Source organism: Mesobacterium pallidum (assembly GCF_019966535.1).
Lineage (GTDB): Bacteria > Pseudomonadota > Alphaproteobacteria > Rhodobacterales > Rhodobacteraceae > Mesobacterium > Mesobacterium pallidum.
Genome location: NZ_JAIMID010000013.1, coordinates 56,301 through 112,457, shown reverse-complemented (window position 1 = coordinate 112,457; position 56,157 = coordinate 56,301). Strand labels below are relative to the sequence as shown.

Annotated in this window: 53 protein-coding genes and 1 pseudogene (1 of these 54 cut by a window edge); 36 read left to right on the top strand and 18 right to left on the bottom strand. The window is 67.2% G+C overall.

From position 1 onward, the window contains the following. Positions 1–125 precede the first annotated feature (125 nt). The 5 genes from MF270_RS18375 (at position 126) to MF270_RS18355 (ending at position 4,198) form a co-directional block, all read left to right on the top strand. Complete coding sequence (locus MF270_RS18375; protein WP_238367237.1) at positions 126–554, top strand: DoxX family protein; 429 nt, start codon at positions 126–128, stop codon at positions 552–554. Positions 555–638: 84 nt separating this feature from the next. Further along, positions 639–1,676 carry an MBL fold metallo-hydrolase gene (locus MF270_RS18370; protein WP_238367236.1) on the top strand — a complete coding sequence of 346 codons (1,038 nt, stop codon included), beginning with the start codon at positions 639–641 and terminating at the stop codon, positions 1,674–1,676. A gap of 65 nt (positions 1,677–1,741) precedes the next feature. After that, positions 1,742–2,572 carry a 4,5-DOPA-extradiol-dioxygenase gene (gene ygiD / locus MF270_RS18365; RefSeq protein ID WP_238367235.1) on the top strand — a complete coding sequence of 277 codons (831 nt, stop codon included), beginning with the start codon at positions 1,742–1,744 and terminating at the stop codon, positions 2,570–2,572. Between the two features lie 15 nt (positions 2,573–2,587). Further along, positions 2,588–3,550 carry a glutathione S-transferase family protein gene (locus MF270_RS18360; protein WP_238367234.1) on the top strand — a complete coding sequence of 321 codons (963 nt, stop codon included), beginning with the start codon at positions 2,588–2,590 and terminating at the stop codon, positions 3,548–3,550. Positions 3,551–3,847: 297 nt separating this feature from the next. Then, entirely contained in the window at positions 3,848–4,198 is a 351-nt protein-coding gene (locus tag MF270_RS18355; RefSeq protein ID WP_238367233.1) for a response regulator, read from the top strand. On the opposite strand, the gene MF270_RS18350 is transcribed toward MF270_RS18355, so the two are convergent. Then, entirely contained in the window at positions 4,195–5,223 is a 1,029-nt protein-coding gene (locus MF270_RS18350; protein ID WP_238367232.1) for a substrate-binding domain-containing protein, read from the bottom strand. The genes MF270_RS18355 and MF270_RS18350 overlap by 4 nt on opposite strands. A gap of 158 nt (positions 5,224–5,381) precedes the next feature. On the opposite strand from MF270_RS18350, the gene MF270_RS18345 reads away from it, so the two are divergent. From MF270_RS18345 to MF270_RS18330, 4 genes are read left to right on the top strand one after another with little or no spacing between them, the layout of a single operon-like run. After that, positions 5,382–6,521, top strand: a complete 1,140-nt coding sequence (locus tag MF270_RS18345; protein WP_238367231.1) for an aryl-sulfate sulfotransferase — start codon at positions 5,382–5,384, stop codon at positions 6,519–6,521. Beyond that, a complete protein-coding gene (locus MF270_RS18340) occupies positions 6,512–7,333 on the top strand; it encodes an ABC transporter permease (protein ID WP_238367230.1) in 822 nt (273 codons plus the stop codon). Before MF270_RS18345 ends, MF270_RS18340 begins: the two co-directional genes overlap by 10 nt. Then, a complete protein-coding gene (locus MF270_RS18335; RefSeq protein WP_238367229.1) occupies positions 7,333–8,121 on the top strand; it encodes an ABC transporter ATP-binding protein in 789 nt (262 codons plus the stop codon). The genes MF270_RS18340 and MF270_RS18335 overlap by 1 nt, the downstream gene beginning before the upstream one ends. A 9-nt stretch (positions 8,122–8,130) precedes the next feature. Further along, positions 8,131–9,090, top strand: coding sequence for an ABC transporter substrate-binding protein (locus tag MF270_RS18330; RefSeq protein WP_238367228.1), 960 nt, complete (start codon positions 8,131–8,133; stop codon positions 9,088–9,090). A 28-nt stretch (positions 9,091–9,118) separates the two neighbouring features. Here the strand turns inward: MF270_RS18330 and MF270_RS18325 are convergent, their stop codons facing one another. From MF270_RS18325 to MF270_RS18315, 3 genes are all read right to left on the bottom strand, one after another. Further along, positions 9,119–10,252 carry a S8 family serine peptidase gene (locus MF270_RS18325; protein ID WP_238367227.1) on the bottom strand — a complete coding sequence of 378 codons (1,134 nt, stop codon included), beginning with the start codon at positions 10,250–10,252 and terminating at the stop codon, positions 9,119–9,121. Positions 10,253–10,255: 3 nt separating this feature from the next. Beyond that, positions 10,256–10,837, bottom strand: coding sequence for an anti-sigma factor (locus tag MF270_RS18320; protein WP_238367226.1), 582 nt, complete (start codon positions 10,835–10,837; stop codon positions 10,256–10,258). 67 nt (positions 10,838–10,904) lie between these two features. Next, entirely contained in the window at positions 10,905–11,474 is a 570-nt protein-coding gene (locus tag MF270_RS18315; RefSeq protein WP_238367225.1) for an RNA polymerase sigma factor, read from the bottom strand. Positions 11,475–11,671: 197 nt separating this feature from the next. Between MF270_RS18315 and MF270_RS18310 the strand changes: the two genes are divergently transcribed. Further along, the gene (locus MF270_RS18310) at positions 11,672–14,953 is read left to right on the top strand and encodes a calcium-binding protein (RefSeq protein WP_238367224.1); all 3,282 of its coding nucleotides are present in this window, start codon (positions 11,672–11,674) and stop codon (positions 14,951–14,953) included. 67 nt (positions 14,954–15,020) lie between these two features. Here the strand turns inward: MF270_RS18310 and MF270_RS18305 are convergent, their stop codons facing one another. After that, on the bottom strand, positions 15,021–15,896 hold the full coding sequence (locus tag MF270_RS18305) for a sulfotransferase domain-containing protein (RefSeq protein WP_238367223.1): 876 nt from the start codon (positions 15,894–15,896) through the stop codon (positions 15,021–15,023). A gap of 189 nt (positions 15,897–16,085) precedes the next feature. Here MF270_RS18305 and MF270_RS18300 point away from each other — a divergent pair, with 189 nt between their 5' ends. Together MF270_RS18300 and MF270_RS18295 are read left to right on the top strand one after the other, a co-directional pair. Further along, on the top strand, positions 16,086–18,377 hold the full coding sequence (locus MF270_RS18300; RefSeq protein WP_238367222.1) for an arginine/lysine/ornithine decarboxylase: 2,292 nt from the start codon (positions 16,086–16,088) through the stop codon (positions 18,375–18,377). 153 nt (positions 18,378–18,530) lie between these two features. Beyond that, positions 18,531–18,899, top strand: a complete 369-nt coding sequence (locus tag MF270_RS18295; RefSeq protein ID WP_238367221.1) for a globin family protein — start codon at positions 18,531–18,533, stop codon at positions 18,897–18,899. A gap of 21 nt (positions 18,900–18,920) precedes the next feature. Here MF270_RS18295 and MF270_RS18290 read toward each other — a convergent pair whose 3' ends face one another. Continuing rightward, a complete protein-coding gene (locus MF270_RS18290) occupies positions 18,921–19,877 on the bottom strand; it encodes a nucleoside hydrolase (RefSeq protein WP_238367220.1) in 957 nt (318 codons plus the stop codon). Positions 19,878–20,045: 168 nt separating this feature from the next. Between MF270_RS18290 and MF270_RS18285 the strand changes: the two genes are divergently transcribed. The 10 genes from MF270_RS18285 to MF270_RS18240 all read left to right on the top strand — a co-directional run bounded on the left by MF270_RS18285 (position 20,046) and on the right by MF270_RS18240 (position 29,571). Next, on the top strand, positions 20,046–21,020 hold the full coding sequence (locus tag MF270_RS18285; protein ID WP_238367219.1) for an isopenicillin N synthase family dioxygenase: 975 nt from the start codon (positions 20,046–20,048) through the stop codon (positions 21,018–21,020). Positions 21,021–21,106: 86 nt separating this feature from the next. Continuing rightward, entirely contained in the window at positions 21,107–22,129 is a 1,023-nt protein-coding gene (locus MF270_RS18280; protein ID WP_238367218.1) for an ABC transporter substrate-binding protein, read from the top strand. Positions 22,130–22,206: 77 nt separating this feature from the next. Next, positions 22,207–23,283: an ABC transporter ATP-binding protein gene (locus MF270_RS18275; RefSeq protein WP_238367217.1), complete on the top strand. Its 1,077-nt coding sequence runs from the start codon at positions 22,207–22,209 to the stop codon at positions 23,281–23,283. After that, positions 23,280–24,119: an ABC transporter permease gene (locus tag MF270_RS18270; RefSeq protein ID WP_238367216.1), complete on the top strand. Its 840-nt coding sequence runs from the start codon at positions 23,280–23,282 to the stop codon at positions 24,117–24,119. Before MF270_RS18275 ends, MF270_RS18270 begins: the two co-directional genes overlap by 4 nt. Positions 24,120–24,122: 3 nt before the next feature. Continuing rightward, entirely contained in the window at positions 24,123–24,902 is a 780-nt protein-coding gene (locus tag MF270_RS18265) for an ABC transporter permease (RefSeq protein ID WP_238367215.1), read from the top strand. 5 nt (positions 24,903–24,907) lie between these two features. Beyond that, positions 24,908–25,603: a GntR family transcriptional regulator gene (locus MF270_RS18260; RefSeq protein WP_238367214.1), complete on the top strand. Its 696-nt coding sequence runs from the start codon at positions 24,908–24,910 to the stop codon at positions 25,601–25,603. Continuing rightward, a complete protein-coding gene (locus MF270_RS18255; protein WP_238367213.1) occupies positions 25,596–26,504 on the top strand; it encodes an NAD(P)-dependent oxidoreductase in 909 nt (302 codons plus the stop codon). The genes MF270_RS18260 and MF270_RS18255 overlap by 8 nt, the downstream gene beginning before the upstream one ends. 528 nt (positions 26,505–27,032) lie before the next feature. Next, positions 27,033–28,343 (top strand): ABC1 kinase family protein, encoded by a 1,311-nt coding sequence (locus MF270_RS18250; protein WP_238367212.1) that lies wholly within the window; start codon positions 27,033–27,035, stop codon positions 28,341–28,343. A 110-nt stretch (positions 28,344–28,453) separates the two neighbouring features. Next, complete coding sequence (locus MF270_RS18245) at positions 28,454–28,942, top strand: peptidase associated/transthyretin-like domain-containing protein (RefSeq protein ID WP_238367211.1); 489 nt, start codon at positions 28,454–28,456, stop codon at positions 28,940–28,942. Between the two features lie 2 nt (positions 28,943–28,944). Beyond that, entirely contained in the window at positions 28,945–29,571 is a 627-nt protein-coding gene (locus MF270_RS18240; RefSeq protein WP_238367210.1) for a ferric reductase-like transmembrane domain-containing protein, read from the top strand. Between the two features lie 124 nt (positions 29,572–29,695). On the opposite strand, the gene MF270_RS18235 is transcribed toward MF270_RS18240, so the two are convergent. Continuing rightward, complete coding sequence (locus tag MF270_RS18235; RefSeq protein WP_238367209.1) at positions 29,696–29,998, bottom strand: hypothetical protein; 303 nt, start codon at positions 29,996–29,998, stop codon at positions 29,696–29,698. A 143-nt stretch (positions 29,999–30,141) separates the two neighbouring features. Here MF270_RS18235 and MF270_RS18230 point away from each other — a divergent pair, with 143 nt between their 5' ends. Next, a complete protein-coding gene (locus tag MF270_RS18230) occupies positions 30,142–30,309 on the top strand; it encodes a hypothetical protein (protein ID WP_238367208.1) in 168 nt (55 codons plus the stop codon). 68 nt (positions 30,310–30,377) lie between these two features. On the opposite strand, the gene MF270_RS18225 is transcribed toward MF270_RS18230, so the two are convergent. Next, positions 30,378–32,249 (bottom strand): sigma 54-interacting transcriptional regulator, encoded by a 1,872-nt coding sequence (locus MF270_RS18225; RefSeq protein ID WP_238367207.1) that lies wholly within the window; start codon positions 32,247–32,249, stop codon positions 30,378–30,380. Positions 32,250–32,451: 202 nt separating this feature from the next. Here MF270_RS18225 and MF270_RS18220 point away from each other — a divergent pair, with 202 nt between their 5' ends. The 10 genes from MF270_RS18220 to MF270_RS18175 all read left to right on the top strand — a co-directional run bounded on the left by MF270_RS18220 (position 32,452) and on the right by MF270_RS18175 (position 41,517). Next, positions 32,452–33,840, top strand: a complete 1,389-nt coding sequence (locus MF270_RS18220) for a CmpA/NrtA family ABC transporter substrate-binding protein (protein WP_238367206.1) — start codon at positions 32,452–32,454, stop codon at positions 33,838–33,840. Positions 33,841–33,843: 3 nt separating this feature from the next. Then, complete coding sequence (gene ntrB / locus MF270_RS18215; RefSeq protein WP_238367205.1) at positions 33,844–34,680, top strand: nitrate ABC transporter permease; 837 nt, start codon at positions 33,844–33,846, stop codon at positions 34,678–34,680. Positions 34,681–34,691: 11 nt separating this feature from the next. Then, positions 34,692–35,597, top strand: coding sequence for an ABC transporter ATP-binding protein (locus tag MF270_RS18210; protein ID WP_238367204.1), 906 nt, complete (start codon positions 34,692–34,694; stop codon positions 35,595–35,597). Between the two features lie 4 nt (positions 35,598–35,601). Then, entirely contained in the window at positions 35,602–36,078 is a 477-nt protein-coding gene (locus MF270_RS18205; RefSeq protein ID WP_238367203.1) for a nuclear transport factor 2 family protein, read from the top strand. Between the two features lie 31 nt (positions 36,079–36,109). After that, positions 36,110–36,580, top strand: a complete 471-nt coding sequence (gene cynS / locus MF270_RS18200; RefSeq protein WP_238367202.1) for a cyanase — start codon at positions 36,110–36,112, stop codon at positions 36,578–36,580. A 212-nt stretch (positions 36,581–36,792) separates the two neighbouring features. Beyond that, complete coding sequence (locus MF270_RS18195) at positions 36,793–37,812, top strand: AraC family transcriptional regulator (RefSeq protein WP_238367201.1); 1,020 nt, start codon at positions 36,793–36,795, stop codon at positions 37,810–37,812. Positions 37,813–37,964: 152 nt separating this feature from the next. Continuing rightward, positions 37,965–38,381, top strand: a complete 417-nt coding sequence (locus MF270_RS18190; RefSeq protein ID WP_238367200.1) for a DUF4345 domain-containing protein — start codon at positions 37,965–37,967, stop codon at positions 38,379–38,381. A 387-nt stretch (positions 38,382–38,768) separates the two neighbouring features. Next, positions 38,769–39,770 (top strand): TRAP transporter substrate-binding protein, encoded by a 1,002-nt coding sequence (locus tag MF270_RS18185; RefSeq protein ID WP_238367199.1) that lies wholly within the window; start codon positions 38,769–38,771, stop codon positions 39,768–39,770. A 53-nt stretch (positions 39,771–39,823) separates the two neighbouring features. Beyond that, positions 39,824–40,231, top strand: a complete 408-nt coding sequence (locus MF270_RS18180; protein ID WP_238367198.1) for a TRAP transporter small permease — start codon at positions 39,824–39,826, stop codon at positions 40,229–40,231. Next, positions 40,228–41,517, top strand: coding sequence for a TRAP transporter large permease (locus MF270_RS18175; RefSeq protein ID WP_238367197.1), 1,290 nt, complete (start codon positions 40,228–40,230; stop codon positions 41,515–41,517). The genes MF270_RS18180 and MF270_RS18175 overlap by 4 nt, the downstream gene beginning before the upstream one ends. A gap of 67 nt (positions 41,518–41,584) precedes the next feature. On the opposite strand, the gene MF270_RS18170 is transcribed toward MF270_RS18175, so the two are convergent. After that, positions 41,585–43,738, bottom strand: a complete 2,154-nt coding sequence (locus MF270_RS18170; RefSeq protein WP_238367196.1) for a N,N-dimethylformamidase beta subunit family domain-containing protein — start codon at positions 43,736–43,738, stop codon at positions 41,585–41,587. A 100-nt stretch (positions 43,739–43,838) separates the two neighbouring features. Between MF270_RS18170 and MF270_RS18165 the strand changes: the two genes are divergently transcribed. Beyond that, positions 43,839–44,519 (top strand): GntR family transcriptional regulator, encoded by a 681-nt coding sequence (locus MF270_RS18165; RefSeq protein WP_238367195.1) that lies wholly within the window; start codon positions 43,839–43,841, stop codon positions 44,517–44,519. A 27-nt stretch (positions 44,520–44,546) separates the two neighbouring features. Here MF270_RS18165 and MF270_RS18160 read toward each other — a convergent pair whose 3' ends face one another. The 8 genes from MF270_RS18160 to MF270_RS18125 form a co-directional block, all read right to left on the bottom strand. Then, positions 44,547–45,230 (bottom strand): LrgB family protein, encoded by a 684-nt coding sequence (locus MF270_RS18160; RefSeq protein ID WP_238367194.1) that lies wholly within the window; start codon positions 45,228–45,230, stop codon positions 44,547–44,549. A 4-nt stretch (positions 45,231–45,234) separates the two neighbouring features. After that, on the bottom strand, positions 45,235–45,597 hold the full coding sequence (locus tag MF270_RS18155; protein WP_238367193.1) for a CidA/LrgA family protein: 363 nt from the start codon (positions 45,595–45,597) through the stop codon (positions 45,235–45,237). Positions 45,598–45,601: 4 nt separating this feature from the next. Then, complete coding sequence (locus MF270_RS18150; protein WP_238367192.1) at positions 45,602–46,939, bottom strand: aspartate aminotransferase family protein; 1,338 nt, start codon at positions 46,937–46,939, stop codon at positions 45,602–45,604. 615 nt (positions 46,940–47,554) lie between these two features. Beyond that, on the bottom strand, positions 47,555–48,871 hold the full coding sequence (locus tag MF270_RS18145) for a TRAP transporter large permease (protein ID WP_238367191.1): 1,317 nt from the start codon (positions 48,869–48,871) through the stop codon (positions 47,555–47,557). A 3-nt stretch (positions 48,872–48,874) separates the two neighbouring features. Then, on the bottom strand, positions 48,875–49,381 hold the full coding sequence (locus MF270_RS18140; protein ID WP_238367190.1) for a TRAP transporter small permease subunit: 507 nt from the start codon (positions 49,379–49,381) through the stop codon (positions 48,875–48,877). A gap of 66 nt (positions 49,382–49,447) precedes the next feature. After that, positions 49,448–50,560 carry a type 2 periplasmic-binding domain-containing protein gene (locus MF270_RS18135; protein WP_238367189.1) on the bottom strand — a complete coding sequence of 371 codons (1,113 nt, stop codon included), beginning with the start codon at positions 50,558–50,560 and terminating at the stop codon, positions 49,448–49,450. Between the two features lie 35 nt (positions 50,561–50,595). Further along, a complete protein-coding gene (locus tag MF270_RS18130; RefSeq protein ID WP_238367188.1) occupies positions 50,596–51,801 on the bottom strand; it encodes a cytochrome P450 in 1,206 nt (401 codons plus the stop codon). Positions 51,802–51,804: 3 nt separating this feature from the next. Next, positions 51,805–53,499 (bottom strand): dihydroxyacetone kinase family protein, encoded by a 1,695-nt coding sequence (locus MF270_RS18125; RefSeq protein WP_238367187.1) that lies wholly within the window; start codon positions 53,497–53,499, stop codon positions 51,805–51,807. 74 nt (positions 53,500–53,573) lie between these two features. On the opposite strand from MF270_RS18125, the gene MF270_RS18120 reads away from it, so the two are divergent. Next, entirely contained in the window at positions 53,574–54,059 is a 486-nt protein-coding gene (locus MF270_RS18120) for a MarR family winged helix-turn-helix transcriptional regulator (RefSeq protein WP_238367186.1), read from the top strand. Positions 54,060–54,345: 286 nt separating this feature from the next. Continuing rightward, positions 54,346–55,337 (top strand): annotated as a pseudogene (locus MF270_RS18115) (transposase). Positions 55,338–55,560: 223 nt separating this feature from the next. Here the strand turns inward: MF270_RS18115 and iolB are convergent. Beyond that, on the bottom strand, positions 55,561–56,157 hold the 3' portion of the coding sequence (gene iolB, locus MF270_RS18110) for a 5-deoxy-glucuronate isomerase (RefSeq protein ID WP_238367185.1). 210 nt of this gene lie beyond the right edge of the window; only the last 597 of its 807 coding nucleotides appear in the window; its start codon lies beyond the right edge, outside the window — the gene reads right to left on this strand; the stop codon is at positions 55,561–55,563.

Genomic DNA, 56,157 nt, shown 5'->3' with positions numbered 1-56,157 from the left:
ATTCAGAACATTTCGAAGAAAGTCATTTACCGATGTCGCCATTTCATACGGAAACAGCAAGGGCTAATTTCCCGCCAATGCAACCGGCCAAACCACGATGGCCACCGCCAAGGAGAGTTGATCCCATGACCACCCAGACCCCCACCCAGGCCGATACCGCCGCCACCCTCCTGCGCGTCGCCAGCGGCGTGCTCTTCGTCGCCCACGGCTGGATGAAGATCAGCGTCTTCACCATCCCCGGCACAGTCGCCTTCTTCGATTCCATGGGCCTGCCGGCCATCGCCGCCTACCTGACCATCCTGGCCGAGATCGGCGGCGGCCTGCTGCTGATCGCCGGCGTGGCCGTGCGCCTGGTCTCGCTTCCGCTGATCGCGGTGCTGTTGGGCGCCACCTGGGCCCATGCCGGCAACGGCTGGTCCTTCTCGGGCGAGGACGGCGGGTGGGAATACCCGCTGTTCTGGGCCATCGCGCAGGTCGCCATCGCCCTGCTGGGCGCCGGCGCCTACGCCCTGCGCATCCCCGCGCTGCAAAAGACGTTGGGCCAGTTCGCCTGACCCCGCGCATCTGACACCGGCCGGTCCCCACGACGGGGCCGGCCCCGGACCTCCCTCCAAGTCACCACACCCGGAGACCCCCCAATGTTCCGCATCATCACCCTTACCTCTGCCATCGCCCTTGGCATCGCCCTGTCGGGCCCGACCAAAGCGCAGGACATCACCGAATCGCCCTCGACCGTCGGCGCCACCTACGTGCCCGAAAGCGCCGCCACCGCGCTCGAGCCCGGCCAGAAGATCGAGAACCTCTACACCAAGAACGTCACCCAGCCCTACATCCTGCAAAAGCTGACCGACCGGGTCTATTTCTTCCAGGCCGGCTTCTACGGCACCGTGTTCTACGTCGGTGACGAAGGCGTGCTGCTGTTCGACGCGCTGGAAGGCCAGGGCGAGGCGGTCCTTGCCGCCGTGGCCCAGGTCACCGACCTGCCGATCACCGCGATCCTCTACAGCCACGATCACGCCGACCACATCGCCGACGCGCCCAGGCTGATCGCCGCCTTCCCCGAGCTGCGCATCCTCGCCACCGCCCGGACTGCCGCGCTGATGGAAGAGCTCGGCTCGGCCCTGCCGCGCCCGACCGAGGTGATCCCGGCCGACAGGAATGCCTTCGACTTCGAAGGGCTGACCGTCACCGTCGCGCCCTTCACCGCCGAGACCCATGCCCATGACCACGCGGCCTATGTGCTGGAAGGCACCGGCGTGGTGCACGTGCCGGACGTCATCAATCCCGACCAGCCGCCGTTCTGGTCCTTTGCCGGCGCCGATGGCTATTTCGGCTATCGCGAGCTGGTGAACCAGATCGACGCGCTGGACTGGGACTACCTGTCGGGCGGTCATGGCAATGTGGGTTCGCGCGCCGATGTCGCCTTCTACCGCCAGTTCCTCGATGATCTCGAGGCCGCCGTGGGCGAGGCGCTGGGTACCGTCGCCTTCGGCTCGACCGTCGAGAACCCGGCCGCGGTGAACGCCCACACCGCGTACCTGTCGACCTGGATCAAGGCCGTCGGGGAATACGCAACCGACGCGCTGCGGCCGACGTACGGCGACTACTACGGCTTTGACTATGCGACGCCGAAGAACGCCGAAATGGTCGGGATGTACATGTTCTCGTATCGCTGAAACACTGGCGCGTCGGGCCAGCCCCGGCGCGCCGCCCCCACCCGCCTGACCTGAAAGGAAACGCCATGTCTGTCACGCATACCCTCGCCTCGCTCAGGGACAGCCTATCGGCCTCGAGCCGGATGCCGCTGGTGTTCCTGGGTCACGGCTCGCCCATGAACGCCATCGAAGACACCCATTACGCCCGCGCCTGGACCGAGCTGGGCCGCACCCTGCCCCGTCCCCAGGCCATCCTGGTCGTCTCGGCCCACTGGATGACCCGCGGCACCACGCTGGTCGATGTCTCGGCCATGCCCAAGACGATCCACGATTTCTACGGCTTCCCACAGGCCCTCTTTGACCAGCAATACCCGGCACCGGGCGCGCCCGAGCTGGCGCGTGACGTGGTCACCCTGCTGGCCAGCCACCATTCTGACGAGGACGACAGCTGGGGCCTCGACCACGGCGCCTGGACGGTGCTGAAGTTCCTCTACCCCGGCGCGGATGTGCCCGTGTTCCAGGTGTCGATCGACATGTCCCGCGGGCTCGACCACCAGCTCGAGATCGGGCGCACGCTTTCCCAGCTTAGGGACCGAGGCGTGCTGATCCTTGGCTCGGGCAACGTGGTGCACAACCTGCGCGCCGTGAAATGGGGCGCGGGAGCCACGCCGCACGACTGGGCGCTCGAGTTCGACCGGCTCTTTGCCGACAAGCTCACCGACCGCGATTTCGCGGCGCTGGCCGACCGCAAGGGCCTGGGCACGCTGCTGGCGCAGGCGCACCCCTCGGTCGACCATTACCTGCCCGCGCTCACCATCGCGGGCGCCTCGGACGACCGCGATGACTTGACCTTCATGACCGACAACATCGACCTCGCCTCGGTGTCCATGCGGTCCTACGTTTTCCACGCTCGCTGACCGGAGGCTGATGACATGCTCGTAGACGGCAAATGGACCGACACCTGGCAACCCGTGCAGAAGGCCGACGAAAAGGGCCGGTTCGTGCGCCAGGTGTCGAGTTTCCGCAACTGGATCACCCCCGATGGCGCTGCCGGCCCGACCGGCGAGGGCGGCTTCAAGGCCGAGGCGGGGCGTTACCGGCTCTACGTTGCACTTATCTGCCCCTGGGCCTCGCGCACGCTGATCGCGCGCAAGCTCAAAGGCCTCGATGACCTGATCCCCGTCACCGTCGTCAACCCGGTGATGACGGACCAGGGCTGGCAGTTCGGCGGCTACGAGGGCGCGGACGCGGATCCGCTGTTCGGCGCGACCCATATCCACGAGCTCTACACCCGCGCCGATGCCGGCTTTACCGGCCGCGCCACGGTTCCGGTGCTGTGGGACATGGCTCGTGGCGTCATGGTCAATAATGAGAGCGCCGACATCCTGCGCATGTTCGACACGGCCTTCGAGGGGTTGGTGCCCTCGGACCTGCGGCTCTACCCCGCCGAGCACGCCGCCGGGATCGACGCGCTGAACGCCGAGGTCTACGACCGGCTGAACAACGGCGTCTACAAGGCCGGGTTCGCCAGTTCGCAAGAGGCCTATGACGAGGCGGTCGCCGGCGTCTTCGACACGCTGGACATGCTCGAAGAGCGGCTGACCGGCGATTACCTCTTTGGCGACCACGTGACCGAGGCGGATATCCGCACCTTTGTCACGCTGATCCGGTTCGACGCGGCCTATCACGGGCTTTTCAAGACCAACCGGCGGCAGATCGCCGATTACCCGCGCCTCTCGGCCTACATGAAGCGGATCCTGCGCCGGCCCGGCGTGCGCGAGACGGTGAACATGGACCACATCACGCGCGGCTACTATGCCATCAAGGCGCTGAACCCGTCGCGTATCCGCCCCGTGGGCCCGGCCCATGTCCTGCGGCTGCTGGACGCGGCCTGACCGTCCGTGGCCGGCCTTTCGCGGCCGCACCATGTCAGAACTGACAGGTCCGGGCGGACCCGCGGGCAAAAACCCACATCTTAAGTACGACTTTTGTTCGGGCCTCCCACTTGTCTCGTGGAAAAAGATGCGACTCTCATGTAGTTTCATGTGACGGGAGAGCCCCACCACCAGACCCAACGGGCGCCAGGTCCTGTCAATCAGTACCCGGGCGCAGGGGGCCATTCGGATCGCAAAGACCGGGCCGGCTGGTGGTGCGCGTACCGACAGGCCCGGTCCGGCCAGGGAGGAAAGACCATGAAAGTGCTCATCCTCGAAACCGACCCGATCGTCCAGATCGACCTGGCCTACTGGGTCTCGGACCTTGGCCATGACCTGATGGGTCCTTTCGGCACCGAGGACTCGGCGCTGCGCGCCTGTTCTCGATCCCTCCCCGATGCGGCCATCGTGGATTTCATGCTCGGCCCCGAACGGGACAGCCGGGACCTGGCCGGCCTGCTGCTGGACAACGACGTGCACCTGGGCCTCTTCAGCGCCCACGGGCGGCGGCACATGCCCGAGAACCTGCTGACCGTGCCGGTGATCGACAAGCCGGGAACGCCCGACAGCATCCGTGCCTTTCTCGACGCGGCGCCCGGGCCGGATTAGCTGCGCGCGGTCGACAGGCGCACCACCAGTTCAGGCGCCGGCGCGGCGATGCTGGCGCCGTCCGTTCCCGTCTCGAGCGTATCGACCAGCAGCCGGGTCGCAAGGTCCGCCACCCGGTCGAGGTGCAGGTCAAGCGCTGTCAGCGGCGGTGTCTCGCTGCGTGCCCGCAAGCCGTCGTACCGCGTGGCGACCCGGACTTTGCCCGGCACGTCCAGCCCTGCGCCGCGCAGCGCGGCCATCACGCCGGTTGCCATGGCGTCGATCGGCACCAGCACCGCATCGGGCGGGCCATGGGCGGCGATATGCGTGCCCAGCGCCTCGCGCGCGCCGCGCTCCCCCTCTGCCTCGGGCAGCGCGATGACCTGCGGCACGATCCCGCGCGCCGCGCAGCGGGCCGTGTAGACCGCGCGAAACACCTCGTTCGAGGCGCGCGGGCTTTGGCCGATGACCAGCGGGATGCGCGTTGCGCCGCCCTCCGCCAGGTGATCGAACAGCATCCCGGCCATCGCCTGGTAATCCAGCGTGACGCTCAACGTGGCGCGCGGCTCGGCCGGGCCGATGACCACCGTGGGCACGCCCCGCGCGGCCAGCAGCGACAGGTAGGGATCGTTCGCCGAGGGCTCGACCAGGATCGCACCGTCGAAAGCGATCGTGCCCAGCGCCGCGCCCGGATCGGCGATCGGCGGGATCAGCAGCAGCGCGGTGTTGCTCTCCATCGCGGACACGGCGGCCGAGGCGGCAAGCTCCATCAGGAAGCCCAGCCGCGACGTCCCCGCCGCCACCGCGGTCGGCATGGATGAGAAGATCGCGATGGTCCCCGCCCGCCCCGTGCGCATCCCGCGCGCGGCCAGGTTGGGCACGTAATCCAGCGTCTCGATGGCACGGGTGATCCGCGCCTGCGTCTCCGAATCGACCCGCCGCTTGCCGCTGAGCGCGTTGGAAACCGTGCCCGGAGAAACCCCCGCCAGCCGCGCCACGTCCTTGATCGTCGCCCGCTTGCGCGGGGTCGCGGCCTTTTGATCCATGCAAGCATCGCCTCTTTTCTAAGCGCATCGCGGTTGTTTCCGCCCATGCGCGCGCCGTCACGAGAAAAATCGCCTCTGTGGACCATTAAAACGTTTTAATAGCATCCGGCGCAAGGCAATAGTGCATTAAAACGTTTTACAGCACACGGGAGAACACAATGCTGGACAACATGAATGGCACTTTCGACCCGGAACACGCCAGTGCGGTGACGCTGGGACGGCGGCGGCTTGGCCTGACCGCGCTTGACCGCGCCAAGACCGCCGGAGGCTACACGCTTTATGCCCGCCAGACCGGCGGCGGCATTGTCGACCTTGTCGATATCGAGGGCAGTATCGCCCACCAGTGGCAGATGCCCGTGCGCCCCGGCCGCGACGCCGTGCTTCTGGAAAACGGCAACCTCGGTTACAACGGCAGCCATGCGACCTCGGCCGCGCTTTATCCCGCCTGGGACCTCTGGCACGGCGGCGATTTCTACGAGGCGACCCCCGAGGGAGAGATCGTGTGGCGCCACGAGGACATCTACCATCACCACGACGCGCAATGGCTGCCGAACGGGGACCTGCTCTATACCGTCGCGGCCGAACTGCCGAAGCACCTCGGCCAACGCGTCTGCGGCGGCGACCCGCGCAAGGACGGGGCTGACAGCATCTTCCAGTCGGACATCGTGAAACAGGTGAACCGCAAGGGCGAGACGGTCTGGGAATGGAAGATCTGGGATCATATCGACCCGGCCGACCTGCCCGTGCACCCGATCTTTGACCGCCGCCACTGGCCGATGATCAACGGCGTGTCCGAGACGAAAGATGGCCTGATCCTGATGAGCCTGCGCACCACCTCGGGCGTGATCGCGGTCGAAAAAGCCTCGGGCCGCATCGTCTGGCATGCCGGCCCCGAGGTGGTCGCCCAGCAGCACACCCCGGTGATGATGGAAAGCGGCACCGTGCTGGTCTTCGACAACGGCAACATGCGGCCGGGTTCCTCCAACCCCTTCTCGCGGGCGCTCGAGTTCGACCCGAAGACGATGGAGACGACCTGGGATTACACCGACCCCAACGCGCCCAGCTTCTTTTCGCCCTTCATGGGCAGCGCGCAGCGGCTCTGGAACGGCAACACACTGATCTGCGAAAGCGCCTTTGGCCGGCTCTTCGAGGTCACGCCCAAGGGCGAGATCGCCTGGGAATTCGTGATCCCCGATTTCGCGGACTACCCGGCGCCGCTGAACCAGTTCATTCGCGGACAGCACAACACCTGCTTCCGCGCCCATCGCTACGCGGCGGAGCGGGTGACATGGCTGTGACAGAAGCACCCGACACCCCACGGGCCCGCCGCGCGGTGCCCCGCTTTTCGCAGCTCCTGTCGATGGGGGCGACGGCGGGGCTGCCGCTGGTCTCCTTCGCCTTCATCCTCGGCATCTGGGCCATCGTCGGCGCCTCGGGCGCGGTGAAAGAGGCGATCTTTCCCGCCCCCTGGTCGGTCTGGTCCGCCACGGTCGAGATGTGGCAGAACGGCACGCTGCAAAAGGACCTCGGCAAGTCGCTGGGCCGCGCCGCGGTCGGCTTCGGAATCGGCGCGACGCTTGGCGTTTCGCTCGGGCTGCTGACGGGCCGCGTGGCGCTGATCCGCACGCTCTTGAACCCCTTCCTGAACCTCTTGCGCCCGATCCCGGCCATCGCGCTGGTCCCCGTGGCCATCGTCTGGTTCGGCATCGGTGAGGGGTCCAAGTACTTCGTCGTCAGCTACACCGTCTTCCTGACCGTCTGGTTCAACACGCACCACGGCATGGAATACGTGCCCGACACCTACCTGCGAGCCGCCCGGTCGCTTGGCGCGACGAAGATGCGCGAATTCCTGACAGTCGTCCTGCCCGCCGCCGCACCGCATATCTTTGCCGGCATCCGGCTGGGCGTGGCGCTTGCCTTTCTCAGCCTCGTCGCGGCCGAGCTGTCGGGCGCCTCGTCCGGCATCGGCTTCCGCCTGCAGGAGGCGCGGCAATACGTGCGCACCGACCGGATGTTCTCTCTCCTGATCATCCTCGGCATCCTCGGCGCGGTGGCGGACCTCGTCGTCCACGCCATCGGCAAGAAACTCGTCCATTGGGAGCAAGGCTGATGACCGATCAACTGACAGGCCGGGTCGAGATCGACGATGTCGTGATCCGTTTCGACGGCAAGCAGGGCCCGGTGACGGCGCTGGACCGCACCTCTCACGTGCTCGAACCCGGCACCTTCACCGCGCTGATCGGCCCCTCGGGCTGCGGCAAGTCCACGCTGATGAACGCCATCGCCGGCTTCGTCGCGCCGGCCGAAGGCGCGCTGCGCCTCGACGGGAAGCCGATCACCGGCCCGTCCCCGGATGTGGGCGTGATCTTCCAGCAATACGCGCTGTTTCCATGGTTCACCGCGCTCAACAACGTGCGTTTCGGCCTCAAGCAGTTCGGGCTGTCCAAGACCGAAGAGATCGACCGCGCCCGCGCAGCGCTGGACGAGGTGGGCCTGGGCGCCCATGCGGACAAGTACCCCCAGCAACTGTCGGGCGGGATGAAGCAGCGCGTCGCCATCGCCCGCACCTTCGCCGTTGGCCCCAAGGTGCTGCTGATGGACGAACCCTTCGGCGCGCTCGACGCGCAGACGCGGCTGGTGATGCACGACCTGCTCCTGGGGATCTGGCGCAAGCACCGGGCGACCGTGCTGTTCGTCACCCATGACGTGGACGAGGCGCTGCTGCTGGCCGACCACGTCCAGGTGATGAGCCATGCGCCCGGCCGCATCATCCGCCACTACCACCTGACCCATCAGCGCCCCCGCGCGCTCAGCCGGTCAGGCAATGACCTTCTCGAGATCCGGGACGAGATCCTGGGCCTTCTTCACCCCAAGACCATGCTTGCAGACACCCTCTAGGAGACTGACATGAAACATCTTTCCATCCTTGCCCTCGCCTCTGCTCTCGCCGCGCCAATGGCAAGTGCCGAAGAGCTGACCTTTGCCTGGTCCCCGAACCCGCAGACCCCGCAGGTCGATATCGCGATCCAGAAGGGCTATTTCGAAGAAGCCGGCCTCGATATCGAGTTCGTCGCCTTCCGCACCGGCCGCGAGGGGTTCGAGGCGATGATCGGCGGCCAGGTCGACGTGACCTTCATGGCCGAGTTTCCGGCCGCCGTGGGCGCGCTGACCGGGCAGGAATTCGTCGTGATCGGCGATCTCGCGCGCTATACCGGCAGCAAGGTGATCGTGAACACCGCCTCGGGCGAGGTGGCGACCCCCGCTGACCTCGCCGGCAAGCGGATCGGCACGACGATCGGCACCAACGTGAACTTCTACCTCGACAAGGTGCTGTCGGAGGCCGGGGTCGCGGCCGAGGTCGTGGGCGCCGCCCCGCCGGACCTCGTGCCGGCGCTGGCGCGCGGCGACCTCGACGCCATCGTGCCCTTCCCGACCTTCTACACCGCCGCGGCCGAGACGCTGGGCGACGATTACGCCGAGCTGCGCGTGCCGGGCTACGAGGTCCACTACATCCTCGCCGCCACGCCCGAGATGGCGACGGAACGCAGCGACGTGCTGGATGCCTTCATGGGGGCGCTGGCCAAGGCCGATGCCGACGTGAAGGCCGACCCGCAGGCCGCGATGGAGGCCGTCAGCGCCTCCCTCCAGGGCGCGATGACGCCCGAGGCGCTGGCAGCCATGTGGCAGGACGTCGAGATCGGGCTGACGCTCGACAAGGGGCTGGCCGAGCTGCTGTCGGCCGAGGCGGACTGGGTTCTTTCCAAGGGCGTGGTCAAGGGCGAGGCGGTCAGCCCCGAGGCGATGCTCGAAACCTTCGCCCCCGCCGCGCTGGAAAAGGCCGCCCCGGCGGCCGTGTCGCTGAACTGACCACGCGCGGCCCCGCAAGGGGCCGCGTCTAGCACCCGTTCGGCGCGCGTAGCAGCCCCGCGCCGAACACCTTGTCCGGGCCCCGGGCGCCCATGTCCTCGGCCCGGGCGGCCAGCCCCGCGCGCAGGTCTGCGACGTCGCGATGCGCCAGCGCCGGGTCGGCCGCCACCACGGCGGTGACGAAGGGCGCGGCCATCGACGTCCCGCTCGACACCGTCAACTTGCCGCCCGGGCTCAGCAGGATGTCGACCCCCGGCGCCGCGATGTCCACGTGATCGCCCTGCACCGCGCGGCGGTAGATCGCGCCGTCGGCGTCCACCGCCGTCACCGCCAGCGCGAAGGGGAAGGCCGCCGGAAAGCGCGGCGGGGCCGCGGGGCCGGCATTGCCGACCGCCGCGATCAGCACCATGCCCTCGTCCGCCGCGCGTTCCATGGCGCGGGCGAGCAGCTTGTTGCGCGGCCCGGCGAGACTGATGTTGACGACGTCCACGTCCTGCGCGGCCAGCCAGTCGAGCCCGCGCAGGATCGACACGACCCCCGCCGCATCCCCCGCGCCCAGCCCCGGGTCGATCACGTTGGCGCTGTAAAGCGTGGTGCCCCGCAGCCGCCCCGGCCCGACCAGCAGCTCGGCCATGCGGGTGCCGTGATCGTTGCGCGGCGGAGCGTCGCTGCCGGTGAAACTTTCCTGCCGGATGCGCCCGTCGGCAAGGCCCGGGTAGCCCGGCTGCACCCCGGCATCCAGCAGCCCGACGCGCGACCGCGCGCGGCAGCCGCCCGCCGGCCAGCCGATCATCTGCGCGGCATAGCCCCCGCGCCCCTCGGCCGGCCGGCTTTGCAGGGTGTACAGGTGATTGGCACCGGATGTGATACCGGGCACCTCGGCCTCGGTTTCCGCGATGGCCTGCGCGAGGGTCCGGCCTGCGGGGATGCCCAGCACCACCATCGTGTCGCCAAGGGTGCCGAGGCGGTAGACCGCCCGCACCTCGTAGCCCAGCGCCGTGACGCGATCGATCAGCAGCTGCGGGTCATCCGCGGTCAGCACCACCAGTTCCTGCATGTCCGCCACCGCGTAGGTGTTGCCGTCGGGATGCGGAACGCGTGGCAGGACGGTGTCAGTGCAGGATGCGAGGGCCAGGAGCAGCAGCAGGGTCAAGCGGCGCATCATTTATTCCTCGGAAACCAGGTCGATCAGCGGCGAGGCGGCCAGTGCTGCGCGCGCGGCCGCGAGATCCTCGGCGCTGTCGAAGGCGAGGCGGAAGAGGCCGATGGCGCTGGGTCCGTCCACCACCCGCGCGCCGATCTCGCGCAAGAGCGCCTGCGTCTCGGCCATCTGCGCGTCGGCGGTGAAGGCGACGGCGAGTACGAAGCCCTCGGCCTCCTCCGACACCGTTCGATAGGTCGGTGCGTCTCCGGGGGCGGTGGCGATGTAGGCGCCCTGCCCCAGCACCAGCGCGCCCAGCACGACGGCCGCCACGCGCCAGAAGGCCGTGCGGGGCGTAGTGGGGACGTTCGCGGGTGCGCTGCGTTTGATCTCTGCCTCGAGCCGGCGCCAGCCGAGCTCCCGCGTGTCGGGGCCATCCGTCGCGTCGCCGAGGGCGCCCTTGAGCGCCGAGGTCATCGCCAGTTCTGCCCGCAGGGCGGGGTCGCCCTCGGCCGCCGCCTCGATCCGGGCGCGGAGCTCCGCATCGGCCCGGCCGTGGGTATAGGCCAGGAGGTCCTCTTCGCTGAAATTGCGCTGGCTGGTCATGGCTGGCTCCTTTGCGAAAACTCGTGCTCACAAGGGTTGGACGGGCCAGCGGGCAAAAGGTTCGAAATCATTTCCGCCCCTTTCCCGAGAGGCAGCGCAGCAACAGCTGCTTGGCGGCGTGGATGCGGCTTTTGACAGTGCCCTCGGGCACCGCCTCGATCCCCGCGATCTCGGCCAGGGGCATCTCTTCGTAATAGGCCAGGTGAACGACGGCGCGCTGGCGCTCGGGCAGCGCCTCGACGCAGGCGCGCAGGCGGGCCGCGTCCTGCACCGCGCCCAGCGCCGCCTCGGGATCGGGCGTGTCGTCGGGGAGCTGGTCGTCGGGATCGCCCAAGGTGACGCGCGCCTGCTTGCGGATCACATCGACCACCTTGTTGCGCGCGATCGTCAGCATCCAGCTGCGCACACTCGACCGCCCCTGGAACCCCGCCGCCCCGCGCCAGACGGTCAGCATGGTGTCATGCACGATGTCCGCCGCCTCGGCCTCGTCCCGCACGCGGCCGCGCACGAACCGGGTCATGGCATCGGCATGGGCCATATAAAGCGCCTTCATCGCGGCCATGTCGCCATCCGCGACCCGCGCCAGCAGCGCGGTATCCCCGTCGGCATCGGTTTTTCGTCCTGCGGCGCCCAGCATGGCGCCTTTCTAATCCGAGGCCCGGCGGCCATCCAACCGCAAATTGAACGGCCCGGCGACTTGCCGTCACGTCCCTGCCATATCCGCTGCCGGAACGCGCAGGAGATTTCCACGATTTTTTTTCGAACCTTTTTCCGCCGCGCCCGACCAATCCACATAACCGCCCCGCCGGGGCACAGCATTTCAGGAGAAAGACCATGGCGATCATCAATGGCAACAACGACGCGAACCTTCTTGTCGGCACCGAGGATGCCGACCTCATCGACGCGAACAGCGGCAATGACACGCTCGAGGGCCTTGGTGGCGACGACACGCTTTTCGGCGACGATGGGGAAGACCTGCTGCAGGGCGGCGACGGCACCGACAGCCTGGTCGGCGGCAACGGGGCCGACACGCTGGCCGGCGGCGCCGGGGCGGATGTGCTCGAGGGCAACGGCGGCGCGGATTTCGCCGATTACTCGACCTCGGACGCGGGCGTCACCGTCGCGCTGAACGAAGGCATCGGCGCCGGCGGCCACGCGACGGGCGACACCTATAGTGGCATCGACGGCCTCATCGGCTCGGCCTTCGACGACCGCTTCATCCTGCGGCTGACGAGCGGCAACAACGGCTTTGTCGGCTTTGATGGCGGCGACGGGTTCGACACGCTGACGCTGCAGGAGTTCAACGACTTCGGCGGCGATCTGTTCACCAATATCGAGGCGATCGAGATCAACGACACCACCAGCGGCACGCGTGGCTTTGGCCTGCGGTCCGACCAGGTGCAGGGGCTGGAGCAGGTGACCCTGGTGCAGAACGCGGGCGGCAACAGCATCGCCATGGACTTCACCGTCGACAATGGGGTGGAGCTGGACCTGTCGGGCATCACCTTCACCGGCTTCGACGCGGGCCACAGCACCTTCCTGTCCGGCACGGGCAGCGCCGAGCGGATGACCGGATCGCATATCGCCGACCTGGTGCGCAGCGGCGGCGGGGATGACACCGTGTTTGGCGAGGCGGGCAACGACACGCTGGATGGCCGCGACGGGAACGACATCCTGGACGGCGGCGAAGGCGACGATTCGCTGATCGGCAACAACGGCAACGACCTGCTGTTGGGTGGTGACGGCGCCGACACGCTGGACGGCAACGACGGCGCCGACACGTTGGAAGGCGGCGCAGGCGCGGACGTGCTCAACGGTGGCAGCGGGCCGGATTTCGTCAGCTATGCCAGCTCGGACGCCGCTGTCATCGTGTCGCTCAACGAAGGCGTCGGCCAGGGCGGCCAGGCGACGGGGGACACCTACAGTGGTATCGACGGCATCATCGGATCGGCCTTTGATGACGTTTTCAGACAGCGCGTCGCGGTCGGCAACAACGGCTTTCTCGGCTTTGACGGCGGCGACGGGTTCGACACGGTCGAATTGCAGGAGTTCAACGACTTCCGCAACGACCTGCTGATCAACGTCGAACGGATCTTCATCAATGAGACGACCTCGGGGCGGCGCGGTTTCGACGCCACTTCCTCGCAGATGGTCGGGGTAGAGCAGATCGAGGTGCTGTCCGCGCCCGACAATATCATCGAGCTGTTCGTGCAGCACGATGGGTTCGAGGTCGACCTGTCGCATATCGAGATGATCGGCTTTGACGGCAACGACACGATCCGCATCGACGGCAACGGCAGCGACAACGACATCACCGGCACCACGGCCAACGACCGGATCGCCGGCGGCGGCGGGCGCGACGTGATCGAAGGCGGCTCCGGCGACGACACGATCTTCGGCGGCGATGGTGCCGATACGCTGGTCGGCGGCGAAGGGGCGGATTTCCTGGACGGCGGCAGCGGCCACGACATCGCCGATTACAGCGCCTCGGACGCCGGTGTCGACGTGACGCTGCAGGGACAGGGTTTCGGCGGCCATGCCGAGGGCGACCAGCTGACCGCCATCGACGGGCTGTCCGGGTCGCTCTTCGACGACCGGCTGGTCGGCAAGGACGATGGCAACCAGTTGCTGGGCCTTGACGGTGACGACACGCTCATCGGCCAGTCGGGCAACGACAGCATGATCGGCGGCGCGGGCAACGACAGCCTCGATGGCGGCAACAACGAAGACATGCTGAACGGCGGGGCCGGCGATGACTTTCTGGATGCCGGCAGCGGCAATGACATCGTGCTGGGCGGGGCCGGCGCCGACACGCTGATCGGCGGCTCGGGCAACGACGTGATGGCGGGCGGCACCGGCGACGACATCTTCTTTGGCGGCGCCGGGACCGATTTCCACGACGGCGGCACCGGGTTCGACATCGTCACCTACGAGACCTCGACCTCCGGGATCGGCATCGACCTGCAACTGTCGACCAACAGCTTCGGCGACGGCACCTTCGATTTCTTCTCGGATATCGAGCAGTTCCGCGGCTCGGCCTTCAACGACCGGATGGCGGGCGACCTGCTGGACAACCGGTTCGAAGGCGGCCTGGGCGCCGACACGCTGGACGGCGGGGTCGGGTCGGACTGGGCGATCTACGCAAGCTCGGTCGAGGCAGTCGACGTGGATCTCGAGCGGGCCAGCCAGCTTGGCGGCGACGCCCAGGGTGACGTGCTGGCCCGGATCGAGAACGTCGAGGGGTCGGACAACGGCGATGCTCTGGCCGGCGACCAAGGCGCGAATGTGCTGACGGGCGAAGGCGGCGACGACGTGCTGTCGGGCCGCGGCGGCGCCGACCTGATCGACGGCGGCGCGGGCCGCGACCTTGTCGACGGCGGCACCGGGGCGGATACCCTCACGGGCGGCGCGGATGACGACACGCTGCTGGGCGGCGACGGCGAGGACGAGTTGACGGGCGGCGCCGGCAACGACGCGCTGGACGGCGGCGCCGACGACGACGTACTTGACGGCGGCGCGGGGTCGGACACGCTGGACGGCGGCTCCGGCAACGACACGCTGGACGGCGGCGGCCGCCGCGACACGCTCGAGGGCGGAGACGGCGATGACCTGCTCTCGGGCGGCGCCGGGGCCGACGCGCTGAGCGGCAGCACGGGCCGCGACACGATCGACGGCGGCACCGGCAATGACGACCTGTTCGGCGGCGGCGATGACGACCTGCTGCGCGGCGATAGCGGGGCCGACCGGCTGTTCGGCGCGGCCGGCGACGACAGTGCCTTCGGCGGGGCCGGCAACGATTCGATCTTCGGTGGCAACGGCGCCGACCTCATCGAAGGTGGCGCGGGCAACGACCTGCTGACCGGTGGCGCGGACGCGGACACCTTTGTCTTTGCGGGGGCTTTCGGGGCCGACGTGATCACCGATTTCGACGCCCTCGACACCGCCGAGGTCATCGACCTGAGCGGCGTGGCCGCGATCACCGGCTTCTTCGATCTGAGGACCAACCACATGACCCAGGACGGCGCGGACGTGCTGATCGATGCCGGCGACGGCAACACGATCCGGCTCGAGGGCATGTTGGAGGGCGACCTGGGCGGCGACGACTTCCTGTTCTGATCGCCGAACCCCGCAAGACCAGAGGCCACGCATCCCGGCGGCGCGTGGCCTTCGCCGTTTCAAGCCCTCAGAACGGGCCCGATCCGGTCTCGAGCCAGAGGCGGTCTTCGGGCGTCAGCTCTGCCGCCATGATCGCGTCGTAGGCCGAGATCTCTTCGTCGCTCAGCGCCGCGCGCCACTTGCCACTGGTGCCGCTGTCGAAGAACCCGGCATCGGACTTGAAGAACCCCTTGCCGCCCGCAGGGGCGAAGCGCGCGGCGTTGCGCTTCATGTTCTCGAAACCGGCCGCCTCGACCAGTTGCGCCATCACCGGCGCGGGATGCGCGACCCCGAGGATCGCGGCCAGCCGGTCGAAGGCGCCCGCGAGATCGCGTTGCATGTCCGCGTAGTGAAAGAGCGCGACGTTAGGTCGGTCCGCCAGCGCCCGGGCGGCGGTGTAGTGGCGCAGGATATGCGCCAGCGGCGTGGCATCGCACTCGGGCCCATCGGCCGAGCCGCCAAGGAAATGCGCAAAGGTCTTGGCCGGGTCGTCCGCGGGATACCAGGGCTCGAACACGTCAAGCGGCAGGTTGCGCACGTGGCGACGGAACGACAGGTGCGCGTCGAGCGGATGGCGAAAGACGCAGATGTATTGCGCCCCTTCGTCCAGCGGCAGCCCGTCCAGCGGCGTGTGGCTCTTCATGCTGCGCCGGTGGTCCATCGCCTCCAGCCGCGCCGTCACCTCGGCGATGTCGCGCGACCGGATGTCGACCCAGGGTGCGCGGATCGGCAGGTCCGTCTCGACCTGCGGATCGCCGCTGAGCAAGAGCGCGATCATGGTCTGCATCCAGGTCGTGCCGCTTTTCGGCGGGGTCACCACGATCACGTCACCCGGCCGGATCGCCACGTGATCCCAGCGGCGGCTGTCGGTCAGCGGGCCAAGGTAATGCGGTCTGTCGGTCATCACGGGGCCTCAAGGTCTGTGTCCGAAGGGAAGAACAGGCGCGCCCGGAACACAACTGCAAATGCGCAACCGGCGCCCCACCGCCCCATCGGCAAAGTGTTCACCGCGGGCCCATGCGGCCCCTTGACCTTGCGCCCCCGTGCTTCGACAACGGGGGGACCTCGTGCGCTGAACCAAGGGAACAGGCCAATGAAATTTCGCTTTCCGATCGTCATCATCGACGAGGATTTCCGGTCCGAGAACACCTCGGGCCTCGGCATCCGCGCCCTGGCCCAGGCCATCGAGGCCGAGGGGTTCGAAGTGCTGGGCGTGACCAGCTACGGCGACCTGTCGCAATTCGCCCAGCAGCAAAGCCGCGCCAGCGCCTTCGTGCTGTCGATCGACGACGAGGAGTTCAGCCCCGGCCCCGACCTCGACCCGGCCGTGGTGCAACTGCGCGCCTTCATCGAGGAAGTGCGCTGGAAGAACGCCGATGTGCCGATCTTCCTGCATGGCGAGACCAAGACCTCGCGCCACCTGCCCAACGACATCCTGCGCGAGCTGCACGGCTTCATCCACATGTTCGAGGATACGCCGGAATTCATCGCCAAGCACGTCATCCGCGAGGCCAAGGCCTATATCGAATACATCCAGCCGCCCTTCTTCAAGGCGCTGCTGGATTACGCCGAGGATGGCTCGTACTCGTGGCACTGCCCCGGCCATTCGGGGGGTGTCGCGTTTCTCAAGAGCCCGGTGGGGCAGATGTACCACCAGTTCTACGGCGAGAACATGCTGCGCGCCGATGTCTGCAACGCGGTCGAGGAACTGGGGCAGCTCTTGGACCACAATGGCGCCATCGGCGAGTCCGAAAAGAACGCGGCGCGGATCTTCAACGCCGACCACTGCTTTTTCGTGACCAACGGCACCAGCACCTCGAACAAGATGGTCTGGCACCACACTGTCGCCCCCGGTGACGTGGTCGTGGTGGACCGCAATTGCCACAAGTCGATCCTGCATTCGATCATCATGTGCGGCGCGATCCCGGTGTTCCTCAAGCCCACGCGCAACCATTGGGGCATCATCGGCCCGATCCAGCGGTCCGAGTTCGAACCCGAGGCGATCAAGGCCAAGATCCGCGAGAACCCGCTGCTGGAGGGGGTGGACCCCGACACCGTGCAGCCGCGCATCATGACCGTGACCCAATCGACCTATGACGGGGTGCTTTACAACACCGAGGCGATCAAGGGCGCGCTGGACGGCTGGATCGAGAACCTGCATTTCGACGAGGCCTGGTTGCCCCATGCCGCGTTCCACCCGTTCTACGGCACCTACCACGCCATCGGTCACAAGCGGGAACGGTCCGAGAAATCCGTCACTTACGTGACGCAATCCGTGCACAAGCTGCTGGCCGGGATCTCCCAGGCCAGCCACGTTCTGGTCAAGGACGCCAAGGAGACGAAGCTTGACCGGCACCTCTTCAACGAGGCGTACCTGATGCACACCTCGACCTCGCCGCAATACTCGATCATCGCCTCCTGCGACGTGGCCGCGGCGATGATGGAGCCGCCGGGCGGCACCGCGCTGGTCGAGGAATCCATCGTCGAAAGCCTCGAATTCCGCCGCGCCATGAAGAAGGTCGGCAAGGAATACGGCAACGAGTGGTGGTTCAAGGTCTGGGGGCCGGACGATTTCGACGAGAACGAGGATGGCATGGGCCGCGCCAAGGACTGGCAGCTCAAGCGCACCGACAGCGAAGGCGTAGAGCCGGGCGGCAAGGACAGCTGGCACGGCTTTGGCGACATGGCGCGCGATTTCAACATGCTGGACCCGATCAAGGCGACGATCATCACGCCGGGCCTGGATATCGAGGGCATGTTCGGCGAGACGGGCATCCCCGCGTCGATCGTGTCCAAGTACCTCACCGAACATGGCGTGGTGGTCGAGAAGACCGGGCTTTATTCGTTCTTCATCATGTTCACCATCGGCATCACCAAGGGCCGGTGGAACACGCTGCTGGCCGCGCTGCAGCAGTTCAAGGACGATTACGACCGCAACAACCCGCTGTGGCGCGTCATGCCCGAGTTCTGCCAGGCCCAGCCGCGCTATGAACGCATGGGGCTGCGCGACCTCTGCCAGCATGTCCACGCGATGTATGCCAAGTACGACGTGGCCCGCCTGTCGACCGAGATCTACCTGAGCGACCACCACCCGGCCATGACGCCCTCGGACGCCTATGCCCATATCGCGCGGCGCAAGACCGAACGGGTGGCCATCGACGATCTCGAGGGGCGGATCACCACCTCGCTGGTGACCCCCTACCCGCCGGGCATCCCGCTGCTGATCCCGGGCGAGGTCTTCAACGCCAAGATCGTGGATTACCTGCGCTTCAACCGCGAGTTCGCGCGCGAATGCCCGGGGTTCGAGACGGACATCCACGGGCTGGTGCAAGAGACCGGTCCGAACGGCGAACGGCTGTACTTCGCCGATTGCGTGGCGGGCTGACGCGGGGGGCCGCATCTGCCCGACGTTCGACGCTGCAGCAATCGGGCCGCCGCCGGCGGCCTGGACGTGCTATGGTAGATCACGCACGCAGGAGGACCGACAGACATGACCCCCGAAAAGATCGCGCTGGTATAATGCAGCTTCCGGCAAGTTATGCCGATTGCCGGCCCGGCGGCCGACATCTTCTATGACAGGCTGTTCGAGATCGCGCCGCAGGTCCGGCCGCTTTTTCCCGAGGATATGACCGACCAGAAGAAGAAGCTGATGCAGATGCTCGCCGTCGCGGTGAACGGGTTGACGAAGCTGGACGAGATCCTGCCTGCCGTGCAGGACCTTGGCCGGCGTCACGCCGGTTACGCCGTGACGTCCGAGCATTACGATCACGTGGGCGCGGCGCTGATCTTTACCCTCGGCAAGGGTCTGGGCGACGATTTCACGCCCGAGACGCGGGAGGCCTGGGTCGAGACCTATGGCGTGCTCGCCTCGGTCATGATCGAGGCGCAGGAGGGCGCCGCCGCCTGATCCCGCCCGCGCTGCGCCGCGTCAGTCGCGCCCGCGTCCCGGCAACTGCATCAGGGCCGTCTTCATCCGCCGGTAAAGCTCGGCCGGGTCATGGCAGCCGTTCAGCCAGAGGCAGTTGTCCGGCTTCCCGGTCTGGCGCAGCCAGTCCACTACCGTCATGCCCGTCGTCAGCTCACCCGCGCATTCCACGTCGACGGGGCAGAGCCGCCCGGTGAACAGCTCGGGCCACAAGAGCGCGCCGACCGCCACCGCATCGTGCAGGGGGCGCGACTGCGTGCCGTACTTGGCGTTACCGTAGCGCTCGAAGAACCGCATCATGCCGCCGCAGGCCCGCATGACCTCGGTGCCTTCCGCCTCGAGCTCGGCCGACCAGTTCACCGGTGCGGGGGCGGCATGGGTGCAGTCCAGCGGCACTGCCGTCACCGGGATGCCGGCGCCAAGCACGATCCGCGCCGCCTCGGGGTCGACAAGGATGTTGTACTCGGCCGCCGGGCTCATGTTGCCGCCCTCGAAATAGCCGCCGCCCATGAAGACGATGCGGGCGATGTTGTCCGCGATGCGCGGCTCGCGCCGCAGGGCGAGCGCGATATTGGTCTGCGGCCCCAGCACGATCAGCGTCACCGGCGCGGGATGGGCCAGGACCGATCGCACGATGAAATCGACCGCGTGGCCCTCGGCCGGGCCCTGCTTGGCCAGCGCCCAGTCCCAGCCGTCGATGCCGGTCTCGCCGTGGATCTCGGGCACGGGGCGCGGCGCGCGCAGCAGCGGGCGGTCGGACCCGGCATGAACCGGCACGGCGCCACGTCCGGCCAGTTCGACGATGCGGCGCGCATTGTCTGTCGTCTGCGCCAGCCCCATGTTGCCCGCCACCGTGGTCAGCCCCAGCACCTCGAGCTCGGGCGCGCCCAGCGCCAAAAGAATCGCAAAGGCATCGTCCTGCCCGGGGTCGGTATCGATGATGACGGGGGTTTTCGGCATGGCTTCTCTCCTGTCGCACGGCCAAGTGTCACCGAAATGGTGACTGCGCGCTGCATTTTTATGCGGATGTCACGTCTGACCCGGTTTTTTGCACGAGGTGGGGCCGTTGCCGCTTCCCATGCGTCACTCGCCGGATACTGTATACAGTATGCATAGAGGAGATCGCGAATGAAAGGCGAATTCGACAACATCCCGATCGTCGACCTGTCCGGCCTGGCGGCCGGAGCCAGCGACGAAGCCCGGGCTGCCACCGTCGCCGCATTGAAGGAAGCGCTGGAGGTGTCGGGCTTTGCCTACCTGGCCAACCACGGCGTGCCCGAGGACCTGGTCGAGCGGATGCGCGAGGCGAACATGGCCTTCCACGACCTGCCGCTGGACGAGAAACTGAAGCTCAGGATCAATGGCTACCACCGCGGCTACATGCCGATGTCGACCTCGACCATCGTGACCTCTTCGGTCGACAAGGTGACCAAGCCGAACCAGTCCGAAAGCCTGATGATCATGCACGAGGTGCCCGAAGGCTCGCCCAATGCCGGCAAGCCGTTGCAGGGGCCGAACCAGTTCCCCGAGAGCCTGCCTCAAGTCGAGGAGACCGCCCTTGCCTACATGGCCGAGATGACGGCGCTGGGCGCCCGCATCGCCGGCGGCCTGGCCGAGGCGCTGGGACTCGACCGCGACTGGTTCGACCAGTTCTTCGAGGACCCGACCCTGTTCCTGCGGCTGCTGCACTACCCCGAGCAGCCGGACGAGGACAAGCTGTTCGGCTCGGCCCCACATACCGATTACGGCTTTGTGACGCTGCTCAAGCAGGACAATGTCGGCGGGCTCGAGGTGCGCAACAAGCACGGCGAGTGGATCCCCGCGCCGCCGATCGACGGCACCTTCGTGATGAACGTGGGCGACATCCTGGCCAAATGGTCGAACGGACGCTTTGTCTCGACCCCGCACCGGGTGCGCAACCTCAGCCCGAACGACCGCTATTCGCAGCCCTTCTTCTACGATCCGTCCATGAGCGCGCTGGTCGAATGCCCGCCCGCCATGCTCGAGGCCGGGGAAACGCCCCGGATGACGCCGGTGCTTTACGGCGACTACCTGCTGGACCGGCTGAACCGCAACTACGACTACCGGAAAGAAGCGTCCTGACGGGGCCGGCAACGGCACCGAACTGGCACCCATAACGGCACCTACAACAGGGAAACAGACATATGAAAGACTTCAATCGACGCCGCATGCTCCAGGCCCTCGTCGCGCTTGGCGGGGCCTCCATCGTCAACGCGCCCGCCGTCTACGCGCAGGCCAACAACCTGGTCATCACCACCTACGGCGGGTCGTGGGAAAAGTTCTGGCGCGACATCCTCGTGCCCGCCTTCACCGAACAATCCGGCATCGACCCGACGCTGGATATCGGCCTTGGCCGGGTCTACATGACCAACATGCGCGCCGCCGGCGCCGAGAACCCGCCCTACAGCTGCGTCATGACGAACGAGATCTACTCGACCGTGCTGCGCGAAGAAGGCTTCTTCGAGAAACTCGACCTTTCCAAGCTGCCGAACTACGCCGACCTCTACCCCGTCGCGACCGCCGCGTCGGACGGCTGGGCGGCCGTTGGCCTCATCTCGCCCATCGGGATCGGCTACCGCACCGACATGGTCTCCGAGGCACCGACCAAGTGGACCGACCTCTGGGACAACCCCGAGCTGGCCGGGCGGCTGGGCCTTTACAACATCGTCAACTCGGCCGGGAAGATGTTCCTGATGCTGACGTCCAAGATCTACGGATCGGGCATCGACGACCTCGACACCGGCTTTGCCAAGCTCAAGGAACTGGGCCGCGTCTACCAGACCGACTTCAACATGAGCACGGCCATGGCGACCGGCGAGATCGCCGTCGCACCCTTCGACTTCGGCGAGATCGCGCGCCTGCGCAATCAGGGCCTGCCGGTCGATTGCATCATCCCCGAAGAGGGCCTGATGATGTGGGACCAGACCTTCAACATCACCGCCAACACGCCGTCGCGCGAAGAGGCCTATGCCTATCTCGACTTCGTGCTCAGCCCGGTCGGCCAGGACCTCTTGATGCGTGAATTCTTCGTCTCGCCAGTCAACAAGAAGGTCACCGTCCCGGCCGAGCTGGCCAAGGACGTGCCCGTCTCGGGCGAGGCGATGTCGCAGTTCATCGCATGGGACTGGGACCTGATGAACGACAACGCCGAGGAAATCGCGCGCCGCTGGAACGAGATCTTCGGCGCCTGACCCCAATCCTCCCTGACTTCCCGCCCGGTCTCTCGTAGACTGGGCGGGCCTTTCCCACTTACCATCGCCGGATCCCCATGACCGAAGTCTCTTTGCGAGCGCTCCAGAAACTCTATGGCAAGACCCTCGCGCTCAAGGGCATTTCGCTGGACGTCGCCCATGGCGAGTTCGTGTCGCTGCTCGGTCCCTCGGGTTGCGGCAAGTCGACCACGCTGAAATGCATCGCCGGGTTCGAAGAGGTGTCCGACGGCCGTATCTGTTTCGACAACAAGGACATCTCGCGCAAGTTGCCCGAGGACCGCGACATCGGCATGGTGTTCCAGTCCTACGCCCTCTTTCCCCACATGACCGTGGCGCAGAACCTCGCCTTCGGGCTCGAGATGCGCCGCCTGTCGAAATCCGTGATCGCCGAGCGGGTGGCGAAAGCGATGGAGATGGTGCAGCTGACCCCCTACGCGGACCGTTTTCCCAAAGCGCTGTCGGGCGGGCAGCAGCAGCGCGTGGCGCTGGCGCGCGCGCTGGTGATCGAACCGGCGATCCTGCTGCTGGACGAACCGCTCGCCAACCTCGACGCCAAGCTGCGCAACGAGATGCGCGGCTTCATCCGCGACCTGCAAAAGCGCGTCGGCATCACCACGATCTACGTGACCCACGACCAGGACGAGGCGATGACCATGTCCGACCGGGTCGTCGTGATGTTCGACGGCGAAATCGCCCAGGCCGCCACACCTGAAGAGGTCTACGACCGCCCCGCGTCCGAGCGTGTGGCGCGCTTTGTCGGCAATGCCAACATCCTCGAGCTGCCGGTGATGGCGGTCCGCGACCGCGCGGCGGGCGGGTTCGACCTGACCTTGCCGGGCGGCACGCCGCTGCACCTGGCCGCCCCCGCCCCCTGGGCCAACGGCGCGCTGCGCGTGATGGCGCGGCCCGAACAGATCAGCCTGACCGATCCCGGCTTTGGCCAGCTGGGCGGCCGCGTCGCCAAGCGGTATTTCAGCGGCGGCCACGTCGAATATACCATCGACACGGATTGCGGTCCGTTGCTGGTGCTGGGCCCGACCACCCAGGCGGTGCACGAAGGGGACGCGGTTGGCCTGACCTTCGACGCATCGCGCCTCTGGCCGATGGCGCCCGAAAGCGGGGCCAAGCCGTGAAACGCTTTCGCTCCTACCTGCTGATCGCCCCGACGGCAGCGCTGATCTTTTTGTTCATCGTGCTGCCCTATGTCACCGTCCTGATCATGAGCTTCCGCGCCCCCGCGGACGGCCAGCCCTATGGCGAAGGCTTTTCGCTGGGTGGCTACGCGCAGTTCTTCGGGCAGGCCTACTATGCCTGGTCGCTGCCGCAGACGATCCTGCTGGGCATGGCCACGACGCTGATCTGCCTGGTGCTCGGCTACCCGATCGCGTTGCATATCGCGACCGCCTCGCGCAAATGGCGCGGGTTGCTCTACGGGATCGTGCTGTCGCCTCTGTTGATCGGCATCGTCGTGCGCAGCTACGGCTGGACGATCCTCTTGGGCAATTCCGGGGTCATCAACGCGACGCTTCGGAACCTCGGCGTGATCGACCGGCCCCTGCCGCTGATGTACAACAATTTCGGCGTGATCCTGGCACTGGCCCACGTGTTCCTGCCGTTCATGGTGCTGCCGCTGCTCTCGGCGCTGCAATCCATGGACCCGGCCATCGCGCAGGCGGCCCGGTCGCTGGGCGCGCGACGCTTCACCATTTTCCGGCGCGTGACCTTCCCGGTGTCGATGCCGGGCGTTCAGGCCGGCTGCATCCTGGTCTTCGTCCTTGCCATCTCGTCCTACGTGACCCCGGCGCTGGTCGGCGGCATGAGGGTCAAGACGACGACGCTGCTGGTGGTCGATGCGCTGATCGACCAGTTCCAATGGCCCTTCGGCTCGGCCATGGCGCTGGTGCTGGCCGTCTCGGCCGGGCTGATCGTGCTGATCTTTGCCCGCCTCACCCGCATGAAGTGGACCTGACCCATGCAGATCGCCACCCCTGTGCTCGCGCTGTTCCGCGTCTGCATCTATGCCTTCCTGCTGGCGCCGATCGTCGTGGTCGTGCTGGCGTCGTTCAACGCGGGCAACTTCCTGACCTTCCCGCCGCAGGGGCTGAGCCTGCGCTGGTTCTGGACCTTCCTGCAGAACGACGTCTTCCTCGACGCCATTGCCTATTCGGCGATCCTCGCCGCCGCCTCGACCGCCGTGTCGCTGGTGATCGGCACCATGGCCGCGCTCTACTTTGTCCGCCACGCGGGGCGCGAGGCCGAGACGGTGCGCGTCGGCGTGCTGCTGCCGCTGATCCTGCCCGAGATCCTGACCGCCATCGCGCTGCTGTTCTTCTTCTACGAGATCGGCATCGGGACCGAGCACAAGATCGCGCTCTTTACCGGGCACGTGCTGATGACCCTGCCCTTCGTCTTCCTGAACGTCACAACGTCGCTGCAGGGCCGCGACGATTCCGTCGAGCTGGCGGCGCGGACGCTGGGCGCCTCGCGCTACACCGCCTTCCGGCGCATCACCCTGCCGCTGATCGCCCCCGGGCTTGCCACAGGCGCGGTCTTTGCATTCATCATCAGTTTTGACACATTCGGCGTATCGTTCATCCTCAAGGGCACGGGCTCGGCCCCGCTGCCGATCCAGCTCTACGACTACCTGCGTTTCAATTTCACACCCGAGGCCGCCGCCGTGTCCACCGTTTCCATCCTGCTGACCCTTGTCCTTGTGACCGCCGCGGACCTGCTCTTCGGGCGTAAGGCCTGACCTTGGTGGAGGAACTGGACGCCCGGCTGAACATCCGCCCCATCGGCCTCGAGGTGGCGGACCGTCTCGAATCCGCCATCGTGCGCGAGGCCTTCGCCCCCGGCGAGGCGCTGCGCGAGCTCGAGATCTGCGCCCGTTTCGGCGTGTCCCGCTCGCCCCTGCGCGAGGCGTTCCAGATCCTGGAAAACCGCGGGCTGGTCGAACGCCGTCCGCGCCTTGGCACCCGCGTCACCGAGATGTCGGTCGAGAACCTGGACGAGATCGCGATCTGCCGCGCCCCGCTCGAGGCGACCTGCGCCAGTCTGCTGGCCGCGCATCCGGACCATGCCGTCATCGCGGCCGAGCTGCAGGTGCAGCTTGACGCCATGGACCGCGCCCGGCGCGAGAACCGCCCCACCGACGGGTTCGAGGCGAACGTGCGCATGACCGCGCTGCTGCACGCCCGCTGCGGCAACTCCGTGCTGCAAAAGCTGCTGCGCCAGCTGGACAGCCCGGCCCTGCGCTATCGCTACCACGCCTATGCCCGCGCGCCGCGGATGCTGGACGCGATGATCGACGGCAACACCCGCATGCTGGCTGCGATCCGCGCCGGGGACGAGCCGACCGCCCGTGCCGTCACCGAAGAGCTTGTGCGCGACGCCTGGCAGACCATGCGGCAATCCCTGCTCGAGACCTATCCGGCCGGGAACACCGATGGCTGAACGTCCCGACATCGCCCTGCTGGGCTACATGATGGACTCGGTTGTCGATGCCCTGTCGGAGGTTGGCACCGTGATAAAGGCCGACGGCATCGCTGACCTGCCCGCCCCCCGCCGCGCCGCGATCCGCTGCGCCGTGACCTCGGCCGTGAACGGCGCGCGGCCCGCGTTGCTGGACCTGATGCCCGGGCTGTCGGACATCGTCTCGGCTGGCGCGGGGCGCGATCTCTTCGACATGGGCGACCTCGCCGCGCGGGGCGTAACGCTGCACGACACCGGCGACCTCGTCAGCTCGGACACGGCGGACATGGCGGTCGCGCTGCTGTACGCACTGGCCCGCGACATCGTCCGCGCCGACGCCCATGTGCGCAGCGGCACCTGGGCCGGGGCGCATTTCGGCAGCCGGGTCCGTGTCTCTGGCCGCAGCGTCGGCATCGTCGGCCTCGGCCGGATCGGGAGGCTGGTGGCCGAGCGGCTGGAGGGCTGCGGGTTGCGCCCCGTCTACCACGGCCGCAATCCGCGCCCGGACGCCCCCTGGCCCTATGAGCCCGACCTCGAAGCCTTGGCCGCCCGCGTCGATTTCCTGGTCCTGACCCTGCCCGGCGGGGCCGAGACCGAGCGGCTGATCGACGCCCGCATCCTGTCGGCCCTGGGCCCCGAGGGCTTCCTTGTCAACGTCGCCCGCGGCAGCGTGGTGGACGAAGAGGCGCTGATCGACGCGCTCTCCACCGGCCGGATCGCCGGCGCCGCGCTGGATGTCTTCCGAGGCGAGCCTGCCCCCGATCCGCGCTTTGCGGCCTTGCCGAACACGATCCTGACCCCGCATATCGCCGCGATCACCGGCAATTTCGCCGACGAGCTGGCGCAGGACATCCGGCGCCAGGTGGACGCCTGCCTCGGGTAACGGGGCTGGCGTTCAGCCGGCCGGGACGGCGGCGCGAGACCTCGTGCTCACGCCCCGAGGCGGCCTCTCTGCGAGTGCCGTCCCGGCCGCGCAGCTTGGGCGGGCGGATACGGTCGTCACCTACGCCGTGCTGCGCCTGTCGCCTGACCCGTCCCGCGGCATCCATCGGCCATGTGAGACTGCCGGGCAGGTCGCGGTAATCGCCGAACCGGGTCTGCCCGATCACGGGTTTCCTGGAAGGAACCGACCCCAGGGCAATCGCCGGATGTTTCAAATGGGCGCGTCCCATTGTTTGACCCGGCGCGTGGTTCGGAGGCGTTTCAGCTGTTTCAACCCGCAATGGCGAGACTGCGAAACACTGGCGGCAAAACCGGGAAAATGCCGCGTCGGCGGCGCGCCCCAGCCGGCTCTTGACGCCGCGGCCCTGCGGTCCATGTCCCGGTCATGGGCAAGCATGACGCCCATCTCGGTCCGGCCATGCACGGCCGGACCGGACTGCGCATGAGCTGACGCAAGGAGCCTGTTGCCATGGACGACCGCGCCGGGCCTTCACGCCCGCTCAAGGTTCCCGCCGGCCGGATGTCCCGCCTGGCCCGGCTGGGCGGGTTGACCGCGGGCGTCGCGGGCACCATGGCGCTCCAGGCGCTGGGAGACGTGGCGCGCGGCACGCGACCCGAGGCGCGTCGGCTGCTGATGACCCCCGGCAACCTGCGCCGCGTCGCCGACGAACTTGCGCGCATGCGCGGCGCCGCGATGAAGGTCGGCCAGATCCTGTCGATGGACGCCGGCGAACTGCTGCCGCCCGAGCTGGCGGGGATCCTGGCCCGGCTGCGCGACCAGGCACATGTGATGCCGCCATCGCAGCTGAAACAGGCGCTGACCGGGGCCTGGGGGCCGGACTGGCAGCGCGCCTTCCGGCAGTTCGACGTGCGCCCCGTGGCGGCGGCCAGCATCGGCCAGGTGCACCGCGCGACCCTGAAGGATGGGCGAACGCTGGCGATCAAGGTCCAGTACCCGGGGATCGCGCAAAGCATCGACAGCGACGTGGCCAATGTCGGTGCGCTGGTGCGCCTGTCTGGGCTGGTGCCGAAGGGCCTTGACCTGGCCCTCTACCTCGAGGAGGCCCGCCGCCAGCTGCACGAAGAAACCGACTACCTGCGCGAAGGGGCCCAGATGGAGCGCTTTGCCGCGCTGCTGGACGGTTCCGCGACGTTCGCGGTGCCCCGGTTCCACGCCGACTGGAGCGGCCGCAGCGTGCTGGCGATGGACTTCATGGCCGGCCGCCCGATCGAAAGCGTGGCGGCGCTGGACGCGGACGGGCGCAACCGGGTGATGGCAGCGCTGGTGGACCTCGCCCTGCGCGAGGTCTTCGCCTTCGGCGTGGTGCAGAGCGATCCGAACTTTGCCAATTACCTGCACAACGCCGATACCGGGCGGATCGTGCTGCTGGACTTCGGCGCGGTGCGGGACCTCGACGGGGGCGTCACGCAGGCCTATCGCGACCTGCTGCGCGCCGGGCTTGCCGGTGATGCAGGCGGCGTGCAGGCGGCGGCGCGGGACCTGGGGCTGATCGCCGGCGGCCCCTTCGATCCGCGCATCCTGCGGATGATCGCGCAGGTGCTCGACGCCATCGGCGCCGACCGGTTCGACTTTGCCGACCGGACCCTTGTCCGGCAGCTGAACGCCGAGGGCATGGCGCTGGCCGACGCCGGCTACGCCCCGCCGCCGGTACCGATGGACGTGCTCTACATCCAGCGCAAGCTGGGCGGGCTGTTCCTGCTGGGCAGCCGACTTGAGGCCCGGCTGTCCCTGCGCGAGATCATCGCGCCCTACCTCTGACGCCCGCCGACATGATCACAAGGGCGTGCAAGCAGGGCCGCCCCCCCTGCGCCGGCGCGATTCTGCGCTAGTCTATGTTCAGATGCCAATGCACCAAGGGAGGCTTCCGCATGACCCGACCGCCGATCACCCGCCGTGGATTTGCCGCATCCGGGGCCGCCGCGCTGCTGGCCGCGGGGGCCGGGCTGGCGGTGCCTGCCCGGGCGCAGGGCCTCGCCCCGACGGCTTCGATGCGCGGCGGCGCCAACAACTACCTGCCCGGCGCGCCCCTCGTCGACCGGATCGGCGGCGGTGGCTTTGTGATGTCCGGCACCGTGCGCCGGGCCGGCGATGGCGCCCCGCTGTCCGGGATCCGCATCCAGGTCTGGGCACATACCACCGAGGGGCGCGAACGCGACCCGCACAGCCATGGCGCCACCCTGACGGATGCGGACGGCCTGTTCCGGATCGAGATGCCGCAGATCGTGCCCGTCTTCGGACAGCCGCATGGCCACCTGGCCTATGACAGCGGCGCCTTCCAGACGGTGTTCCTGCGCCCGGTCATGGCCAGCGCGCGCGACACCAGCCTCAGCGCGGATTTCGTGCTGCAACCGGCCTGACCGTGACGCGCGCCCGCGCGATCCTGGCCTGGGGCGCGATTGCCGCCCTCCTCGCCTGGCCCCTGGTCGCGGCGGCCGGCAGCCCCTACCTGCAATACCGTGATCCCGTCTACGTGGCCGCCAGCTTTGCCGGGATCGCGGGGCTGTCGCTGCTGGTCCTGCAGCCTCTGCTGGCCGCCGGCCTGCTGCCGGCCCTAGCCGGGAGAACAGGGCGCAGGCTGCACCGCTGGACCGGCGTCGCGCTGCTGCTGGCCGTCGCGGTGCATGTCGCCGGGCTGTGGATCACCAGCCCGCCCGACATGGTCGATGCGCTGACCTTCACCGCGCCGACCGCGTTCTCGGCGTTCGGCGTCGTGGCGATGGGGGCGCTGGTTGCCGCGGCCGTCCTGGCGGCCCGCCGGACGGCGCTTGGCCTGCGCCCAAGGACCTGGCGGCTGGCCCATACCGGCGCGGCCCTTGTCGTCGCCGCGGCCAGTGTCTCGCACGCGGCGCTGATAGAGGGCACCATGGGCCCCCTGTCCAAGATCGCCGCCTGCACCGCGGTCGCGGGCGCGCTGGCCGTGGCGATCCGGCGCCTGCGCCCCTGGGCCGGCCCGGCCCGCGCGCGCCGGGACCGCGGCGCCGCCTGATCCGCCCCGGGGCCGTGGCGCAGGCCAAGGGTCATGCGCGATACACAGCGCCCCGCTCGGTTGGGCCCGGCGCCCGACCACGCCCCGCATTCGATGACCCGAATGATCCCCACGACCTGCACGCTCAAGGAGGTGCGGAGGTTGCGATGCCCCTGTTGCCCTGCGCTGGTCTTTTTTCGACGGGCAGGCCGTCGCGACCTGCGGCACGGTCACCGAGGTCTTCGGCAAGGGCGCAGGCCCGGTCGAGGTTGCCGCGAAAGGCAACGCCCAGCGCCGGGGACACCCGCAGGTGCAGGGGCGTCGGGTTGAGCAGGAAGCCCTGCTGGAAATGGGACTTCGCCACGTCGAACTCTCCGTTCAGTGCCCGGGCCCGGGCCAGCACGCACTGCGAACTGGGATCGTGCGGATCGAGCGGATCGAGGGTCATCGCAATGTCCGCATGATGCGACGCGTGGCGCACCGTCTCCTCGGACCGAAAGGCGCCGGGACAGTGAGGTGCAGCGTGGTGTGCAGGTCGGCCAGGTTGGAAAGCGTGGGCCCGAAGCAAGACGCGGCCCCGGCGACACCTGCATGGTCGATCTCACCCGGCGACATGAGGACCGCAAACCGCTGAACGCGACCGCCAGCCGGGCCCTCGATCCGCAGGGCCGGGCGGCGCTGATCGCCCGCTATTCCAAGGGCCGGTCGACCAGGGCTGCCCCGGAGGACATGCCGTGCTTCGGGCTCGGGCGCGCCTAACAGGCGCCGCGGGCAATCCATTCCCGGCGGCGGCAGCCCCGGGGTGCGCGCCGGGGCCCGCCAAGGGGTCAGGGACGCGGCCCCTTGGCCGCGGCCCAGTCCGCGTCCGAGATGTTCAGCTTGTGCATCCGCGAATAAAGCGTCGTCGGCTTGATGCCGAGCAGCCGCGCGGCCCCCGCGTCGCCCGACACCTGGCCCCCGGTCTCGCGCAGGGCGGCGACCAGGTTGGCGCGGGCCAGGTCCTGCATCTGCGCCTCGGTCCGCACGGCGCCGGCCTGGGCCGGGCCGGGCGCGGCGCCCGCGATCTCGACCACCAGCTTGCGGTTCTGCGACACGATGGCCGCGCGTTCCATCACGTTGTTCAACTCGCGCACGTTGCCGGGCCAGCCGTAGGATTGCAGCTGCGTGACCACCCCTTCGGTCAGCACCGGTTCGGGCCGGTTCAGACGGCGGCAGGCCAGCCGCAGCAGGTGCGCGGCCAGCAGCGGAATGTCCTCGGGGCGCTCGCGCAGCGGCAGGCAGGCAATCGGGAAGACGTCGAGGAAAAGGTGCAGGTCCTCGCGGATCCGGCCCGACTTGCGCAGCTCGTCCGGCGGCAGCGAGGTCGCGGCGATCACCCGGATGTCGAGCGGCTTTTCCCGCGTGTCGCCCAGCCGCGTCACCGCGCGGCTTTGCAGCGCATGCAGCAGCTTGCCCTGGATCTCGATCGGCAGTTCCTCGACATCGTCGAGGAACAGCGTGCCGCCATGGGCCAGTTCCAGCTTGCCGGGCTTGTCGCGCGCCGCCCCGGCAAAGGCGCCGCGCAGCTGGCCGAAAAGCTCGGCCTCCACGTCCTCGGGCGCGACCGAGCCGCATTTGAAATGGATCAGCGGCCGGCGCGACCGCCCGCCGGCCTTGTGGATCTCGGTCGCCACGAGGCCCTTGCCGGTACCCGCCTCGCCGGTGATCAGCACCGTGGCATCGGTCGGCGCCACCAGGTCGATCCGCGTGACCACCTGCCGGATGGCCGAGGAATTGCCGATGATCGCGTGATGCGCCCGCTCGGTCGTGATCGCCTCCTGCAGGTAGGCGTTCTCCTGCTCCAGCCGGTCGCGCAGGGCGGCGACCTCGTCCAGCGCCTCGCGCAGCTTGCGCTCGCCCTCGAGCCGCGCGGTGATGTCGCGAAAGATCACCACGGCCCCGGCCAGCAGCTTCTGGTCGTAAATCGGGGTCGAGACGTATTCGACGCGGATCGGCTTGCCGTCCTTGCGCCAGAACACCTCGTGGTCGATCCGGTTCACCTGCTCGAACCGGAAGGACCGGTAGATCGGGCATTCATGGGCGTGGTAGAAGTCGCCGTTGAGGTGGTGGTGGTGGATCATCGCGTGGATGTCGCGGCCCAGCAGGTCGTCCGAGGTCCAGCCCAGCATTTCCTGCGCCGCGCGGTTCACAAAGGTGGTCTTGCCGTCGGCGTTGATGCCGTAGATGCCTTCGCCCGCCGCGTTCAGGATCAGCTGGTTCTGGCGCTCGAGCTCGGCAAAGAAGCCTTCGGCCCGCTTCCATTCGCGGATGCCGGCGCGGTGCAGGTCCGCCGTCTCGGTCAGCTGGGTGCGGCGGTCGAGCTGGTCGAGATCGATCAGCATCAGCAGCAGGTGACCGGGCTGCCCCGCCACCGGGCGCGCGCGCAACTCGCAGGCCAGCCGCTGGCCCCCGGGCGGGGTCAGCGTGACCGACCGGGTCCAGCCCTCACCCCGATGATCCACCTCTTCGACGAAGACGATGAAGCGCGGCAGGTCATCGCCGAGGAAGTCGGAAAACGCCGCCCCCGTCCCGCCAAGCCCCAGCATCCGGGCCGCGTGCGCGTTGCAGGCGACGATGCGGTCGCGGGCGGTGTCGAGGATGATCGCGGCCTCGGGCAGGGCGGCGAGGACGGAATCGTCCAGGGGGGTCATGACGCTCATGTGCCCAGCCTAGCGCCGCAGCGCAGCGTCGTGTAGCGAAATTTCGTAAATTACGATATTTCGTAAAAACACTTCACCGCACACGGAGTTTAAGTATCTGTTTTAATTTTATTTTACCCCATTACGCGAACATCCCCCCGCGCCTTTTTTCGCGTCAGACTGCGCGCCATCCTGATGCCAATCAGTGGCGAAAGGAACGACGATGACGATCAAGAGCCTTGGAAATCCCTTCTCGGAAAAGACCGACCTGCGGCACGGCGCCGAATGTGGCTGCGACAGCTGTGCCTCCGGGCACGCCCACCATGCGGAGAGTGTCGCGCCTGAAAAGATGTCCTCCGAGCAGATGCTCGAACGGGCGGTGGAAAGCGCCATCGTGCGGTCCGTCTTCGGGCAAAGCGACATCGGCCGCCGGTCCTTCATGGGCATGCTGGGCGGCGGCACGGTGGCCGCGGCGCTGGCCTCGGTCTTCCCGATCAACGAGGCCAAGGCCGCCATCCTCGACGAACTCGGGCCGCCGGAAAAGACCGACCTCAACATCGGTTTCGTGCCGATCACCTGCGCCACGCCGATCATCATGGCGCAGCCAATGGGCTTTTACGAACGCTATGGCCTGAACGCGCAGGTCATCAAGACCGCCGGCTGGGCGGTGGCGCGCGACAAGTCGCTGTCGGGCGAATACGACGCAAGCCACATGCTGACGCCGATGCCGCTGGCAATGACGCTGGGCGCGGGGTCGGTTGCCACGCCCTACATCATGCCCGCCGTGGAAAACATCAACGGCCAGGCCATCGTGCTGTCGAACGAACATCTCGACAAGCGCGACCCCAAGCAGTGGAAGGGCTTCACCTTTGGCGTGCCCTTCGAATATTCGATGCACAACTTCCTGCTGCGCTACTACGTGGCCGAATTCGGGCTGGACCCCGATGTCGATATCCAGATCCGCGTGGTTCCGCCGCCGGAAATGGTCGCCAACCTGCGCGCCGGCAACCTTGACGGCTACCTCAGCCCCGACCCGTTCAACCAGCGCGCGGTCTGGGAAGGCATCGGCTTTATCCACACGCTGACCAAGGACATCTGGGAAGGGCACCCCTGCTGCGCCTTCGCGGCGCCGCTGTCCTTCGCGACCGAGCTGCCGAACACCTATGGCGCGCTGCTCAAGTCGATCATCGACGCGACGCAATACGCGTCGAACCCCGAGAACCGGAAAGAGATTTCCGCCGCCATCGCGCCCACCAACTACCTCAACCAGCCGGTGCCGGTGATCGAACAGGTGCTGACCGGCACCTATGCCGATGGCTTGGGCGAGGTGAAGCAGGTGCCCGACCGGATCGACTTCGACCCCTTCCCCTGGCACTCGATGGGCGTCTGGATCCTGACCCAGATGAAGCGCTGGGGCTATATCGAGAACGATATCGACTACGCCGCCGTGGCAGAGCAGGTGTACCTGGCTGCCGACGCCAAGAAGGTGATGAACGATCTCGGCTACGAGGCGCCCGACGTGACCTACAAGTCGCACACGATCATGGGCAAGACCTTCGATCCGGCCGAGCCCGAGGCCTACGTCAAGAGCTTTGCGATCGGGAAGGGCTGATCCATGCTGGGCACCCTCTCTGTCAACCAGCGCGCGGCGATCCTGTCGGTGGTGATGCTGGTGGTCGGCCTCCTGATCTGGGAGGCCGCCATCCCGGCCCAGAAGGCCGCCGAAGAGCTGACCGAATACGAACGGCTGACCGGAGGAGGCGCGCCCAAGGCGGGCGTGCCGCCGCCCAGCCAGGTGATCGCCAAGGCCTGGGAGCAGCTGTCGAACCCGTTCTACGACGCCGGGCCCAACGACAAGGGCATCGGCATCCAGATCGGCTATTCGATCTACCGCGTTCTGACCGGCTATTTCCTGGCGGCGCTGGTTGCCATCCCGCTCGGCTTTCTCATTGGCATGAGCCAGGTCGCCTACAAGGCGTTCAACCCGTTCATCCAGGTGCTGCGGCCGATCTCTCCGCTGGCCTGGATGCCACTGGCACTGTTCATCATCCAGGACAGCGAGGCGAGCGCGATCTTCGTGATCTTCATCTGCTCGATCTGGCCTATGCTGATCAACACGGCCTTCGGCGTCTCGGGCGTCCGCAAGGACTGGGTCAATGTCGCCCGCACGCATGAGCTGGGCAGCCTGCGCACCGCATTCACCGTGATCCTGCCGGCCGCCGCGCCGACCATCATCACCGGGATGCGCATTTCCATCGGCATCGCCTGGCTGGTGATCGTCGCGGCCGAGATGCTCGTGGGTGGGACCGGCATCGGCTACTACGTCTGGAACGAGTGGAACAACCTCGACCTGACCTCCGTCATCTTCTCGATCCTCATGATCGGCGTCGTCGGCATGCTGCTGGATTCGGCCTTTGGCTACCTGCAGCGCAGCGTCGCCTACGTGGAATAAGGAGCCGCCCCATGACCAGACCCTACCTCAGCATCGAACAGCTGACGCAGCGTTTCCCCGATGGCCAGGGCGGTGAGATGACCGTCTTCGAAGACGCCAGTTTCGGCATCGAAAAGGGCGAGTTCGTCTGCATCCTCGGCCATTCCGGCTGCGGCAAGTCGACCATCATGAACATCCTCGCCGGGCTGGCCGAGCCCACGTCCGGCGTGGTCAAGATGGACGGGTTCGAGGTCTCGGGCCCGTCGCTGGACCGCGGCGTGGTGTTCCAGAACTACTCGCTGCTGCCCTGGCTCTCGACGCTCAAGAACGTGACTTTCGGCGTCAAGGCGCGGTATCCCAGCTGGTCCAGGGCCAAGGTCGAAGAGCACGCGCGCGCCTACCTGGCCAAGGTCGGGCTCGAGGGCGACGTGGTGCACCGCAAGCCCAGCCAGCTCTCGGGCGGGATGCGCCAGCGCGTCTCCATCGCGCGGGCCTTTGCCAACCAGCCCAAGCTGCTGCTGCTCGACGAGCCGTTCGGCGCGCTCGACGCGCTGACCCGGGGCACGATCCAGGACGAGCTCATCAAGGTCTGGGGCGACACCGAGCAGACGGTCTTCATGATCACCCATGACATCGACGAAGCGATCCTGCTGGCCGACCGCATCCTGCTGATGACCAACGGCCCCTTTGCCCGCGTGGCGGAATCGGTCGAGATCACGATCCCCCGGCCGCGCAACCGGACCCAGATCGTCGAGCACCCCAATTACTACGCGATCCGCAACCACCTGGTGCAGTTCCTCGGACACCGCTCCAAGGAGCTGGCGGGCCAGCAAAGCGGTGGCGCGGCCCAAAGCCCCGAGCCGGTGCGCATCGACAAGACCAAGCCCGACGCCGACCCGGAGCCCGAAGGGGCCCGGCTGCGCGCCGTGAACGAGTAGAGCCATGACCCCCCAAGCCCCCCGCCCGCCGCTGCCGCCGTTCTCGTACGAGGATGCGGTGCGCAAGGTCCGCATGGCCGAAGACGCCTGGAACACGCGCGACCCCGACAAGGTCGCGCTGGCCTACACGCCGGACACGCGCTGGCGCAACCGGTCGGAATTCCTGAACGGCCGCGACGAGGTCCGCGATTTCCTGGCCCGCAAATGGACGCAGGAAACCGGCTACCGGCTGATCAAGGAGATCTGGGCCCATGACGCGCGCCGCATCGCCGTCCGCTTTTGCTACGAATACCTCGATGCGACCGGCCAGTGGTTCCGCGCCCATGGCAACGAGAACTGGGAGTTCGACGATCTCGGCTACATGGCGGTGCGCCATGCCTCGATCAACGATGTGCCCATCGCCGAGACAGACCGCAAGTTTCGCTGGCCCCAGGGCCCGCGCCCCGCAGATCACCCCGGGCTGACCGAGCTCGGACTTTGACTCGCGCCACACTGGAAAGGAGACCACCCAAATGAAAGACAGCTTCGAGGTGCCCAAGATGATGACCAAGGAAGACGTGACGATGATGATCCTCTCGGCCAAGAAACAGGCCGGGATGACCTGGGAGCAGATCGCGGAAAAGATCGACATGTCGCCGGTCTGGACCCATTCGGCCTGCATGGGCATGAACGGCTTTCCCAAGGACAAGGCCGCCGCGCTGGTCAGCGTGATGGGCCTGCCGCAGGAAGCCGCCAGCGTGCTGGAAGAGCCGCCGACCAAGGTCTGGGATCAGGCCGTGCCGACCGATCCCTGCATCTACCGTTTTTACGAAATCGTCGGCGTCTACGGCCCCACGCTCAAGGCGCTGATCGAGGAAAAGTTCGGCACCGGCATCATGTCGGCCATCGACTTCGACATGTCCGTGACCAAGGTCGAGAACCCCAAGGGCGACCGGGTCAAGGTCGAGATGTCGGGCAAGTTCCTGTCCTACAACTCCTGGTAAGACCCATGCCCGCGCCCGGGACATCGGGCGCGGGCATGGCCGTCGCTGCGGGCGTCCCGGCATCCCTTAGGGGGCGCCCGCAGCGATGGTCCACGGGGTGCCTTGCGCCCTGCATTCCATCGCCCGGTCCCTGTGGCCATTGCGCATGGCCCGCCGGCGCCGCGGCCGCAGGCCCGATAGCCATGCCGCGCGCACAGCGCTAGGCTGGCCGCATGGGCTGGATCGACGCCATCTTCGTTCACAAGGCTCTGGCCGCCGCCGCATCGCTGGGCTGCATCGACACCGGCACCCGTGCCGCGATGCTGGCAGAGGCAGGGATCGATCCCGCGCGCCCTGTCCAACCGGGCGACATGGTCCCGGACAGCGCCTTTCTTACGCTGCTGGAGAGGATCGCCGGCAACGGCGCGGATGGCCGTTCGGTGCCCATCCGGGTGGGCGCGGCGATGCGCTGCGACGATTACGGCGCCTTCGGGCTGGCCTTCAAATCCGCACCCGACCTGCTGGGCGCCTATGCCCGGACCGAGCGGTTCGGCAGGGTCGTCACCTCGATCGCCAATTTCCGCGTCGCGCGCGCCGGCAGCCGCGTGACGATGGAGGTGATCCCGCCCCCCGCACCGCGCCCCGGCCTGGCCCTGGTCAACGAGCTGGCGGTCGCCGCCGCCTGCGCACTGAGCCGCGAGGTCAGCCGGGACCCGTTCGATCCGGTCGCGATCCACCTCGCGACCGCCCGCCCGGCACAGGATGCGGCCTGGCGCGCCCATTTCCGCTGCCCCGTCCACTTCGGCGCGGGGCGGGACGCGATGGAGCTGTTGCTGGAAGATGCCCGCCGGCCCAACCGGCTGTCCGACGCCGGCATGGCGCGCTTTTTCGACGCGCATTTGGAAGGGCAACTTGGCCAGGTGCCGCGAGACGACGGCCTCGCGCAGCGGGTCCGCGACCAGGTCGGCGCAGGGCTGAGCGAGGGCGTGCCGACCCTGGCCGAGACCGCCGCAGAGCTGGGCATGAGTTCCCGCACCCTGCAACGCCGCCTGTCCGGGGACGGGCTGGCCTACCAGGACCTCGTGGGGACCACGCGGCGCGCCCTGGCCGAGCACCTGCTGAGCCGCACGGATTACGCGCTTGCCGAGGTCGCCTTCCTGACCGGCTTCTCGGACCAAAGCACCTTTACCCGCGCCTTTCGCCGCTGGACCGGGCAGACCCCGGCCAGCTTCCGGCGCGCCGTGGCGGTCTGAGCGCGCCGCGCGAATGGCGCAGGCGGCCCAAAGCTTGGCGCGCCCGGCCAATGCCCAGGCGCGCCGTGGCCGCTAGTCAGCGCGTATCTCTCACCCAACCCAAGCCCGGCGCGCCCCCTTGGCCCGGCGGGTTGCACGCAAAGGACATGACCATGACCCTGACAGGTTTCCAGAAGATCGCCCTTGGCCTCGGCGGCAGCGCCGCGCTTTCCATCGGGCTGTTCATCACGCTCGCCCCGCAGGCCTTCTATGCAGGCTACGGGATCACGCTTGCCCCCGGCGCCAGCATGCTGAGCGAGCTGCGCGCGCCCGGCGCCGCGCTGGCCACGCTCGGCGCCCTGATGCTGGCCGGGATCGTCCGGGCCCGGCTGGCACCGATCGCCCTGGCGGCATCGCTGACCGTGTTCCTCGGCTTCCCCGCGGGTCGCGTGGTGAGCCTTGCGCTGGATGGCCTGCCCTCGGCCAGCGTGCTCGCCGTGCTTGGCGCGGAACTGGCCATCGCGCTGCTGCTGCTGGCCGCCTTCCGTCCCATGTCCCGCCGGGACGGCCTGGCGGACATGCCAGGCTGACCCCGCAAGGCGGCGCGGCGCCAGGCTCGGGACCTCGGCAACGGGTTCACACCCGTCACGGGGTCTCGGGCACCTTCCGTGAACCCGCAGACGGGGCAGTCTGGTGCGGCGTTTCGGTCCGTCGTCTCACGGCTCTGGTGCAAGGTCCTGCGGGAACAGGCTTCGGGTCCTGGTCAGCCACGCCCACCACGTCGATCAATCGCCGCGCCGCTCAATTGTCGCCGCATCGTGCCGGCCCTGGGCTGGCCGCCCCGCGCTGATGCCTGAAATTCCGGCAGGCAGCCCCATCTGCGCGGCCGAAGAACAGCCGACTGTGATTAACAGGAGACTCTTGATTGAAGGCATGTATACTTGCAGACATCAACACGCCTCAGCCTTGGGAAACCCATGTTCAAACATCTCACCCTCACCGCCTGCCTGCTCTCGCTGACCTCCTTTGCGGCTTCGGCGGACACCCTGCGCTTTTCTCACATCATGCCGCCCGACCACTATTTCGACAAAGATGCCAAGGCCTGGGCCGATGCCCTGACCGCCGCGTCCGACGGCGAGATCGAGGTCCAGGTTTTCCCCGCAAGCCAGCTTGGCGGTCCGGTCGACCAGTTCGACATGGCGCGCGACGGAATCGCCGATGTCGCTTGGGTCAACTGGGGCTACACACCCGGCGCCTTCCCGATCATGGAACTGATCGACATTCCCTTTTCCATCACCGCGCCGCGGGACGCCGCCGCCCGCGGAGTCCACAACTGGTACAAGGCCTATGCAGAGACCGAGATGCCCGACGTGCATTTCTGCCTCGCACACGTCGGACCTCCGGGCACGTTCCATTCGTCCAAGCCGATCGCGACCCCAGCAGATATCCAGGGCCTGAAAGTCCGTCCGTCCGGTGGCACCATGGCACAGGTCATTGCGGACATGGGCGGCTCGGCCATCCAGGTTCCGGGGCCCGAGGTCCGCTCGGCCATCGACCGGGGTGTCGCGGATGCGATCACCTTTCCCTGGGGTTCGCTCAAGGTCTTCGGGATCTCTGAGGCGGTGAAATACCACCTCGACCGCAACATGTATTTCGCCGGCGCCGGACTGGTGATGAACAAGGCCAAGTACGAGGGCCTGTCCGAGGCCGGCAAAGCCGCTGTCGACACCGTATGCAGCCCCGAATGGGCCGAAAAGCTGGGCGCGTCCTGGGTCGAGTTCGAAGCTGGCGGCAAGGACCTCGTGATGGCCGACGAGGGTCATCAGCTGCACGTGCTGACCGATGCGGAAATGGACGAATGGCGATCCGCTGCCTCCAAGGCCGGGGACCGCTGGATCGAAAACGTCACGGCCAAGGGCCATGACGCCGCGGCAATCCTTGACGCCTTGACGGCCTCCATCGCTGCCGAGACCAAGTGATGCAGTCGGTTGCACGTCTTGTAACCTATTTCGCGAGCCTCTCTCTGGGGCTCGTGACCCTCTTCACCTTTGCCGCGGTCATCCTGCGGTTCGGCTTCAACAGGGGCCTGCCCGACGCCTTCGACTTCGCCCGCCTGTCGCAGGGTGTGGCGCTTGCCTGGGGCATCGCGCTCGCGACCTACGACCGCGAACATATCGGGATCGACATCAAGTGGTCCGCTCTCGGGGAAAGGGTCGGCCTGGTGGTCAACCGGCTGGCCGACGTGATTTCCGCCGCCTTCCTGGCCACGCTGGCCTGGGTGATGATGGCACGCGCGCTGAAGTCCGTCTCGACAGGGGGCTCGACCGCCGAACTGCGCGTGCCCCTCTGGCCGGTCAATCTGGTGATCGCGACCGGAATCGTGGTGGCATTTGCTGCGTCGCTCGCCCTGTTTCTCAAGAAAGACGACCTAATCAAATGAACAATCCCGTCGCCACCGGACTGGGGTTCGGTCTTCTGTTCGTGCTGCTGATGCTGCGCGTTCCGGTCGGCTTCTGCATGGCCATCGCTGGTGCAGCAGGCTTTGGCTGGATCGTCGGAGCCGGCCCGGCGCTGAACCTGATGGGGCAGGTCACGTTCAACACACTGACATCCTATGAATTCTCGGTCATTCCGATGTTCATCCTGATGGGGGTCTTCGCCGCGCGAGGGGATCTGAGCCGCGAACTGTTCCAGTGCGCCCGCGCCTGGATCGGACATGTGACCGGCGGCCTTGGCGTGGCCTCGGTGCTGGCGGCCGGCGGGTTCGCGGCGATCAACGGGTCCTCGATCGCCACCGCCTCGACCATGACTCGCGTCGCCCTGCCAGAGATGGAGCAGAGCGGCTACAACGGCGGACTGGCCGCCGGGCTGATCGCGGCAGGTGGCACGCTTGGCATCATGATCCCGCCCTCAGCGGTGTTCGCGCTGTATGGCTTCATCACTGAACAGGACATCGGCAAGCTGTTCATCGCCGGCATCATTCCGGGCGCGCTGGGCATGGCCATGTATGCCGGCGTGATCATGCTGATCGCCTGGCGCCGGCCCCATCTGATGGTGCGCCAGCCCAAGGCCTCGCGGGCCGAACGCTGGAGCGCGTTGCGCAAGGTCTGGGCCGTTCTGATGCTGTTCGTTCTGGTCATCGGCGGCATCTACGCGGGCGTCTTTACCGTGACCGAAGCCGCCGGAGTCGGCGCCGGAGGGGCATGGCTGATCGGAGTCGTCCGGCGCAAGCTGGGGCTGGCCGCGACATTCCGCTGCCTGGCAGAGGCGCTGCGCATGTCCGCGTCGATCTTCACGCTCGTCATCGGCGCGCTGATCTTCGGCTATTTCCTGACCGTCACGGGAACGACAACGGCCCTGATCCGATGGCTGGCGGAACAGCCATTGCCGCCACTTGGGGTGCTGTCGCTGATCCTTCTGGGCTACCTCGTCCTGGGCGCGGTGATGGACGAACTGGCAATGACCCTACTGACCCTGCCGATCGTCTTTCCGGTGATCGTGTCCCTCGGGTTCGATCCGATCTGGTTCGGAGTGATCTATGTCATGGTCGTCACGCTTGGCATGATCACCCCGCCGATCGGGATGAACGTCTTCGTCATCAACTCCATCGCCAAGCACGTGAGCCTGCGCCAGATCTACGTCGGCGTCACGCCGTTCATCATCTCGGACCTCGTGCGGCTGGTGCTGCTGGTGGCCTTCCCGGCGCTCTCACTCTGGCTGCTCTGAGCCATCCCGAAAACGAAAGGCCCCGCCGGATCGCTCCGGCGGGGCCTTTGCGTACGTGACCGGCCTGTCAGCCCAGCATCGACCCGAGCACGTTGGTCAGCAGGCGCGAGATGTCGTTGTCGGTCTCGTTCACCAGCAGCGCGCCACAGAAGAAGATCGACCCGACCGAGAACACCTGCCCCCCCGCCGGCGTCCGATACCAGATCACGTCCGAGCGGATCATCTGCGACGTCGGCTCTCCGGTCATCGACTTGCCGGGCGACAGCACATCCTCCGGCGGGATCGAATAGTCGCTGTCATGCCCTTCGGACACGGCAAGGCGCACGAAAGTCTCGGGCGTGCCAAGCTCGACATCCGCGCGGTCCAGTTCGAACCCTGCCGCGCCGCCGCCGTTAAGCCCGTAATCGCCTAGGATGGGACCGGTGATCCCCTCGAGCAGATGCGCGGCAGGACTGTCGCGGGCGGCCGGGTCCAGTCGGTAGTGGCTGCCGGTGAACAGCCCCTGCGCGGTGAACCCCAGCCCGCAGAGGACCTGCGGCGGCCGCCCTGCCCGACGCCATAGCCCGCCATAGCTCGGGGCAAGCTGGTGGTAGTTCTCGGCCACGTCGGTCCCCCAGGCCCGCATGCCCAGTTCCGCGCGGCGCAGTTCCAGCATGCCGGGCAGCGCGTCGTTGCGTTCCACACGCCAGTAGAACCCGTTGCCGCCGAGATAGCAGAAATTGCCGCCCTGCTGCTGATAGGCCGCCAGCGCATCCATCGTGCCGGTCGTGTGATATTCCGGGTGGCTGCCGGTCAGGACCACATCGTAGCCCGCGATCAGGTCGACCCCTTCGCGGTCCAGATCCTCGTCCGTCACAACGTCAAAGCCCTGCCCCGTCCGTTCCAGCCAATGGGTCAGGTGCGTGTCGGCGGGAAAATGGCGGATGCCCGATCCCTTGGGGTCGCAGAAGGTCAGGAACCCCGGCCGCATCGTCATCATCGGCCGCAGCCGGGAAGAAAAGTGGTGACCCGATCCGTCGGGGTGAAAGTTGTAGACAGAAAACCCGTAGAGATCGTAGTCGTCCGGATTGTGCCTCGGGGTGTCCCAGTCCGCCATCCGCGCCCGCAGGGCCGCGTCCAGGTTGCCGCGCGCATAGTTGGCATAGCACTGATAGGTGTAGGTCGAGGCCAGGAAGCAGATGCGGTTGCGCCGTTCGTCTCCCGACAGCACGTAGAACGGCACCGTGTCACTGTGCGGCCCCTGGGTCAGACGCACGGCGTAGATGCCGCTGGCAAGATCATCGGGGATCGTGACCTCGAGCGAGGTTTCCCATCCGCAATCATACAGGTCATCTTCGTGAAAGTGGATCGCGGCATAATGGCGGGGCTCTTCCGTCCATTTCATCACCGCGCCGGTCCAGAGGCTTCCGCGCATCGCCCGTGTCGGCACGTTCACCACATGCCCATGGGCTTCGGACGGCCCCCGGTCGGTCAGGCGCTGCGTGGTGATGCCGTCCGAGAAATCCCAGAACGCCAGCAGACCGCCCGTCCCGTCCATCCCGGCATCAAGTCGCGGATCCTCCAGCCGGCCGTTGAAGTGCGCCTCGTGCAGGCCGCCAGTTGCCGGCCGGGCCGCCAGCCGGACCGGGCCGGTGCGCAGTCCCGGCGTTCCGCCGGCGCGGATGCGGACATCCACCGGGTCCGGCTGACGCTCGACGGCGGTCAGCCCCCTGACGCCCAGGATCGCCTCGCCAGTCGCCGAATCCGCGGCCAGGGTGATCTCGTACCAGACCTTCCGGCGCAGGCGGACATCCAGCGTCAGCCGGATGTCCCCGACCGTCGCGATCACGGCATCCTCGGTCGCGCTGATCTCCCATCCTTCGGCATGGCCAAGCACGGACGGCGTCCCACGCAGCAGCCAGGGCTGGACCCGCAGGCTGAACCGCGCGGCATCCGGCAACGCGATGGCGGGCAGCGCCGCATGGGACCCGAGGTCGATCGGCTGGTGCCGTCCCTCGAACGCGCCCAGGTCCGCGAGTGTCGTGGCCTTCATCCCGCCGGCGGCGGGGTTGGCATCGCCAAGATGAAGATGCAGAAGCTCGGCCTGCACCGGCGCATCCGTCTCGGCGGACGCCTTCAAAGCCAGCGTTTCCCCGGCGCGGCCGGACAACTTGTCGAAATAGCCCGCAATCGGCATTGCCTGGGTGCGGCGCATCGGGTTTCTGAATCCGGGATAGGTCATGCGGACGTCCTTGCTGGGTGTGTCGGGCCGGAAAAGGCTCTATCCGGCGGCGCGCTATGTGTATACATGTAGGCATATTGGTCAGAGAGGCGAGGCAGCAGTGACGGACAACCAGCTGGACGCAATAGACAAGAGCACTGCGGGCAATCTGTCGGAAAAGGTCGCGGAAAGCATCTTGCGCAGTGCGATCGAAGGGCGGCTCAAGATGGGCCAGCGCCTGACCGAGGTCGAGCTTGCGCGCGAGATGGGCGTCAGCCGGGTCCCCGTCCGGGAGGCGCTTCGCGCGCTCGAGGCGAGGGGCGTGGTCGAAACCAACCACCGCGAGACCCGGCTTTTCGAAGGCAACATCGTTGCCCTTCGAGAGCTGATCGAGGCGCGCAAACTGGTACAGCTGGCGGTGCTTCCCGAGGCGATCATCCGCGTGCAAGAGAACCCGGAGCTGCTGTACGGCTTTGAAGATGCGCTGGATCTGGTGCGCCGTCATTTCCGCCGCGGAGACCCCTACGAGTTGTCGATGGCCGTTCTCGAGTTTCACCGGCAGCTCTTCGTCGCGGCGGGGAACCGGACGTTGCAGGCGATGTTCGACCTGATCGCCCCGCGCATGATGATCGCGCTCGGGCTGACGCTTTTCGAGACGCCCGAAAACCGCATCATCGGCGAGCACGAAAAGTTCCTGTCCATGATCCGCAAGGGAGAGACGCAGGCCGCGCTGGATTTCCTGCCGGACCTGATCGACGAAGGCCTGCTGACCCCGCACGGCGGCAAGACCGCCGCGCCATGAGCCGTAATCGCGGATCGCAGCCCCCATTCAGAAAAGCAGTGCAATAAGCAGCGCGCTGGCAAGGATGTTCAGCTGCATCCCGCAGGTCGCCAGCGCCGCCATTGTCGCGGGCCCTTCGAGGGCACGCGCGACGCCGATGCTGTGAGAGCACAGGCCCAGGGCAAACCCCTGGGCGAGATCGTCGTCGATCCGCATCAGCCGCGCCAGCACGGGCAGCAGCGCCGTGCCAAGAAAGCCGTTCAGCAGCACTGCCAGCATGGCAAGACCGCCCTGCCCGCCCAGTTCGGCCGACAGGGGAACCGCCACGGCGACCGTCACGGACCGCGGGACCAGCGTGGCGATGGCGGCGCTGTCCAGCCCGACCCATGGCCCGACGACCATGACCGACACGATCGACGTGAACGCCCCGGCAACAAGTGCGCCTGCCAGCGCCGGCCAGAATTCGGCGATGACCTTGCGGTGTCGCCAGAGCGGCAGCGCAAGCGCCACCGTCGCCGGACCGATCATCAGCGTCAGCGGCGCCGCGCCGCGCAGGTAGGTTTCGGGCGCGATGTTCAGCAGCCCCAGGATCGCGATGACCATCAAGACCGAGGTCAGCACCGGATTCAAAAGCGCCGCGCCCCCGCCCCTGCGGGACAAAGCCGAGGCCCCGAGCCACAGGCACAGTGTCAGCAGGATGGCCGCAGCGCTTTCGAGACGCAGGTCCGCCATCATGTCACTCGCGAACCGCGCCACGTCTGCGCGACAGACGCGCCAGAGACGAAAACGCGCCGAGTGTCGCAAGCGCCGTCAGCGGCAGGGTGAGCGCGGCGACAAGCGCCAGACGCGGCAGCAGACGCAGAAGCGCAGGATCAACCATCAGCGCAAGCGCGGCGAGCGGAACCAGGAACAGCGCGAAGTTTGATAGCAGCATCTCGGCGGCCGGCGTGATCCATGCCTCGGCCCGCCGTACGGAGGCCAGCAGCACCAGCGCCGTCAACAGACCGTAGACGGTGCCCGGAAGCGGCAAACCGACGACGGACGCGATCCCTTCTCCTGCGAGAACGCTTGCAAGAACCAGAACGAGGCCAGGCAGCATCCGCCTACCCCCGCAGCGATGCAACCGTCGCGTCGAGGGCTGTGCCCAGCCGGTCGCAGATCTGGTCCAGCTCGTCCTCGGTCGCGTTGAAGGGCGGCGCAATGATGACGTGATCGCCGGTCTTGCCGTCAATCGTGCCGCCATTGGGGTAGATCGCCAGACCTGCCTCAAGCGCCGCGCGTTTCAGACGGTCGGAAAACGCGACATCCGGCGCGAACGGCGTCTTGCTCTCCCGGTCCGAGACGAACTCGAGCGCCTGGAAGAATCCGCGCCCGCGAATTTCGCCGACATGTGGATGTTGACCGAAATGCTGCTGAAGCCGATCGGTCAGTTTGGGTCCGAGATCGGCAACATTGGCGACCAGGGCCTGTTCCGTGATGATGCGCTGCACTTCCAGCGCGCCGCGCGTCGCGACCGGATGCGCCTGGTAGGTGTGACCGTGCACGAACGATCCGGTGCCGGCAGTCAGCACCTCGAGAACCTTCGGAGCGATCAACATGGCACCGATCGGAACATACCCGCCGCCAAGCCCCTTGGCGACGGTCTGGATGTCGGGCGAGGCGCCTTCCCATTCCCAGGCGTGGGTGCGCCCGGTCCGGCCCATCCCGCACATGATCTCGTCCGCGATCCAGAGGATTCCGTAGCGGTCGCAAATCTCGCGCACCGCCTTGAAATAGCCCGGCGTGGCGACGGCACAGCCGGAGGTAGCGCCGACGATGGTTTCCGCGATGAAGCCCGCGACATTGGCGGGACCGAGCCTCAGGATCTCGGCCTCGAGTTCGGCGGCAAGCGCGGCGACATAGGTTTCGTCGTCCTGCCCCTCCGGCTGGTAGTGATACGGAAAACAGGGCGATACATGGCTGAAGTTCCGCATCAGCACCGGCTCGTAGATCGACCGCCGCGCGGCATGCCCGCTGGCCGCAAGCGCTCCGAACGTATTGCCGTGATAGCTCTGGCGTCTGGCAATGAAGATCTGCCGGTCGGGTTCACCCCGTTCGATATGGTACTGCAATCCCATCTTGATCGCGCTGTCCATGCTCTCTGACCCGGAGGACACGAAGAAGGCCCGCGCAAAGGCACCACCGCTGATGGCGATCATGTGATCCGCCAATTCCTCGGCCGGTTCGGACGAAAAGAACAGCGTGTGGACATAGGCGACCTTGGTCGCCTGATCTGCAATCGCCTCTGCCACGCGGCGGTTCCCGTGCCCGATGCAGGCCACAGCCGCCCCACCCGACGCGTCCAGCACATGCAGTCCGCCGGCAAGGGTCAGCCAGCTGCCTTCGCCGGCCACGGCGACCTGGAAATCCGTTTTGGTTGAGCGGTGCAGCACATAAGTCATTGTGATCATTCCATTCTGATGTTCGCCCTGGGCGATTGGATCAGCGCGCCGATGAAGGGCCGCCGTGCTGACCCATCAGTTATTGCCTACATGTATACATTGCAAGGAAATTCAGAAAAGGCGGCCGCAAATGCCGGTCGAAATCGCGAGATCGACCAATTCTTGATCGAAACCAGAGGCCATGCGGACCGCACACCTGGCCTGTTGGTGAAACCGCTTCGGGGTCCTGCGCCACTACATACGGGTCGAAACCTTCGCACGGATGGACACCGGGGCGAGCCATGTTGGCCATCCCTTGTTTGGCCATCCCGGTCGAGACCCGTCGGCGGCGCCTGTGCCCACGCAAGATAACAAGGACGATGGCGACGCAGGCAGCGGCCACGCCGCGCGTGGCAGCCCCGTCCCCGAAGGCCGCGGGACACGCTTGTCCCAGGCAAGGAGGACGCGGGCCATCATCCGACATGTGCGCGCCGCTCAGCGGGACAAGGTCGGGCATGTCACCGCTCTGCTGTCGCGCGGTGAACCATGCCCTTCCCCTGAAATCAACGGGTCCTCACCCCGGCTTGCGGATGCTCTCTGCGAGAGGGGTGCCGTGGCGCCGCGCGCTGGCGATTGTCACTGCATCAGGTTCGGCAGGAAAAGCGTGATCTCGGGCACCGACAGCAACAGCGCCATCACGAAGATTTCGCAGACGAGGAACCAGCCGACGCCCCTGAAGATCGTGCCCAGCGCGACCTCCTTTCCGACGACCGATTTGACGACGAACACGTTCATCCCCATCGGCGGCGTGATCATCCCGATCTCGATGTATTTCACCACGATGATCCCGAACCACACGAGGTCAAGCCCGAGTGCATCGATGACCGGCAGGAACACCGGCATGGTGATCAGCATGATCCCGAGCGGGTCGAGGAACATGCCGAGGATCAGGTAGATCACCGAAAGCAAGATCACGATCATCAGTGGATCGCCCGCAAAGCCGGCCGTCATGTCGACCAGAAGCGCCGAGACCCCGGTGAGCGACAAGAGCCGGGTATACATGACAGCGCCCATGCCGACGAAGAAGATCTGTGCCGTGACCGACATCGCTTCTTTCAGCGCCTCGATCATCTTGCGGCTGTCCATGCGCCGCTGGAGGATGGCGATGAACAGGGCAAGCGCAGCACCTGCCGCGCCCGCTTCGGTCGGGGTGACGATGCCGGAGTAAAGCCCGCCGATGATTCCGAGGATCAGCGCGGCCAGCGGCCATGTCTCGCGCAGGGCAAGCATCCGGTCGCGGCGCAGCGTCGTGCGTTCCTGCTGCTCGATGGGCGGGGCCAGCGACGGGTTCAGCTTGCACCGGATGATGATCATCACGACATAGGCCAGGGCCGTGAGAATGCCGGGGATCACCCCCGCGATGAGCAGGGCGGAAATCGACGTCTCGGCAAAGACGCCGTAGAGCACCAGAAGGATCGAGGGCGGGATCAGCGCCGAGAGCGTGCCCGCCGAGGCGACGACCCCGGTGGCAAGGCCCTTGTCGTAGCCTGCGCGCAGCATCTCGGGAATGGCCAGCCGCCCCATCGCCGCCGCCGAGGCGAGCGACGAGCCGCAGGCCGCGGCAAAGCCCGCGCTTGCCATGTTCGCGGCGACGGCCAACCCGCCGGGCAGCGCAGAAAACCACAGGCGGGCGGCGCGGAACAGGGCCGAGGAAATGCCGGACTGGTTCGCGATGGCGCCCATCAAAAGGAACATCGGAATCGCCGTCAGATCCCAGTTGGCCGCAAAGGTGAACGGGGTCTCGCGCAGGATCGAGAAGGCGATCTTGAAGTTGCGCACATAGGCAAGGCCGAGGATCGACACGACGCCGAGCGCCACGCCGATGGGCACGCGCATTCCGATCAGGAACAGCAGGATCGCAAGCGTCGAGAGACCGAAGTAGATCGTGTCCATGTCTCAGTTCCGGGTCTGGAGGTTGCGTTCGGTGGCGCGCGACAAGAGGCGCGATAGAAAGGCGAGCAGCATGACCACCCCGGCTGCCGGAAGGAACCAGCGCACCGGCCAGATCGGAAGGTAGCCGCCGAGGATCTCCCAGACTTCGCCGCGCTTCGTGTTCTTCATCGCGGACTCCCAGGTCTGCCAGACAAAGGCCGTGAGGTAGGCCATCGACAGAAGGTCGGTCAGGACCTCGACCATCGCCTGGCGCCCGGGCGACATGCGGGACACGAAGATGTCGGCGGTCACGTGCTGGTCGCGCAGGGTGACATAGCCCAGCGGCAGGAAGGCCACGGCGACCATGTACCACGAGGCCGAGATCTCGCCGGTGCCGGGCAGGGGCGCGTTGAAGACCGTGCGTGCGACGACATCCGCCGTGACATGCGCCATCATGAGAAAGCCGAAGACGAGGGAGACGGCGAACAGCGCGTCCGCCATCTTGGTGACGATGAAATGGAATTGCCGCATGGCGGTCGCGCTCCTCCAGGGGCCTTGGGTCGGGCGTGGCGCCGGGGCGCCACGCCATCAGTCAGATCAGAGCGCTTCGGGATCGAGCTTGGAGTAGACTTCGTCCCACAGCTTCTGGGTAAAGGCGTCCACGTCGGTGCCGACCTCTGCCGAGATCGCGGTCCACTTCTCGAAGGCCGCGAAATAGGCATCCATCAGGGCGGCGGGGTCGGCGACGCCCAACTGCTTGCCGTTCTCGATCAGCCGCGCGCGGTCGACCTCAGCGAACCCGTTGACAAGCGTGACCAACTCTTCGCTGGGCGTGACATAGGACACGCCGTTGTCGGCGACCTGCGCCTGAAAGGTTTCCTCGTCCTTGAGGACGTAGTTGCCGATCGTATGCTTGGCCGAAGCATAGGCCGAGGCCCGCAGGTGGGCGATCTTGGCCTCGGTCGACAGCCCTTCATAGGCGTCGTAGTTCATCACGAAGCCAAGCGCCGGGGCGGTGGTGCCGAGCGGCAGGTCGGTCACGAACTTGGCATATTCGCCATAGCCGAAGGTCTTGAGCCATTCACGCGACGCCATGAGGCAATCGAGACCGCCCTTTTGCAGCAGACCGACCGCTTCCGGCAGGGTGACCGAGGTCGGGGTCGCCCCGCCCATCGCGGCAATCTCGCCGTATCCGCCCGTGGCGCGGATGCGCTTGCCTTCCATGTCGGCCAGCGAGGCGACCGGAGAGGTGCACATCAGCCGGTAAGAGGCCGAGGCGAAGCCGCCAAGGGGCAGCACGTTGTTGTCCTTGGCCTCTTCAAGGCACGCGGGGCAGCCGAGGAACACCACTTCGGCCGCGGCGCCCGCGGTCGCCACCGGATCGTCGCCCGGAACAACAACCGAGTAGAGCAGCGTGAGCGAGGGCATCGCGCCGGGTGTGTAGACGGGAATTGCGAGGCCCGCCTGCATCAGGTCGTCGCCGACCTGCGCCAGGGTTCCGCGCGGATCCGCAAGCTGGCCGCCCGCGATCAGCTCCCAGGTCACGTCGCCACCGGTCTCCTTCGAGATGATGTCGAAGGCGCCGGGCAGCGTGTCGGTGTTCAGATAGTCCGAAGCTGGCGGCCAGGAGCCGTAGATGAAGTCTTCGGCACATGCCGCGCTTGCCAATGCGGCGCCAAGGGTCGCGCCAAGGATGATCGTATGTTTCATGTCTTCCTCCCAGTTGATGATGCTGCCGGCCAGGGTCAGGCGGCAGTTACTTTCACCGGCTGCGCGGTGTAGCCCCGCAGCCAGTTGTTGATGAACCGTTCCGGCGGCCCGTCATACGCGATGGTCCTGACCCGTTCGGCGAGCGCCGTGAGCACGGCGGTCGCCTCCAGCCGCGCGACCATCTGGCCGACGCAGGCGTGGATCCCGTAGCCGAAGGCCAGATGGCCGACGGGCTTGCGCAGGATGTCGAATTCCTCGGCACGGTCCCAGCGATCCGGGTCGCGGTTCGCGGCGCCAAGGAAGGTCATGACTTTCTCTTCCGCCCCAAGCTGGACGCCGGCGAATTCGGTCGCCCCGGCCGTCGTGCGGCCGATGATCGGGCTCGAAGGCGAAAAGCGCAGTGCTTCGTCGAAGGCGAACTTGGCAAGCGAGGGGTCGTCGTGCAGCAGCGCCCATTGCTCGGGCCGCTCGATCAGCGCGTGGATCGTCAGGCCGATCCCCAGCATGGTCGTGTCGATCCCGGCCGAGATGAAGGCGCGCACCAGCATGCCCGCGTCCTCCTGGGAAATCTCGCCCGCATCGGCGGCGGCGTAGATCTCCTGCCCGAACCCGCCCGGTTGGAGGTTCTCGCGCGCCATCTGTGCATCGACATAGGCAAAGGTGCCCATCTCCTCCACGATCTTGCGGGCCGCGTGGTAGCGGTCGTTGCGCGGCCCCATCGCGTTGAAATTGAGCGTCGAATAGGGCATCAGGTGTTCCCGCCCTTCCTTGCGCATCCCCACGCTGTCCGGCAGCACCTTGAACGGGAAGGCAAAGGCCAGGTCGGCCGAGGCGTCGAAGCTCCCCTTGGCCACGAGCGCGTCGACCATGGCCTCGGCGGTGACGCGGAACGTCTCCTCCAACTGGCGCAGGGCCTTGAGCGACAGCACGCGGGTCAGAACCTTGCGGTTCGGCGTGTGGATCGGCGGATCTGCTTCGAGGATCACCGAGGGCTTGCGCCACGGCTCGTCGCGCTTGACGTTGGTCAGCCCGGTGCCGAAGGAGGACGAGAAGGTCTCCCAGTCCTGGAAGATCTCGCGCACCTGCGCGTCGCGGCCCGAGGCCCAGAACCCGTATTTCGGGATCCAGACGATCGGCCCGGCCTCGCGGATCGCGCGGTCGATCGGATCCGGGTCGTTCAGGGCGGCATCGCTGAACGGGTCGACGTCCAGCACCGGTCGGTCAAGATTTACGGTGGTCATCTTCTATCCTTTGTTCAAGGAGTTCAGCGCGTCTGACGCGGCTTCGAGCCATGTGGCAACCGCGACGGCGCCCGGGTCGGGATGGCCCAGGACGCGGTCGCCGATGTAGCTGGAGCGCCCGCGGCGCGGGGACATGTCGGCCGTGGCTTCCGCGCCCGCGCGCGCCGCCTTCGCGGCCAGCGCGAGACGCTCGGCAGGGGGCGCCGGTGTGGCCATCGCATCGCGTGCCGGGATCAGCGCATCGACCATGGTGCGGTCGCCCGGGGCGGCCCCGCCCAGCTCCGTGACCGATGCGACGCCCGCGGCAAAGGCGGCGGCCAGGGCTTCGCCAGCCTCGCGGTCGGTGGTCAGGGCATGAGACGCGCCAAGCGCCAGGATCGCATAGAGCGGCCCCGAGGTGCCGCCGGTCGCGGCGCGGACCGTGGCGGCGACATGGCGCCAGAAGTCGGCCCCGTCGAGCCCGGCCAGGGTCGCTTCGGTGGCGAGAATCGCCTCGGCCCCACCGGCGAGCGAGCGGCCGATGTCGCCGTCCCCGGTGATCTGGTCAAGCCGCGTGAGGCCCGGCTCGGCGGCGATGATCGCGCGGGCCGCGGCCGCAACGGCGGCAAGCATGGCGGGGTTTCCCGCGCCGGCCGCAGGCGCGACGGCCTGATGAGGCGGCGCGGGGACCTTGTCGGTGACATGGGCACCTTGACCGGGGATCATCCAGGCGGGCGCCCGTGTCGGCGCGTCGAGCGCCCGCGTTCTCTCGGGGTCGAGACGCATGAGGGACAGCGAAACGCCGGCCATGTCGATCGCGGTCAGGAAAGTCCCCGACCAGATGCGCGCCACGGTCAGGCCGCGCGCCTCGCAGGCACGGATCGCATCGCGCGCCATGATCGCCAGTTCCATCGGCGGTGTCGCCCCGAGGTTGTTGACGAACAGAGCCACCGTTTCGCCCGCTGTCATCCCACGATCCTCGGCGATGCGCCCGATCAGCGTCTCGGCAAGCTCGGCGGCGGGGCGGATGGCGACGCGGTCCGACCCGGCCTCGCCATGGATGCCGAGGCCCAGCTCGATCTCGTCATAGCCCAGTTCGAAGTTCGGGCTGCCGGCTGCGGGCACGATGCAGGGCGACAGCGCCACCGACATCGACGCGGTGTCCGCCACGGCCGCCTCGGCCAGGGCCTTGACCTCGGCCAGCGGCAGGCCCCGTTCGGCCGCGTCCCCCGCGATCTTGTGGATCAGCACCGTGCCGGCCGTGCCCCGCCGCCCGGCGGTCTTTTCCGCCGATCCCAGGGCCGCGTCCTCGTCGACGATCATCACCGCGACGTCCAGCCCTTCGGCCCGGGCAATCTCGGCCGCGAGGCCGAAGTTGAGCCGGTCGCCGGTGTAATTCTTGACGATCAGCAGCGCGCCGCCCGGCCCGCCGACCGTGCGGATGGCGGTCAGCACGGCATCGGTCGAAGGCGAGGCAAATACGTCGCCTGCCACGGCGGCCGTCAGCATGCCCTGGCCGACATAGCCCGCATGGGCCGGCTCGTGCCCGGACCCGCCACCCGAGATCAGCGCGACCTTGCCGGCGGCGCGCAGGGCCTCGAAATCGTCGCGCACGACGATGGTGGTGCCCTCGATCAGGCGCAGGCCATCCGCGGCGCGAACGGTGCCTTCCAGTGCATCCGCAACCACGGAGGAGACGTCGTTGATGAGTTTCTTCATGCGGACAGAGCCCCGGTTTGCAAAATTGTTTTGGCGTGGATATTCAAGTGCGATCGCCTGACAGGACCTATCGCATGACGGATGAGATTATCGACGAGCCGGGACGCAGCGTGGATGCCGCGCACTACCTGCCGTATTTCCTCACGACGCTCAGCAGTGCGTTTTCCTGGGGCGCGTCCAAGGTGTTCCGCGCCGAATTCGGTGTCGGACTGAACGAATGGCGCATGCTGTCGTCCCTGCGCAACGAACCCGGCATCCGTGCGCAGCGGGTCTGTGAAATGGTGTCGATGAACAAGTCGCTGGTCAGCCGCTCGGCCCGCAGCCTCGAGGAGCGCGGGATGCTGACCGAACGTCTCGTGGATGGTCAGCGCCGCATGTGGCTCACCCCGGCGGGGGCCGAGATGCATGACCGAATCATGAAGGTCGCCCTGGAGCGTGAGGCGGCGATGCTGACCGGTTTCAGCCAAGCGGAGACCGACCAACTCTTCCGTTTCATGGCGCGTCTGCACGAGAACCTCGCCCTGGTGGACAAGCTCGACGTCGACTACACCAACCGCTGATTTCGCGTTCCGCTGCCGGGCGCATGCGCCGCTTCGACCCCTGTGCAACTGACCCTCCCTGTCATCTCCTGTTGCAAAGGTTAGTTTAAATAGCAACTTGTTTACAATTCAACTGGTATGTTGCGCCCCTGGAGGGTTTTCTGGAAATTTTCTTTAAGCCTTTGATAAGATGAACTTATGTCGACAGGTGGTTTCAGGCGGGTTTCGCGTGAGGCGGGCAAGGGGCTCTGATGCACAAAGCCTGCAAGGGTTTCATCTCGTGACTCCAGAGCGGTCGCTGGCATGTATCCGCAGACCGACACCAACGACCAACAAGACCAGGAACTTGGCCGCCCATGACGAAACGCCAGAGCGTCGCGGTTCGCTGACGATCCGATCCCGGCCCGAGAAACGCGCCGGGATGCCTTGCCGGCCGGCGTGGCCGCCAGCAGACCCATGATGATGACGCCATCCAGACCTGTCTGGCGGTGCGGGGTCTGTTCAACACGGCCGAAAGGGATCGCGCCACTGGCCCGAGCGATAATGACGACCCGGCAGACGACCGGTCTTGTCGAGAGCCTGCCGCGGCTGGTTGGTCTGGACTGGACGGTGCCCGCCTTCGCCGGCCTGTCCCCCCGTCAGAAGACCCTGGCCGCCAACATCCCCCGTCGTGGACCGAAAGCCCCGTGCCTCGACTCCCCGACAGTCGGCCATCGAGGGCGAAGACGCGTGGCGCGCACGCAGGCGTGAAGGCCCCAAACGGCGCGTCAGGCGCAAGATCCGCCTCGGGATCGACGAGAAATCACTCGAGATCAGAGCCATCCATTCTCCGGCAGGCGAATTGCAAAGAGAATCCGCCGAGAGGGGGGACCACCGGGCGCCGGGCCGGCAAGGCCCCGGTTCTGCCCGATCTGATCGGCCTGATCCCTGCGGATCAGGAACCGGGTCGCGTCACGCCGAACGGTGCTTGCGACACGCGCAATCACAACCAAGCCATCGACGCTCGCGGCGCTCATGCCGTGACCCGCCCCGCAAGACAGCCACACCATGGAAAACAGTCACCGCCGATGCTGGTGCACGGTATCGAAATCCAGCGGACATCCGAAACCATTGGCCGTGCCCTGTGGCGACGAAAGAGCGGCTCACAACCGGAGCCGGGCCGGGACAAAGATGCACCGCGTGAAACCGCCGGGCCAGCGCCTGACTTGGACCGTCGGGGCGGCGAGGGCCTGGTCCGCATCGCCCTTGGCCGACGGCTCCACCGCGCTTGGCAGAGCTGTCGCGGAAGCGGTCGGATGAGCCGATCCGTGGAATGGGGACCTCGGCCATCACCGCCGCGTGCAACACAGCCCGCGCATGGGGCCATTACCGTTCATCGCCCATCAGGGTGACGTCGCCTCGCTGCGCGCGATCGGGCACACCACGCGGGCCCGCGCCGACAATGACCTGGCGCGTCATGCCGACCCGTCCGCCGCATTTCCGGAGGCTCCTTTCGGAGACCGCTTCCCCCGTGTCGAACCGCCTATGCGTCCCGTTCCATGATCCACTCGACCTCTGGTGCCGGCACAAAGCGCCACTTCCGCAGCGGCCCGGCCATGACGTTGAGGTAGTACATCTCGAACCCGTAGGGCGCACCGCAGGGATGGTGCCCGCGCGGCACCAGTACCACGTCGCCATCAGCGACGGCCATGGTTTCGTTCAGTTGCAGGTCGTCGGTATAGACGCGCTGGATGCCAAAGCCCGAGGCCGGGTTCAGCCGGTGGTAATAGGTTTCCTCGAGGTAGGTGATCCGGGGGTAGTCGTCCTCGTCGTGGCGATGTGACGGATAGGAAGACCAGTGGCCCGCGGGGGTAAAGACCTCGGTCACCAGCAGGCTGTCGCAATAATCCTCGTTCTCCATGGCGATGTTGTTGATATATCGCGTGTTGGCGCCCTTGCCGCGTTCCGTCAGGGTGATCCCGTCGGGGCCGATGCGCCGCGCCGCATGCCCGCCCTGCCCCGGCGCGCTGCACACCGCGATCACGCAATCGGTCGTGGACTCCGCCGTCCAGTCGCACCCGTTCGGCAGATACAGGCAATGCGGCGGCGTCTTTTCGAAGACATCCATCCGCGCGCCCAA

Excerpts from the sequence above, each read along its gene's own strand:
- MF270_RS18375 (WP_238367237.1), top strand. The coding sequence starts at position 126 with ATGACCACCCAGACCCCCACCCAGGCCGATACCGCCGCCACCCTCCTG.
- MF270_RS18370 (WP_238367236.1), top strand. The coding sequence starts at position 639 with ATGTTCCGCATCATCACCCTTACCTCTGCCATCGCCCTTGGCATCGCC.
- ygiD (WP_238367235.1), top strand. The coding sequence starts at position 1,742 with ATGTCTGTCACGCATACCCTCGCCTCGCTCAGGGACAGCCTATCGGCC.
- MF270_RS18360 (WP_238367234.1), top strand. The coding sequence starts at position 2,588 with ATGCTCGTAGACGGCAAATGGACCGACACCTGGCAACCCGTGCAGAAG.
- MF270_RS18355 (WP_238367233.1), top strand. The coding sequence starts at position 3,848 with ATGAAAGTGCTCATCCTCGAAACCGACCCGATCGTCCAGATCGACCTG.
- MF270_RS18350 (WP_238367232.1), bottom strand. The coding sequence starts at position 5,223 with ATGGATCAAAAGGCCGCGACCCCGCGCAAGCGGGCGACGATCAAGGAC.
- MF270_RS18345 (WP_238367231.1), top strand. The coding sequence starts at position 5,382 with ATGCTGGACAACATGAATGGCACTTTCGACCCGGAACACGCCAGTGCG.
- MF270_RS18340 (WP_238367230.1), top strand. The coding sequence starts at position 6,512 with ATGGCTGTGACAGAAGCACCCGACACCCCACGGGCCCGCCGCGCGGTG.
- MF270_RS18335 (WP_238367229.1), top strand. The coding sequence starts at position 7,333 with ATGACCGATCAACTGACAGGCCGGGTCGAGATCGACGATGTCGTGATC.
- MF270_RS18330 (WP_238367228.1), top strand. The coding sequence starts at position 8,131 with ATGAAACATCTTTCCATCCTTGCCCTCGCCTCTGCTCTCGCCGCGCCA.
- MF270_RS18325 (WP_238367227.1), bottom strand. The coding sequence starts at position 10,252 with ATGCGCCGCTTGACCCTGCTGCTGCTCCTGGCCCTCGCATCCTGCACT.
- MF270_RS18320 (WP_238367226.1), bottom strand. The coding sequence starts at position 10,837 with ATGACCAGCCAGCGCAATTTCAGCGAAGAGGACCTCCTGGCCTATACC.
- MF270_RS18315 (WP_238367225.1), bottom strand. The coding sequence starts at position 11,474 with ATGCTGGGCGCCGCAGGACGAAAAACCGATGCCGACGGGGATACCGCG.
- MF270_RS18310 (WP_238367224.1), top strand. The coding sequence starts at position 11,672 with ATGGCGATCATCAATGGCAACAACGACGCGAACCTTCTTGTCGGCACC.
- MF270_RS18305 (WP_238367223.1), bottom strand. The coding sequence starts at position 15,896 with ATGACCGACAGACCGCATTACCTTGGCCCGCTGACCGACAGCCGCCGC.
- MF270_RS18300 (WP_238367222.1), top strand. The coding sequence starts at position 16,086 with ATGAAATTTCGCTTTCCGATCGTCATCATCGACGAGGATTTCCGGTCC.
- MF270_RS18295 (WP_238367221.1), top strand. The coding sequence starts at position 18,531 with ATGCCGATTGCCGGCCCGGCGGCCGACATCTTCTATGACAGGCTGTTC.
- MF270_RS18290 (WP_238367220.1), bottom strand. The coding sequence starts at position 19,877 with ATGCCGAAAACCCCCGTCATCATCGATACCGACCCCGGGCAGGACGAT.
- MF270_RS18285 (WP_238367219.1), top strand. The coding sequence starts at position 20,046 with ATGAAAGGCGAATTCGACAACATCCCGATCGTCGACCTGTCCGGCCTG.
- MF270_RS18280 (WP_238367218.1), top strand. The coding sequence starts at position 21,107 with ATGCTCCAGGCCCTCGTCGCGCTTGGCGGGGCCTCCATCGTCAACGCG.
- MF270_RS18275 (WP_238367217.1), top strand. The coding sequence starts at position 22,207 with ATGACCGAAGTCTCTTTGCGAGCGCTCCAGAAACTCTATGGCAAGACC.
- MF270_RS18265 (WP_238367215.1), top strand. The coding sequence starts at position 24,123 with ATGCAGATCGCCACCCCTGTGCTCGCGCTGTTCCGCGTCTGCATCTAT.
- MF270_RS18255 (WP_238367213.1), top strand. The coding sequence starts at position 25,596 with ATGGCTGAACGTCCCGACATCGCCCTGCTGGGCTACATGATGGACTCG.
- MF270_RS18250 (WP_238367212.1), top strand. The coding sequence starts at position 27,033 with ATGGACGACCGCGCCGGGCCTTCACGCCCGCTCAAGGTTCCCGCCGGC.
- MF270_RS18245 (WP_238367211.1), top strand. The coding sequence starts at position 28,454 with ATGACCCGACCGCCGATCACCCGCCGTGGATTTGCCGCATCCGGGGCC.
- MF270_RS18235 (WP_238367209.1), bottom strand. The coding sequence starts at position 29,998 with ATGACCCTCGATCCGCTCGATCCGCACGATCCCAGTTCGCAGTGCGTG.
- MF270_RS18230 (WP_238367208.1), top strand. The coding sequence starts at position 30,142 with ATGGTCGATCTCACCCGGCGACATGAGGACCGCAAACCGCTGAACGCG.
- MF270_RS18225 (WP_238367207.1), bottom strand. The coding sequence starts at position 32,249 with ATGAGCGTCATGACCCCCCTGGACGATTCCGTCCTCGCCGCCCTGCCC.
- MF270_RS18220 (WP_238367206.1), top strand. The coding sequence starts at position 32,452 with ATGACGATCAAGAGCCTTGGAAATCCCTTCTCGGAAAAGACCGACCTG.
- ntrB (WP_238367205.1), top strand. The coding sequence starts at position 33,844 with ATGCTGGGCACCCTCTCTGTCAACCAGCGCGCGGCGATCCTGTCGGTG.
- MF270_RS18210 (WP_238367204.1), top strand. The coding sequence starts at position 34,692 with ATGACCAGACCCTACCTCAGCATCGAACAGCTGACGCAGCGTTTCCCC.
- MF270_RS18205 (WP_238367203.1), top strand. The coding sequence starts at position 35,602 with ATGACCCCCCAAGCCCCCCGCCCGCCGCTGCCGCCGTTCTCGTACGAG.
- cynS (WP_238367202.1), top strand. The coding sequence starts at position 36,110 with ATGAAAGACAGCTTCGAGGTGCCCAAGATGATGACCAAGGAAGACGTG.
- MF270_RS18195 (WP_238367201.1), top strand. The coding sequence starts at position 36,793 with ATGGGCTGGATCGACGCCATCTTCGTTCACAAGGCTCTGGCCGCCGCC.
- MF270_RS18190 (WP_238367200.1), top strand. The coding sequence starts at position 37,965 with ATGACCCTGACAGGTTTCCAGAAGATCGCCCTTGGCCTCGGCGGCAGC.
- MF270_RS18185 (WP_238367199.1), top strand. The coding sequence starts at position 38,769 with ATGTTCAAACATCTCACCCTCACCGCCTGCCTGCTCTCGCTGACCTCC.
- MF270_RS18175 (WP_238367197.1), top strand. The coding sequence starts at position 40,228 with ATGAACAATCCCGTCGCCACCGGACTGGGGTTCGGTCTTCTGTTCGTG.
- MF270_RS18170 (WP_238367196.1), bottom strand. The coding sequence starts at position 43,738 with ATGACCTATCCCGGATTCAGAAACCCGATGCGCCGCACCCAGGCAATG.
- MF270_RS18160 (WP_238367194.1), bottom strand. The coding sequence starts at position 45,230 with ATGGCGGACCTGCGTCTCGAAAGCGCTGCGGCCATCCTGCTGACACTG.
- MF270_RS18155 (WP_238367193.1), bottom strand. The coding sequence starts at position 45,597 with ATGCTGCCTGGCCTCGTTCTGGTTCTTGCAAGCGTTCTCGCAGGAGAA.
- MF270_RS18150 (WP_238367192.1), bottom strand. The coding sequence starts at position 46,939 with ATGACTTATGTGCTGCACCGCTCAACCAAAACGGATTTCCAGGTCGCC.
- MF270_RS18145 (WP_238367191.1), bottom strand. The coding sequence starts at position 48,871 with ATGGACACGATCTACTTCGGTCTCTCGACGCTTGCGATCCTGCTGTTC.
- MF270_RS18140 (WP_238367190.1), bottom strand. The coding sequence starts at position 49,381 with ATGCGGCAATTCCATTTCATCGTCACCAAGATGGCGGACGCGCTGTTC.
- MF270_RS18135 (WP_238367189.1), bottom strand. The coding sequence starts at position 50,560 with ATGAAACATACGATCATCCTTGGCGCGACCCTTGGCGCCGCATTGGCA.
- MF270_RS18130 (WP_238367188.1), bottom strand. The coding sequence starts at position 51,801 with ATGACCACCGTAAATCTTGACCGACCGGTGCTGGACGTCGACCCGTTC.
- MF270_RS18125 (WP_238367187.1), bottom strand. The coding sequence starts at position 53,499 with ATGAAGAAACTCATCAACGACGTCTCCTCCGTGGTTGCGGATGCACTG.
- MF270_RS18120 (WP_238367186.1), top strand. The coding sequence starts at position 53,574 with ATGACGGATGAGATTATCGACGAGCCGGGACGCAGCGTGGATGCCGCG.